Raw genomic sequence first — 53,905 nt, 5'->3', positions numbered from 1 at the left:
TGCGCAATATCGCGCATCAGCACCAGCGCGGCGCAGCACAGCACATGGTCGAAACTGGCGGGCGGCAGGCCGGTGGCCTCGGCATCGCGCGGCTCGAAACTCACTTGCGCCAGACCCTGCCCGGCCGCTTTGCGCTGCGCCTGCTGCAACATGGGTGCGGCGATGTCGATGCCCAGCACGCGGCCAGCGGCACCAACGCGCGCCGCCACGTCCAGCGCCACCAGGCCGGTGCCGGTGGCGATGTCGAGCACGCTCTGACCGGCCTGTATGGGTGCGCGCTGCACCAGTTGCGCGGCCATGCGGCGATGCCAGTCGGCGTTGCCCGGCGCGCTGTCGTAGCCGGCCGCGCGGGCGGCGTAAGCCCCGGCCACCTGCTGCTGGTAGGCGTCGAGCGCGAGGGTGGATGGGTTGGCGCGGGTGGCGTCGGACATGGCGCCAGCATAAGCACGGGCGCAGGCCATATCGTCCCCCACAGGCGTCAGAACTCGGTCGGGTCGACGTCGATGGCCCAGCGCACGCGGGCCTTGGCTTGTTGCAGAGCGCCGCGCCAGCGCACGAGGAAGTCTTGCAAGGCGGCACGGCTGCTGCCCTCCACCAGCACATGCTGGCGATGCACGTCCGCCACCCGCGCCAGGCTGGCGGGCACCGGCGGGTAGACCATCAAGCCCGCCGGTGTGCGCCCCCCGAAGCCGGCGTTGCCAGCTTCGCCCCCCGAGGGGGTCAAGGAAGCTTGGGGCAGCCCGGCGCTTCCTTGGCCGGCGCTGGCGATTGCTGCCGCAAGCTGGATGGCCTGGGCGAGAAAAGCGTCCAGCACCTCGGGCTTCTTGTGCTCGGCGCGCAGCAGCGCCTGGTGGCTGAACGGCGGCATGCCGCCATGCTGGCGCTCCCTCAGTTCCTGCGCGGCGAAGCCGGGGTAGTCGTGCGCCAGCAGGGCGCGGTAGAGCCCATGCTCGGGGTAGGCGGTCTGCACCAGCATTTCGGGGGCTGAGGACGAGGCGGACGCGTCCGCGCAGGCGATGTCGGCGGGCCGGGATCCGGCGCGGCCGGCACGGCCGGCGGCCTGCATGAGTTGCGCGAACAGGCGCTCGGGGCCGCGCAGGTCGTGGGTGAACAGGCCGGCGTCGGGGTTGAGCGCGGCCACCAGGGTGACGCGCTGGAAGTCGTGGCCCTTGGTGATCATCTGCGTGCCGACCAGAATGTCCACTTCGCCCGCGTGCATCTGTGCGAAGCCGGCCTGCGCCGCCCCCTTGCGCCGCGCGGTGTCGGCGTCGATGCGGGCGATGCGCGCTTGCGGGAACAGCGTGGCCAGCGCCTCCTCCACCCGCTGCGTGCCGCGGCCCAGCGGCTGCAGGTCGAGGCTGCCGCAGTCGGGGCAGGCGCGGGGCACGGCGGCGCGGTGGCCGCAGTGGTGGCAGCGCAGGCTGCGGTCGGTGCGGTGGTAGACGAGGTGGGCGTCGCAATGCGGGCAGTCGCTCAGCCAGCCGCAATCCGGGCAGCGAATCACCGGGGCGTAGCCGCGGCGGTTGAGGAACAACAGGCTTTGCTCGCCACGCGCCAGGCGCCGGGTGATGGCCTCGAACAGCGCCTGGCCGATGAGTCCGCCCTGGCGCAGCAGCGGGTCGTGGCCGGCGTGCAGCAGACGCACCGCCGGCAGGCTGCCGCTGGCGCGCTCGGGCAGTTCCAGCAGACGGTAACGGCCACGCTGCGCCGCGCGCCAGCTTTCCAGCGAGGGCGTGGCCGAGCCCAGCACCGCGGCAATGCCGCGCTGGCGCGCGCGCCACACCGCCAGATTACGGGCCGAATAGCGCGCGCCTTCCTGCTGCTTGTAAGAGGCGTCGTGCTCCTCGTCCACCACGATCAGCGCCAGCTGCGGCAGCGAGGCCAATGCCGCCAGCCGCGTGCCCAGCACGATGCGCGCCGCGCCGCTGTGGGCGGCGTACCAGTGGTCGAAGCGCTCGGTCTCGGCCAGGCCACTGTGCAGCACCGCAAGTCGTTCGCCGGGAAAACGTTCGGCGAAGCGCTGCACCAACTGGGGTGTGAGATTGATTTCGGGCGTGAGCACCAGCACCTGCGCCTGCGGGTCTTGCGCCAGCACATGCGCGGCGAGTTGCAAATACACCTCGGTCTTGCCGCTGCCGGTGACGCCGAACAGCAGGAAGGGCGCATAGCCCCGGGCCGTGCGGATGGCATCGACGGCGGCTTGCTGTGCGGCTTGCAGCGCCGGGGGCAGGGTGGCTTGCTGCGTCGGGGGCGGCGTGTTTGGCTTGGCTTGCGGCGCGTGCAAGGCTTCGTTGTGCGCAACGTCGCGCATGGCGGTCGGCATCGCGTTGCGCACAAGGTCTTGGGCCACGTCTTGCGCGACATCCCGCACCGCTTCCACCCAGCCCTGCGCGGCCCAGTCGCGCAGCAAGCCGGCAGCCTTGGGGTGCAGCTTGCGCGCCGCGTCGAGCTGCAGCCGTGGCGCGGCATCGTGGTGGATGATGGCTGCGGGGGCTGCCGCGCCGGGGGTTGCCGCGTCGGCGGCTTGGAGCGTCTTCAGTCCCAGCGCGGCGGCGAGCCGCCACAAGGCCGCATGGCGTGGGGACAGTTGCTGCGCCAGCGCCGCGCCGCCCGCCGGGGTGAGGCGAAACGCCTGGGGTTCGCGCCGCTGATGCCAGGCGGCCACGCGCTTGGCGGCTGCAGCGGCGCCATGGTGGCGCAACCAGGTGGGCAGGGCCGCGGCCATGAGCTCGCCGAGCGGACGCTGGTAATAGGCCGCGGCGAACTGCAGCAAATCCAGCCAGTCGGCGTCCAGCGCAGGCAAGGCAGACACAACCTCGCTCACCGCGCGCAGCGACGCTTCGGGCGTGGTGCTGCCTTCGGCTGGGCCCAGCACCACGCCCAAGACGTTTTGCCGCCCGAGCGGCACGCGCACCAGGCAGCCGCGCGGCAACGTCTCGGCATGGACATAGTCCAGCGCGTCCCAAAGTGGGGCATCCACCGCGATGCGATGCAGGGTCATGGCGAGGTGGATGACAAGGGTTGGGCGGGGCGGTTCAGCTCAGGGTTAACCACGAAGCTGGATGCCATTGGCCTTGGCTAAGTGAGTGTTGACTCGCATGCGGGGCACAGCATTTTCGGGGCCTGGAGGGTTTGAGAAATTGTCAAGCCATGCTGTGAATAACTTTGTGAATAGTCCATGCCCTGCTGCGCCTTTGGGCTGTGGATAAGTTTGTGGACAAATTCAAGCCATCACGATTGTAATCAAAATTATCTTTAATAATCAATAATTTAACTTGGTCAACTTCAAGTCGAGTCTGTGATTTGATTGCTGCGCTGCATGGTATCGAAAATTGTGCATAAGAACGCACCGATCTTGACGTGGGGGCTTGAATCAGCACGACATTTGCCGCAAGGCCGGGTGGCGAATCGGCTGACATGCCCGACCAAACCGAGCGCGGCACACCAGCCGCCAACTCAGCGGCGCAGCGTGCGGCTGTGGTTGTGCACGGCCTCGACCAGGGCGCTGACATGTTCGGGCGGGGTGAACTGCGAAATGCCGTGGCCGAGGTTGAACACATGGCCCACCGCCTCGCCCGGCGCGATGGCGCCGAAGCTGTCGAGCACGGCGCGGGCCTGCGCGGCAATCTGCTGCGGCGGCGCAAACAGGATGTTGGGGTCGAGATTGCCCTGCAGCGCCACGCGCTGGCCGATTTGCGCCCGCGCTGCGCCGAGGTTCACGGTCCAGTCCAGCCCCAGGGCGTCGGCGCCGCTGTGGCTCATGGCCTGCAACCAGGGACCGCCGCCCTTGGTGAACAGGATGATGGGGACCTCGCGGCCTTCGTGCTCGCGCTTGAGCTGGCTGATGACGCGCTGGCTGTAGGCCAGCGAGAACTCCTGGAAGGCGCCGTCGGCCAGCGCCCCGCCCCAGGAGTCGAACACCATCGCGGCTTGCGCCCCGGCGTCGATCTGGGCGTTCAGATAAGCCGCCACGGCGTCGGCGTTCACCGCCAGGATGTGGTGCATCAGGTCGGGACGCGAATACAGCAGGGTCTTGGTGGCGCGCCAGTCGTCGCTGCCCTGGCCTTCGACCATATAGCAGGCAAGGGTCCAGGGACTGCCGGAAAAGCCGATCAGGGGCACGCGCTGGCTGCCATCTCTCACCAGGGCGCGGCGGATTTGCGCCACGGCGTCGAACACATAGCGCAGCAGATTCAGGTCGGGCGCGCGCAGCGCCAGGATGTCGGCCTCGTTGCGCAGCGGGCGCTCGAAGCGCGGGCCTTCGCCGGCGGCGAAGCGCAGGCCCAGGCCCATGGCGTCGGGCACGGTGAGGATGTCGGAGAACAGGATGGCCGCGTCCAGCGGGTAGCGGTCGAGCGGTTGCAGCGTGACTTCGGTGGCGAAATCGGGATTCTGCGCCAGGCCGAGAAAGCTGCCGGCGCGGGCACGGGTGGCGTTGTACTCGGGCAGGTAGCGCCCGGCCTGGCGCATCAACCAGAGGGGCGTGTAGTCGGTGGGTTGGCGCAGCAGGGCGCGGAGGAAGGTGTCGTTGGCGATGGCGGTCATGGGGGTATTGTCGCAAACCCCCGTGGCGCCCAGCTTGGGGCCGAGCCGCCCGGCCTCACGCCTGGCGCAGGCGGTTGAGTTGCTGCAGCTCGTACTGGGTACGCACGCTGGACTGGGTGGCCTTGTCCACCGTGGTCTCGATGCCCTTGACCGAACGGCCGGCCGCCGGCGCATACCAATACTGGCTGGTGACCGTGGCGTTGGGCGTGGTGTAGACCCCCTGCAGGCGGATGGCGGCAAAGCTGCCGGCAGGCACGCTGACCTCCTCGCTGGCTTGCACCTGCACCCGCACGCCGATATGCGACTCCTGCCACCACTCGGGCTGGCTCTGGATGACGACCTCATCCCAGACCTTGCCGCTGGACATGGGGAACTTGAATTGCGGAAACGCCGGTTTGTAGAGAATGGGCTCGCCGGGGGTGAGTTCGCGCGACAGCAGGTCGAACTGGTTGTCGTAGATGCTTTTCAGCCAGGTGGCATCGGCCTTGTCGCCGTTGTTCACGTCCATGTGGATCTGCCCGTCGTGCAGCAAGGCCACCACCCGGCTGCGTATCAACAGACCAGCGTCCCGCTTGTCGCTGTCGTCCAGGGTGCGGGTGAGGAACAGCCATTCATCGCCGACGCGGATGTCAGGGCGGGGCAGCTGGCTCAGGGGCGAGAAGGCGCTGGCGGACGGGGATGGAGGCATGGCGAGTCGTGCTTGCGGCTGGGCTGGCAGGAGGCTTCAAGCATAGTCGGCGGCAATACCCGCGCACTCGCCGGGGCTGCCTGCAGGGCGCTTCACGGCAGAGGTCGGAGCGCTGCGCATCCTTCTTATTACGCAAATAACTTGCGTCATTGACCTGGCAGGCTGCATCATTACGCCATGGCACGCCCTTCGCATCTCTCCGCCGCGATTCTCACGCTCATGCGCGCCGCGTCGCGCCACGCCTGGACGCTGGAGCAGATCCATGCCGATCTTGCTGCCCAGGGCATGCAGGCGAACTTCTCCTCGGTGTTTCGCGCCGTCGAGCGCTTGCTGGCCGACAAGGCGCTGCGCAAGGTGCAGTTGCACGCCGCGTCGGCGCGCTACGAGTTGTACGGCCCGCATCACGACCATCTGCACTGCACCGCCTGCGACGCCATGACGCCGGTGCCCTGCCTGGCGACCGGCCTTGGCCTGGGGGCGCTGGAGCAAAGCACCGGCTACCGCGTGACCGGCCACGAGATCGTGCTGGAGGGGGTGTGCCCACAGTGTCGGCAGCAAGGCCAGAGCTGAAGCAGCCTCCCGCGCTCAGGCGGTTTTCGACGGCACCCGACGGCTGCAGCACCGCCGGGCACGTGACTGCATGCGGCTGCGTACGCCTTCATCCATTTCATTCACAACCAACATGACCTTGATCGTCCCACTCACTACCCGAACCCTGCGCGCCATGGCGGGTCGCCTCTGCGGCGACGTTGGCCTTGCCTTGCTTGCCGCGTTGTGGCCCCTCGCCAGCGCCCACGCTGCGCCCATCCCGGTGGTGGCGGCCGAAAGCACGTATGGCGCAATTGCCCAAGCCATCGGCGGGCCGTATGTGCAGGTCAGCAGCATCATCCAGAACCCCAATGTCGACCCGCACCAGTTCGAGGCCACGCCGCAGACTGCGCGCAGCGTGGCGCACGCCGCCATCGTGGTGATGAACGGGCTGGGCTATGACGACTGGATGCGCAAGATGCTGGCGGCCAACCCGGCGCCGAAGCGGGTGGTGATCGTCGCCGCCGCGCTCGATCCCGCGCTGGTGATGCCCGACCAGAACCCGCATGTGTTCTACGACCCGCGCGTGGGCGCGCTGGTGGCGCAGCGCCTGGCCGCGCTGCTGCAGCAGGCCGACCCGGCCCATGCGGCCGACTTCAAGCGCAATCTGCAGGCCTTCGAGCAGAGTCTGCGGCAGGTGGACGGCGTGGTGCGCCAACTCGCCGCGCAGCATCCGGGCCTGGCGGTGCTGGCGACCGAGCCGGTGTACGGCTACATGCTGCGCCAGCTCGGCTGGCGCAGCCTGGGCGACACGTTCCAATTCAATGTGATGAATGGCACCGAACCGGCGCCGCACGTGGTGGCGCGCTATGAAGACGAACTGCGGCAACACCGCGCGGCCCTGCTGGTCTACAACAGCCAGGTGAGCGACCCGCTGACCCAGCGCATGCGCGACATCGCGCGCCAAAGCGGCATCCCCACAGTGGGCGTGAGCGAATTCGCGCCGCCCGGGATGGGCTACACGGCGTGGTTGCTGAGCAGCCTGCACGCCGTGCAGCAAACACTGGCCAAGGCTGGGCGATGAACGCTGAAGCTCATGCTGGAATCCCGGCCATCGCCGCGGGCCGGGGCGCGGCAGCCACATGGGCCGTGCAAGCACGCGGCCTGAACTGCCGGCGTGGCGAGCAGGCCGTGATCACGGCGCTGGACCTGGCGCTCGCCCCCGGCCAGCTCGTGGGCGTGTTCGGCGCCAACGGCTCGGGCAAGACCACGCTGCTGCAAACCCTGGCCGGCATCCTGCCCGCGGGCGGCGGCAGCCTGGAATTGCTCGGCCAACCCCTGGCGGCGGCGCGCACCCGCATCGGCTATGTGGCGCAGACCGTGCCGGAGGGCGCGTTCGGCCGCATCGACGCTGCCAGCTTCGTCGCCGCCGCCTGGCAGGGCGAGCGCTGGGGCCCGGGCCTGCGCCACGCCGCCGAGCGCCGCCAGGCCACGCAACAGGCGCTGCACAGCGTGGAGGCACAGCATCTGGCCACGCGACCGATGGATGCGCTCTCGGGCGGCGAGCGCCAGCGCGTGTGCATCGCCCAGGCGCTGGTCAACCCGGTGCGCCTGTTGCTGCTGGACGAGCCGCTGTCCAACCTCGACCCGCGTTCGCAACAAGGCGTGCTGGCACTGGTGCGGCGGCTGTGCGATGCGCAGCAACTGGCGGTGATGCTCACCGCGCACGACATCAACCCGCTGCTGCCGGTGATGGACCAGGTGCTGTATCTCGCCGCCGGCCGCGGGCGCATCGGCACGGTGGACGCGGTGGTCAACGCCGAATCGCTCACCGCGCTCTATGGCCTGCCGATGGCGGTGGCGCGGCACGACGGCTATGTGTTCATCCACCCCGCGCGCGGCTTCATGCCGGAAGTGTCGCCGCATTGCGGCCACGCCCACGACCATCCGCATGGCCACGCACATCACGCCATCCCCACCCTCCCCGCGCAGGCGGACGGGGTGCGAAGCAGTTCGCCCGGCGCCGTTGAACCATCGGCTGGCCAACGATGATCCTCGGCCTGGAATACGGCTTCATGCGCCACGCCCTGCTGGCCGGCAGCAGCATTGCCGTGGCCTGCGCCGCGGTGGGCTATTTCGTCACCTTGCGGCGCCAGGCGTTTGCGGCGCATGCGCTGTCGCATGTCGGCTTCACCGGCGCGGCGGGCGCCATTCTGCTGGGTGTCAGCCCCTACCTCGGCCTGTTCGGCTTCACCCTGGCGGCGGGCTTCGCCCTGGCGCTGGCCGGCAGCCGGCTGCGTGAGCGCGACATCGGCATCGGCATGGTGTTGATGTTCGCGCTCGGTCTGGGCGTGCTGTTCCTCAACCTCTACACCGCCAACGCCCAGGCGGCCATGAGCATCCTGTTCGGCAGCATCGTCGGCATCACGGCGGCTCAAGCCGGGCTGTCGCTGGCGGTGGCGCTGGCTTGCCTGTCGGCGCTTGCGGCCATCTACCGGCCGCTGGCCTTCGCCAGCCTCAACCCCGAAGCGGCGCGGGCGCGCGGTGTGCCGGTGCGCGCGCTCGACTTGCTGTTCGTCGCCCTGGTGGCGGCGGTGGTGGCCATCGCCGTGCCGGTGATCGGCGCGCTGCTCATCTTTGCCTTCCTCATCGGCCCCGCAGCGGCGGCTCAGGCCTTGGCGCGCGGCATGGCGCGGGGCGTGCTGCTGGCCATGGTGTTCGGGCTGCTGCTCACCTGGGCAGGCCTGGCGGCTGCGTACTACATCGGCTATCCGGCCAGCACCTGGATCGCCTCGCTCAGCTTCGCCCTGTATCTCGCGGCGCAAGCCGCGCTGCCCCGCCGCGTGCCGGGCGCCGCGGCCTGAGCCTGCGGAGGGAGGAATCGGGGGCGAACCCGGACCGCCTCTGGGCAATTCTGGAGCGCTGCGGCGCTCCGGGCTCAGAGATGCGCGGCCGCCGTGCCCGCCACCCAGGACACCACGCTGGCCAACAAGAAAATCAGAAACTTGGTGTTGGTTTCCAGGCCGATGTTCTCGAACAGGCGCTTGAGCCACCAGACGGCAAAAGGATAGGAAACGAAGGAGACGGCCAGGCCGAACATGGGGCGGGAAGGGACGGGAAAGGGCGTGTCGGTGATGCCACGATTATCGGCAACGCGTTCGCGCCTGGCTGTGTGCGGCTGTAACGGCGGTGCAGCCGGCGCCTCAAGCCGGCTCGGCCAGCGCGCTGGCCGATTCCGTGCGCGACCAGGGCCAGAGCGCGGGGTTGGCGAAGCACTCTTTCAGGTAGTCGATCCACAGACGCTGGCGCAAGGGCATGTGTTTGCGCTGGGCGAACACGACATGAATGCCGACGGGCGGCGCGGCGTAGTCGGCCAGCACCTCCACCAGGCCGCCCGTGGCCAGTTCTTCGCCGACCTCCCACATCGAGCGCCAGGCCAAGCCGTGGCCTTCGATGCACCACTGGTGCAGCACGGCGCCGTCGGTGCAGTCGAGTGGGCCGCTCAGGCGCAGGTGCAGAGACTCGCCGGCTTGCTGGAACACCCAGCCGCGTGGCTGGCTGGCCACGCTGGAATAGGTCAGGCAGCGGTGGCGCTGCAAGTCCTGCGGCGATTGCGGCGCGCCGAAGCGGCGAATGTAGGCAGGCGACGCCACGCAGGCGCGGCGGCTTTCCCCCAGGCGCACGCTCACCAGGCTGGAGTCGGCCAGCGCGCCGACGCGCACGGCGCAGTCGTAGCCTTCGTTGACCAGATCGACGAGGCGGTCGGTGAGGTCCAGCGACAGGGTGACGTCCGGGTTGCGCTGCCGGAATTCGGGCACCAGCGGCGCCACATGCTTGCGGCCAAAGCCGGCCGGGGCGGTGATGCGCAAATGTCCGCTGGCTTTGACCCCGCCCGCGGTGACGCTGGCCTCGGCGCTTTGCAGATCGGCCAGCAGGCGCTGGCAATCTTCCAGAAAGGCCACGCCCTCGTGCGTGAGGCTGATGCGCCGCGTGGTCCGCACCAGGAGCTTGACCCCGAGACGTGCTTCCAGCGCGTCGATGCGCCGCCCGATGATGGCTGGAGCCACGCCCTCGGCGTTGGCCGCCGCCGTGAGACTGCCGCGGCCGGCCACGGCGACGAAGGTTTCAATCTGCTTGAGTCGGTCCATGTCTGCCCCCTGAGCCCGCCCAAACTTGGCCGGCATTGTGCTTGAGTTGGGTACTAATGCGCATATTCAGCCTCATTACCACCATTCAAGTCAATAGTGACTTACGCCATGACTCTGGCATTTTCTAATTCAGGAATGAGCCTGAAGCCAGGTTGAGTTGGGTTCTTTGAAGTCGGGTTGATCGAAGTTGAAAGGGTCAGTGTAAAGAGGGTTGGGTTGTGGCTTGGACCTTTGATTGGAAGGCCCCTGCCAGGCCGCCGGAGGCCCCCCTCCAGTCTTGCTGCAAGCACTGCCCACGCGCGCCGTCTTTTCTGTTTGGATCTGAGCGGGTTGGGATGGATCCGTTCCCCGCGGCGCAGAGTGGCCCCCTGTCAGGCCTGTTGCCGTGGCGCGTTGAACCGCGCAAAGAGCGCCGCCTTGGCCTGCTGCATGGCCTGAGCGGCGGCCAGATCGGTTTGCGCAGCCGCCTGAGCCTGCAAAGCGTCTAGCGTGATGCCTGCCTTGAAGCGCACCAAGCCCTGCGCACTGAGCTGCGCCAGGCAAGCCAGGGGCGTCTTCACATCGGCGTGGGCGTAGCGCTTGACGATCTTGCCCTTGGGGCTGGTGATCTCCGTGGCAAACAAGCACGGACGATGCCCATTGAGCCAAGGGTTGAAGACCGTTTGGTAGAAGGCATTGATCCTCTGGGCATACTGCTGCGGGATGTGGCTGTACCCCATGTGTTTGCGCACCACGCTGGCGTTCTTGCTCTCGGCCAGCGCGTTATCGTTGCTGTGGCGGGAGCGGGACTTGGTCTGCTCGATCCGCAGCTTCTCCAGCATCTTGGTCACGCGGGCGTTGATGTATTCCGAGCCGTTGTCCGAATGAAAGCCTGCGATCTCGAAAGGAAACTGGGCGATGACCAGGGCCAGCACGGGCAACAGATACGCCTCGCTGATGCCCTGCACGCAAGCCTGCACCTGCCATTGGCTGACCGCATCCACGCAGGTGATGTGATACACCCCCTTGATGCCGTCCTGGTCGCCCTGGTGCACGGTATCGATGCGCACAAAGCCTGCGCGTCCCTGGGGTTGCGGTGCGCGCCGCGTGCCAATGGGGTTGTTCACCGGGCGGGTCTTGGTGACATGCAGGCGCTGGGCGCGGTAGCCAGCGCTCTTGCGCAGGTTGTACAGGTGCGAGACTGACAGCGTGGCCAGGCGGGCATAGCGCGCGTCGCCATAGACGTGGTAGGCCCGCTGCAGCAGGTGCGCGATGGCCGGGCCGCAGACATCCTCATGGGCGCGGTCCATCTCCACGAGCAGCGTCACATCGCCGGGCGTGAACTTGCGGGCAAAGGGGGCTGCCGGGGCGCCGTAACGCTTGACCAGCGGCTCTGCGGCCAGGCGGTTGGCCTGCCACCGGCGCACCAGGCGCGTGAGTTGCGCGCGGCTGTAACCGCTGGTGTGACGCAAATAGGCCAGCACCACCCCGCGTTCACACTTGGTGCGTCGGGGGTAGTCAAGCCGCCGCAGAACCCGACTGATGTGGGCGTAGCGCTGCGCATCGTCGCCGTGCGGTGAAAACGCAACTTGTGCATTGGCGCTGAGAAATTGCTCGAGTTGCGCGATTGTGGTCAGTCGCGTGTCGTCCATGTTGATCACCATCCTGTGGATGATCAACCCGCTTGAAACTCAGACCCGAACCCGCCTTCAGGCTCATCCCTCGATGGAAAGACGCGCCTCGCTCAGGCTCATTCCACGTTGGACAAGGCTGGCATTTGCGCCAATTCACCTTACACTTTGCAATGCAACATAGCGGCGTCGCAAGAGGTCTGTCCCGCCCCGCGTTTCAGCTGGTCTCGCCCTTTTGGGCTTGCAAAATGACAGGCATTCCGGCATTCCGCGCCGCAACATAAAACTCGTGACCAAAACCCCAGGAGATTCGCATGAAAGCCAATGATCTGCCCCAGGGCATCCGTATCAACGCCCCACACAACCCGGCCTTCGACGCCGTGCTCAGCCCCGAGGCACTGGCTTTCGTCGCCCAATTGCACCGCGCCTTCGAGCCACGTCGCCAGGAATTGCTGAGCGCGCGCAGGGTGCGTACTGCCCGTCTGGATGCTGGCGAAAGGCCCGATTTTCTGCCTGAAACCCGCGCCATCCGCGAGGGCGGCTGGACCATCGCTCCCCTCCCCCCCGCGCTGGAGCGCCGCCGGGTGGAAATCACCGGCCCGGTCGATCGCAAGATGGTCATCAACGCCTTCAATTCAGGCGCCGACAGCTATATGGCCGATTTCGAAGACGCCAACACGCCGAACTGGGACAACCAGATCCAGGGTCAGATCAATCTGAGCGAAGCCATCCGCCGTCGCATCGTGCTGGAGCAGAACGGCAAGACCTACAAACTGAACGACACCGTCGCCACCCTGCAGGTGCGCCCGCGGGGCTGGCATCTGGACGAAAAGCACATGCTGGTGGACGGCCAGCGGGTGAGCGGCGGACTGTTCGACTGCGGCCTGTTCTTGTTCCACAACGCGAAGGAACTGATCGCGCGCGGCGCCGGTCCGTTCTTTTATTTGCCGAAAATGGAAAACCATCTGGAGGCGCGGCTGTGGAACGACGTGTTCGTGCTGGCGCAAAACGAGCTGGGCCTTGCGCAAGGCACGATCAAGGCCACGGTGCTGGTGGAAACCATTCTTGCCGCCTTCGAGATGGACGAAATTCTGTACGAACTGCGCGAGCACAGCGCCGGCTTGAACGCCGGGCGCTGGGACTACATCTTCAGCGCCATCAAGAAGTTCAAGGTGGACCGTGACTTCTGCCTCGCCGAGCGCGGTCAGATCACCATGAACGTGCCGTTCATGCGCGCTTACGCCCTGCTGCTGCTCAAGACCTGCCACAAACGGCGCGCACCCGCCATCGGCGGCATGAGCGCGCTCATTCCCATCAAGAACGACCCGGAGAAAAACGCCAAGGCGATGGAAGGCATACGCCTGGACAAGCGCCGCGACGCCACCGACGGCTACGACGGCGGCTGGGTCGCCCATCCCGGACTGGTGGCGTCGGCGATGGAAGAATTCGTCGCCGTGCTCGGCGACAAGCCCAACCAGATCGGCAAGACCCGCGACGATGTGGTTGTTGCCGCTGCCGATCTGCTGGACTTCCGGCCCGAGACGCCCATTACCGAAGCGGGTCTGCGCAACAACATCAATGTCGGCATCCATTACCTCGGCGCCTGGCTGTCGGGCAGCGGCGCAGTGCCCATCCACAACCTGATGGAAGACGCGGCGACCGCCGAAATCTCCCGCAGCCAGGTGTGGCAGTGGATTCAAAGCCCCAAGGGCGTGTTGGCCGATGGCCGCAAGGTCACGGCGGAACTGGTGCGCGGACTGATTCCCGAAGAGTTGGCCAAAGTCAAGGCCAGCGGCGCCGAAGGCCAGTTCGACAAGGCGGCGCAGATTTTCGAGCGCATGGTCACGGGCAAGGATTTCATCGAATTCCTCACCCTGCCGCTGTATGAAGAACTCGGCTGAAGGCAGAGCCGGGCTATGCGTGCCGACACGCTAACCGCGGTCAGCGGCGTGACAGCGTCAGGCCGAAGGCCCGGGTTCCAAAGGGCTCGGGGTAGAGCCATTGTCGGCTGCGCCGCTGCTGGTCGATTCAGCGTCTTGCCCCTGGGGGGCGTCGGGCGAGCCATCCGGCTTGTGCGCCCGGCGCTGCAGCTTCTCTTGCTTCTTGCGTTGCTTGGCGAGTTCCTTCTGGCGTTTTTCGTAGGAGTAATTCGGCTTGGCCAATGTGAGTCCTGGTGGGGTTGTGAAAATCAGCCGTTGAAGAAGCCGCCGTCGCGGGCTTGTTGGTCGGCGTGATAGCTCGAGCGTACCAGCGGGCCGACGGCGGCGTGGGTGAAGCCCATGGCGCGTGCCTCGCGCTCGAACATGGCAAAGGTCTCGGGTGGCACGTAGCGCGCCACCGGCAGGTGGTGGCCCGAGGGCGCGAGGTATTGGCCGATGGTGAGCAGGTCGATGTGGTGGGCACGCATATCGCGCATCACCTCCAGGATTTCATCGTCGGTTTCGCCCAGGCCCACCATCAGCCCGCTCTTGGTGGGGATGCCGGGGTGGCGGAGTTTGAAATCAGCCAGCAGCTTGAGCGAGTGGGCGTAGTCGGCACCGGGGCGGGCCTGCTTGTAGAGGCGCGGCACGGTTTCCAGGTTGTGATTCATCACGTCCGGCAGGCCGGCGGCGAACACGTCGAGCGCCTTGTCGAGCCGGCCGCGGAAGTCGGGCACCAGCACTTCGATCTGCGTGGCGGGCGACAGCTCGCGCGTGGCGCGGATGCAGTCGACGAAATGCTGCGCGCCGCCGTCACGCAAGTCGTCACGGTCGACACTGGTGACCACCACATAGCGCAGCTTGAGTGCGGCGATGGCCTGGGCCAGATTGCGCGGCTCGTCGGCATCGAGCGGGTCGGGGCGGCCGTGTCCGACGTCGCAAAACGGGCAGCGGCGGGTGCACTTGTCGCCCATGATCATGAAGGTGGCGGTGCCGTGACCGAAGCATTCGCCGATGTTCGGGCAGGAAGCCTCCTCGCACACCGTGACCAGCTTCTGCTCGCGCAGTAGGCTCTTGATTTCGTAGAAACGCGACGAAGGCGCGGCAGCCTTGACGCGAATCCAGTCCGGCTTTTTCAGCGCCGGGCCTTCGGCCACGATCTTGATCGGAATGCGCGCGGTTTTGGACTGGCCCTTTTGTTTGACCGAGGCGTCCGCCGAAGCTGGCATGGCCATGTGGGCGTTGCCCGGTGCGGCTTCGGAGCTTGGGTCGAGCGGTGCGTTCATGGGCAATGGGGTCTGAGGTTCATGCCTGCGGTGGCGTGTTGGGTGTGGTGTCGGCCAGCATCGCCAGTTCGGTGGCGAAGCACATGCCCACCGCATCGGCCCGGGTGTGCACGCCGAGTTGGGCCAGATCCACCACGTCGAGCCCGGAAAATCCGCAGGGGTTGATGCCGGCAAAGGGGGTGAGGTCCATGTCGACATTGATGGCGACGCCATGATAGGTGCAGCCATTGCGCACCTTCAGGCCGAGCGCGGAAATCTTGGCGCCGGCACGGGGATGGGGGGCGCCCAGGTAGATGCCGGGTGCGCCGGGGCGCCGCACGCCCACCACGCCCAGGCGCGCCAGGGTGCGAATCACGGCTTCTTCCAGGCGATGCACGGTCTCGCGCACCATCCAGTGCCGGCGGCGCAGGTCCATCAGCACATAGACCACCGCCTGGCCAGGGCCGTGGTAAGTGACCTGTCCACCACGGTCGGTTAGCACCACGTCGATGCCGTGCGCATCCAGCACATGCTGGGCCTGGCCAGTCTGGCCCAGGGTGTAGACGGGCTGGTGTTCGACCAGCCAGATTTCATCGGGCGTCGTGGTCAGGCGCGTGGCGGTGAAAGCGCGCATCGCATCCCAGGTGGGCACATAAGCCTGCAGGCCGAGTTGGCGCAAGCGTATCTCGCCGGGCAGCGCCTGCGGTGCCCGCGCCATGGCTCGCTCCAGCATCTGCGGGTCGGCTCTGAGGCCGGACTGAAGATGAAGACTGGCAAAGCCCCCTGAGGCGGTGCGCTCCGCCAAATGTCGCGATGTTGCTGCGTCCGCAGCAGCATCGCGATGGGGGATGGAATGGTCCATTCATCTATCGTAACGCCATCTCGGGGTTTTCCCGAGTGACCGGAGCGGCGTCCCGGACTTGTCAACCCACCGTCAAGCGGCCTGCGTCAGGCCTGCTGTGCCAGCAGTCGGCTGATCAGGCCGTGCAGTTCGGCGAAATTCGGCGGCCCGACGTACTGTTTCACGATATGGCCGGACTTGTCGATCAGGAAGCTGGTGGGGGTGAGGCGCACATCGTGGAAAGCTTTGGCGATATTGCCGCTGGTGTCCATCGCCACCGGGAACGGCAGCGCGCCCAAGGGGCCGGCGGTGGCGAAGGTTTTCACATAGTCGGGCCGGTCGTAATTCATCGACACGGCGACCAACTCGAAGCCCTTGGGCGCAAACTGGTCATAGGTTTGCACCATATGCGGCATCTCGCTGACGCAAGTGGTGCAACTCGTGGCCCAGAAGTTCACCAGCACCACTTTGCCGAGCAGGTTTTGCGAGGTGAGGGTCTTGCCGTCGAGCAAGGTGTAGCTCACCTCGGGCGCCTTCGGGTCGCGAGCGATCGCATTCCAGGTCAGATAACCGGCCAGGGCCACGGCCACCAACACCACCAGGGCCGTCCATTTTTTCAACGATGCTTGCATTACGGGTTCACCTTGCGCATCTGCGCCTTTGATCATGCGATTTTAGGCGCCACTCGAAGTTTTGCTCAGTGCTGCGGGCGCTGGATGTTTGAGGATCGGGCCTGCGGAAAGTTCGCCGGCGTCGAGACGACGCAACGCCTGGGTGCGCTCCCAAGGAAACGCAGGGCCGCCCCAAATTTCCTTGACCCCACGGGGGCGGGTCGGCGAGCCGACCCTGGGGGCGCTCAATACCGCTGCTCGGCCGCGCGCCCAAGCCGCCAGTTGGCGTCCCAGTTGTGAGCGTAGGCGCTGGCCAGCGCCGGGTCGTTCCACACGACAAGCACGTTCTCGGCGTTGTAGCGCGCGGCGGACACGCTGTAGTTGTAGCTGCCGGTCTGCACGCTGCGGCCGTCGATCACCATGAACTTGTCGTGGAAGATGGGATAGACGTCGATCGAGCGCACCGCGACGCCGGCCAACAACAGGGCGTTGATGGCATGACGGGCGTAGCGCCGGTCGTCCTCGAAGTTGGCTTTCCAGTCCAGCAGCACGCGCACGTTCACGCCGCGCTTGTGGGCCGCGATCAGCGCCTTGGCCACCGCTGACGCCGTGAAGCTGTAGGCCGCAAGCTGGATGCTGTGGCGCGCGCCGGCAATGGTGGCGAGCACCAGGCGTTCGGCGCTGCCGTCGGGCGAGAAGCCCACCGAGGTGGCGGCGCGCACGTCTTGCGACGCGGGCTGCGGCCTCTGGGCTCGAGACCTGTCCTCGGCCTGCGCCGGGCCGGCGGCGGCCAGCAGCAGGGCCATGAAGAGCCAGGGAATGCAGCGAAGTCGGGGCTTGCAAAAGGCTGGCATGGTGATGCGGAAACAGGAGCAGGTGGCGCTGAAAGCAAACAGCCGGCACCGAGCGAGGCCGGTGTCGGCTGTTTGCTTCGCCACGAAGGGCGCGAAGGTGTTTTGCCGGCGCTCAGGCCATGACACCCTCGCGCCGGCTTGTCGCTTACGCTTACTTCAGATGGGCGTTGAGCAGCTTGGTCATTTCGAACATCGTGACCTGGGGCTTGCCGAACACGGCCTTGAGCTTGGCGTCGGCATTGATCATGCGTTTGTTGGCCGGGTCCTGCAGGTTGGCGGCCTTGATGTGCGCCCAGACCTTCTTCACCACCTCGGTGCGCGGCAGCGGCGCGGCGCCCACCACGGCAGCCAGTTGCGGGCTGGGGGTCAGCGGCTTCATGAACGCGGGGTTGGGTGCGCGCTTGGCGGGGGCCGCCGTCTTGGCTGCGGCCGGTTTTGCAGTTGCCATGTTTCAAACTCCATCGATTGCTTGAGGGGGGGCGCACCCGGCTTGCGGCGGCAGGCGCGCGTTCTGTGTGCTGGTCGGCACAGCGGTGCCATGAAAGCTCCGACCCCGCATCTTATAGCCCGGCGCGCTCAGGAGCAGCAAAATGTGCCGCCACAGGCGCCCGAGCCCAAGCCGCCGTGTCGCAAAGCGTGTTCGGATCACGCACCGCGCGCAGCCGTTCAAGCGATTGAGGGGCCAATCGAAATCGGTCATTGCGCTGGGCGCTGGGCTTTCGGCGTGGCGGGCTTCAGAGCGCGCCGACGTCGATTTGCCCCTGCAGCACCGCGCGCGCATCGCCGCCGACCCAGACCTGGCCTTGTGCGTCCTGCGCGATGTGCACGCGGCCGCTGCGGCCCAGGCGCGTGCCTTGCGCGGCCACGTATTGCGCCGGTCGCTCGCCGTTGCCGATCAGCCACTGCGCCAGACTGGCGTTGAGGCTGCCGGTGACGGGGTCTTCGGGCACGCCCACAGGCGAGGCGAAGGCGCGCACTTCAATGGCCGTTTCATGGCCCGGCGCTTGCGGCGCGGCCACGCCGACTTTGACGCGCAGGCGCCTGAGCGCGGCGTGGTCGGGTTCGAGTTGCAGCACGGTGCTCGCCGCGTCCAGCCAAAGCGCGAGCCAGCGCGGGCCGTTGTCCAGCCAGGCGCTGGCGCGCACGTCGGCGGGTGCCAGACCGAGGGCGGTGCAGACCTGGCCGAGCAGGCCTGGTTCCACCGCCTCGGGGCGCATCGGTGGCGCGGCGAAGGCCAGGCGCTGGACCGTCGTGGCGGTCGTCAAGCCGCTGCGCTTCACCGGCACCAGGCCGATGGCGGATTGCTGCATCACCACATCGGCCCGGGCGGGCACACCGCCGCGCTGCAGCCAGGCGGCGCAGGTGCCCAGGGTCGGATGGCCGGCGAAGGGCAGCTCGCCACCGGGGGTGAAGATGCGCAGCCGGTAGTCGGCGCCGGTTTCGGTGGGGCGCAGCACGAAAGTGGTTTCGGACAAACCCAGCCAGGCGGCGATGGCCTGCATGCGGGCGCTGTCCAGCGCGTCGGCGTCGAACACCACGGCCAAGGGGTTGCCGCTGAAGGGCGCGGGTGCGAACACATCGAGCTGCACGAATGGCAGGTTCATGGCGTGGCTTTCAGGTCGTGCGGATCAGCGGCGGCGCAGGGACAGAGCGGGTCTGTTCCGCCTGCGGCGCTTCGCCGAACAAAGCGCCGAGCCGGGCGACGGCGTCTTGCATGATGCCAGCCTCGACATTGGAGAACGACAGGCGCAAGGTGTTGGGCGCGGCGGCGCCGACGTTGAAGGTTTCACCCGGCACATAGGCCACGCCGCGCGCCACGGCCTGTGGCAGCAGGCTCGCAGCGTCCATGCCGGCGGGCAGGGTGAGCCAGACGAACAGGCCGCCTGCGGGCCGGGTCCAGCTCACACCCGCGGGCATGTGGTCGGCCAGGGCTTGGAGCATGGCGTCGCGCCGCGCGCGGTAGATCTGGCGCAGGCCCGGCAGGCCGCGCTCGACCACGCCGGCATGCAGCGCTTCCAGCAGCACCCATTGGTTGAAGCTGGCGGTCTGCAGATCGGCCGCCTGCTTCGCTTGCGCGAGCTTGTCGATCAGCAGCTGCGGCCCGGCGACCCAGGCCAGCCGCAGGCCGGGCGCGAGCACCTTGGAGAAGGTGCCGAGGTGCGCGCCCTGGGCCACGCCGCGCGCGATCAGGCCGGGCGCGGGCGGGGTGTCGAACCACAGCTCGCCATAGGGGTCGTCCTCCACCAGCCAGGCGTTGGACGCGGCGAGTTGCGCAGCCAGGGCGTCGGCACGCGCGGGGGCGATGCTGCGCCCGGCGGGGTTGGAGAAGCGCGGCTGCAGATACGCCATGCGCGCCCCGGGCAAGGCGGCGGCGAGTTGCTCGGGCAAGGGGCCGTCGTCGTCCGCCTCGATGCCCACCAGGTGCGGGCCGTACAGCGCGAAGGCTTGCAGTGCGCCGAGGTAACTGGGGCGCTCGACCAGCACCGGGCTGCCGGCGTCGATCAGCACCTTGCCGAGCAGGTCCAGGCCTTGCTGCGAGCCGCTGGTGATGAGCACTTGCGCCGGCGTGAAGTCCATGCCCTGGGTGCGCAGATACGCCGCCACCCATTCGCGCAGCGGCGCGATGCCCTCGGTGGGGCCGTACTGCAGCGCGGCTCGCGGGCGCTCGCGCAGCACGCGGTCGGCGGCTTCGCGCAAGGCCTCGGCGGGGAAGCTGGCGGCGTCGGGCAGGCCGCCGGCCAGCGACACCACGTCGGCGCGTCCTGCCAGATGCAGCAGATCGCGTATGGCCGAGGAGCGCAGCCGCTCGGCACGCTGCGCCAGGGGCGGGAGCTTGGATTGGGAGGATGGAGGCATCATCGAACGGCGTCCTTGGTGTTGAGGGTGGAGTTGGGCTTGGCGAGGGTTGGAGGCATGGGCGCCGCAGCCCCCGGGGTGGCTGGCGTGGCGAACGTTGCTGCGGCCTCATCCGCTGTGGCCACTGCAGCCGCTGCGGGATGCACCCGCGCCCGCCGCCCCGCCAGCACAGTGGCCATCACGGCCAGGGCGAACAGCAGGGTGGTGGCGTCCAGCCGTTCACCGAGCAACAGGCCGGCGGCGAGCATGGACAAAAACGGTTGCAGCAACTGCACCTGCGACATGCGCACCGTGCCGCCCAGGGCCAGTGCGCGGTACCAGGCGAAAAAACCCAGCCACATCGAGACGATGCCGAGATAGGCCAGTGCGCCCCAAGCCGCCGGCGCGATCGCCGCCGCGTGCTGCGGCCACAGCCAGCACGCGGCGGGCAGGGTGATGGGCAGGCTGAACACCACCGCCCAGCTGATGACTTGCTCGGGCGGCAACTGCCGCGCCAGCAGCGCGCCTCGCGCATAGCCCCAGCCGCCTGCCAGCATCGCCAGTCCGAGCAAGGCATCGGCCGCTTGAAGATGCAGGCCCAGACCCGGCGCGCCGGGATGCGCGTGACCACCCTGACGCAAGGCGTAGGCGCACACCAGCGCACTGCCGCCTGCGGCCCAGAGCCAGAAGGCGGCGCTCGGCCGTTGCCGCGCCAGCATGGCGCCGATGGCTGCCGTCGCCAAAGGCAGCAGACCCAGCATCAGCGAAGCGTGCACCGCATCGACTTGGCGCAACGCCAGGCTGGTCAGCAGCGGAAAACCGAACACCACGCCCGCCGCCACCGAGCCGATGGCCAGCCACAGCCGGCGCGGCGGCCAGGGCGTCCTGCGCCACGCCAGCCAGCACGCCGCCAGCAAACCGGCCAGGGCGGCACGCGCCAGCGCCACGAACAGCGGTGCAAGCTCCGGCGCTGCCGGCGAGCCCACCGCCAGGCGCGTGGCCGGCAAGCTCAGGGCGAAGAGCGCCGTCCCCAGCAGGCCCAGGAGCCAGGCGCGGCCGGGGACAGGCGCGACCGCCTGCGCGCCCGAGCCGTGCGCCAGCGAGCCAGGCGGCGGGCCGGTGCTCTGGCCTGCTGGCGCGGGTTTTGCTGCCGGGTCGGCCGATGGGTCGATGGGTCTGATCATGTTCACAGCCTAAGCGCGTCACCCATACAGAAACCATACACTTTGGCTTTCAGTTGATCAATCTGTATAGGTTGGATCACCATGACAGAAACCTCTTTTCCGTTCCTTGCGACCAGCCCCTTGCACGCCGGGCAGAACCTGCAGACGTGCATCGCCGCGCGCTTCGCCCAGCAAATCCAGGCGCAGTTGCTGGCGGCGGGCAGCCGGCTGCCCTCGGTGCGCGCCTGCGCCCAGCAACACCAGGTGAGCCCGCAGACGGTGGTTGCGGCCTATGACTTGTTGCAGGCCCAGGGCTTGGTCGAAGCCAGGCCGAAGCGCGGTTTTTTCGTGCGCGCCACGCGGCAGGCGCCCCGGCAGTCCGCCACTTCGGCCGCCGCCGCGCCCCTGCCCACTCACGCCACGGCGCTGATGCGCGGCATGTTCGCGCAAATGCATGCCGCGGGTTCCCCGGGCTTGCGCGGCATGCCGGGCGCCGGCACCTTGCCGCCGGATTGGTTGCACACCCCGGCGCTGGCCCAGGCCGTGCGCCGTGTGCTGCGGGAGCGTGAGCTGGAAAGCGTCAGCCTGCACTACGGCCACCCGCTAGGCGACCCGGCGCTGCGCGACGCGCTGGCGCAGCAATTGGCGCAAATGGACATTCGCGCCCGGCCGGAGCAACTGCTCACCTGTCTGGGCGCGACCCAGGCGCTGGACCTGATCGCGCGTGCCTTCACCCGGCCGGGCGACGCGGTGCTGGTGGAGCAGCCGGGCTGGTCGGCGCAGTTCGCCCAGCTCGCCCAATGCGGCCTCGACCCGCTGCCGGTGCCGCGCGGCGCCGACGGACCCGATCTGGAGCGGGTGGCGCATTGGGCACGCACGCGGCGCCCGAAGCTCATGGTGGTCGTCAGCCGGCTGCACAACCCCACCGGCCACGGCCTGAGCGCGGCCAACGCGCACCGCTTGCTGCAGTTGGCGCACGAGCATGGCTTCTTTATCGTCGAAGACGATGTCTACGGCCCTTTGAGCGAACAGCCATCGCCCTTGCTGACGGCGATGGACGCGCTCGATCACACCCTGTTCATCAGCGGCTTTTCCAAGCTGCTGGCGCCGGGTTGGCGGGTGGGTTATGTGGCGGCCTCGCGCGAGCGCATCGAGCGCCTGACCGACCAGAAGCTGCTGAGCAACCTCACCTCGCCGGCGCTGACCGAGCGCAGCCTGGCGATGCTGCTGCAGCAAGGCGTGCTGCGGCGCCAGGCGCAGCAACTGCGCGAACGCCTGGGTACTGCGCGCAAGCAGGCGGTGCGTCAGGCGCTGGCGCAGGGCTGCCGTTTCGAGGCTCCGGCGCAAGGCATGTTCGGCTGGGTGGACACGGGCGTGGACGCCGACCGTCTGGCCCAGCGCCTGCTCGATCAGGGTTATCTGCTCGCTCCGGGCCGCTTGTTCGACCCGCAGGCCGAACCCAGCAGCCGCATGCGCCTGAACTTCGCCCATGCGCTGGACGCCGCGTTCTGGAAGGCCTACGCCTCGGCAGTGGCCGAACTGCGCGCGTGAACGGTCGCAACGCGTTCCCGACTGCGCTCAACGGGTCGTCACGTCGTCGCCTGGCCCGGCTGCTGCGCGGGGCCATCCGGATAGCTCCGCTCGTCAGCTGCCCGCAGCCGCCGCGTCGCGTTGATCGCCGCCGCCCTGGCACCTCGAACCCGGCCGGCTCTACGCGCGGAAATGCGCCGAGGCCCAACCGGCCGCCAGGCACAGCACCACGACCGCCGTCAGACGCGTGCGCAAGCGCAGCCAATCGGCCGCAAGCCGGGTCCAGCGTGCGGCATCCGGCCAGCCTGCGTCCTGCGCGGCGCGGGCGTAGCCGGGCCAGAGCAGGCCGTCCATGGCGCGCGCCAGCAAAACCACCAGAGCGAGCGCCAGCAGGCCCCAGGCACGCGGCATCACCAGGCAGCCCAGCGCCAGCAGGCTTGGGGCCACGCCCCACAGCAGCGCCAGGCGTTGCAGGGGCGCGTCACGCAGCGGCCGTGCCAGCACCACACCCCAATGCACGGCTCCGAGGAAACTCAGCGCCAGCGCTGCATAGGCGCTGAGCAGGCCGAGGGCGAAGGGCTGCATCAAGGCATCGGCCGGGCTGGCCCAGGAGGTCGCAGCGAAGGCGGCGAAGGGGATGACTCCAGCCCAGCCCAGGGCCGTGATCCAGGAGAGAGGCGGCGCGTGGGCGTTGCTGATGCTGTTGGCAGGCGTGGACATGGCGGCGTGTGATGGATGGGGACAGTCGGCGCGAAGTGCGAAGTGCGAAGTGCGAAGTGCGAAGTGCGAAGTGCGATGGGCGAAGTGCGAAGTGCGAAGTGCGAAGTGCGATGGGCGAAGTGCGATGGGCGAATGCGGCGCGATTGTGCCGCCCCCACCGCAATATCGCTGGGCATGGGCGATCCTCACCATGCGTCAAAACGCAAGCGCACAGATCCTAGGCTTGGACAATACTCCCTGCTGTAGGAAACCACGGAGGCGCAGCCAGGCAAGAACGACTGCATGCGGCGGTATAGTTTCGATTGCAACATTTTGTTGCCACTCGAAACAACACGTTCACAAGACCCATCATGCCCCTCACACGCCGCCAACTCGTTGCCGCCGCCCCCTTGCTGTTCGCCCCTGCCATCCTGCGGGCGCAGCAACCCATTGTCATCAAGTTCAGCCATGTGGTTGCGCCGAACACGCCCAAAGGCGCGGCGGCCGAACACTTCAAGAAGCTGGCCGAGGAACGCACGCAAGGGCGGGTCAAGGTCGAGGTGTATCCCAACAGCCAGCTCTACAAGGACAAGGAAGAACTGGAGGCGCTCCAGCTCGGCTCGGTGCAGATGCTCGCGCCCTCCTTGGCCAAGTTCGGGCCGTTGGGAGCGAAGGAATTCGAGCTGTTCGACCTGCCTTACATCTTCGACAACTACGAGGATCTGCACAAGATCACCCAGGGGCCGATCGGCCAGGGGCTGCTGAAAAAACTCGACAGCAAGGGCATTCTCGGCCTGGCGTACTGGGACAACGGCTTCAAGGACATGAGCGCGAACAAGGCCCTGCGCAGCCCGGCGGAAGCCAAGGGCCTGAAGATGCGCATCCAGTCGAGCAAGATACTCGAAATGCAAATGCGCGCCATTGGCGCCATTCCGCAGGTGCTGGCCTTCTCCGAGGTGTACCAGGCGCTGCAGACCGGCGTGGTGGACGGCACGGAAAACCCGCCGTCGAACTTCTACACCCAGAAGTTCTACGAGGTGCAGAAGTTCATGACCCAGACCCAGCATGGCTATCTGGGCTATGCGGTGATCGTCAACAAGCCGTTCTGGGAAGGCCTGCCGGCGGACATCCGCAAAACGCTGGATCAGGCGATGAAAGAATCGACCGAGTTCGCCAACAGCGTGGCGCGCAAAGACAACGAAGACGCCACCGAAGCCGTGCGCAAATCCGGCAAATGCCAGGTGCTGGCGCTCACCCCGGCCGAGCGGCTGGCGTGGAAAAAAGCCATGACACCGGTGTATGCCGAGGCCCAGGCGCGCGTGCCCAAGGCGCTGATGGACGCGGTGTTCAAGGCCACGGGGTTCGATCCGGCCAAGTTGTGATCGCGTGATTGCCCGAAGAAGCCCGTGGCGCAGGTTTGGGCGCGCGGGCTTCTTCGTTTTTCCGATCCCTGCGGAGTCTTTCCATGAACCCCCCGAGCCTTGCCGGGCGCGTGCTCGACCGGCTTGAAGAAACGCTGATCGCCGCACTGATGGCGGCCGCCACGCTGCTGATCTTCGTCGCCGTCGTGCATCGCTACGTTGCCGGCATGCCCATTCCCGGCCTGCAAGACTGGCTGCTGCGCATCAACCTGAGCTGGGCGCAGGAGCTGTGCATTTTCATGTTCGTGTGGATGGCCAAGTTCGGCGCGGCCTACGGCGTGCGCACCGGCATCCATGTCGGCGTCGACGTGCTGGTCAACCGCCTGGCGCCCGCGCGGCGCAAGGCGATGATTCTGTCCGGCCTGCTGGCTGGGGCTTTGTTCACAGGCGTCATCGCCACACTGGGCGGCATCATGGTGTGGAAAATCGGCCATACCTCGCAGGTCTCGTCCGACCTGGAATGGCCGATGTGGATCGTCTATCTCGCGATTCCCCTCGGCTCGGGCCTGATGTGCTTTCGCTTCCTGCAAGTGGCCCGGCGCTTCAACCGCGACGGCGAATTGCCGCACCACGACCCCGGACAGGTCGAGGGGCTGGACGAGCCGCTGGACATTGCGCCGGGGGCCGACAACATCCATCCGCATGCGCGCGTGCGGACCTTGGACGAGACGGCGCCGAGCCAGCCGCAGAGTCGCGGCAAAACCAACGAGGCGGGCGAGCGCCCCCTCGGGGGGCAGGCGCAGGCGGCACCGTGGGGGCTCTCATCATGACCGCCGCCATCATTTTCGGGCTGCTTCTCGCCCTCATGCTCACCGGCATGCCCATCTCCATCGCGCTGGGCCTGACGGTCCTGACCTTCCTGTTCACCATGACGGAGGTGCCGATCCAGGCGGTGGCGATGAAGCTGTTCACCGGAATCGAGAGCTTCGAGATCATGGCGATTCCGTTCTTCATCCTGGCCGGCAATTTCCTCACCCACGGCGGCGTGGCGCGGCGCATGATCACTTTCGCCACCAGCATGGTCGGGCACTGGCCGGGCGGCCTTGGGCTGGCTGCGGTGGTGGCCTGCGCGCTGTTCGCCGCGGTGTCGGGGTCGAGCCCCGCCACGGTGGTGGCCATCGGCTCCATCCTCATCCCGGCCATGCTCAAGGCCGGCTACCCGCCGCGCTTCGGCGCCGGGGTGGTGACGACCTCGGGCGCGCTGGGCATCCTGATTCCACCATCGATCGTCATGGTGCTGTACGCCGTCTCCACCAACTCCTCGGTGGGCGCGCTGTTCATGGCCGGCGTGGTGCCGGGCCTGGTGCTGGCCTTCTTGCTCGGCCTCACCACCTGGTGGCGGGCGTGGCGTGGCGGCTTTCCGCGCAACCCCCGCGCCACTTGGGCCGCGCGAGCCCGGGCCTTGCGCGAAAGCCTGTGGGGCTTGCTGCTCATCGTGCTGGTGCTGGGCGGCATCTACACCGGGTTGTTCACGCCGACCGAGGCGGCGGCGGTGAGCGCGGTGTATGCCTTCATCATCGCCGTGTTCGTCTACAAGGACATGCGCCTGCGCGACGTGCCGCGGGTGCTGCTGGCCTCGGCGAATATGAGCGCGATGCTGCTCTACATCATCACCAACGCCATTCTGTTCTCGTTCCTGATGACTTCGGAGCACATTCCGCAGACCATGGCGCAATGGCTGCTGGATGCCGGCGTCGGCCCCATCGCCTTCCTGCTGCTGGTGAACGTGCTGCTGCTGGTGGCGGGCAATGTGATGGAGCCTTCGTCCATCACCCTGATCATGGCGCCCATCCTGTTTCCGGTGGCGATGAAGCTGGGCATCGACCCCATTCACTTCGGCATCATCATGGTGGTGAACATGGAGGTGGGCATGTGCCACCCGCCCGTGGGGTTGAACCTGTACGTGGCCAGCGGCATCGCCAAGATGGGCATCACCGAACTGACCATCGCGGTCTGGCCGTGGTTGCTCACCATGCTGGGCTTCCTGGGCCTGGTGACCTACTGGCCGGCCTTGTCGCTGGCACTGCCGCGCGCGCTGAGCATGATGCGTTGAACCCCTGGGCGGCGAGTTCGCCGTCCAGGGGTTCAACGGCCGGTCTTCAGGCCGCCTGCCTGTCGGCTTGCTGGCCGTCGATCCAACGTTCCCCCATGTTCGAGCCGAGATAGTTCACGAGATGAAGGCGCTCCTGGAGGGGAGCATCGAGTTCAACTTGATAAAGCGCGATGCCGTATTCGCCGAAGTGCCTGGCGTGCTCGGCGCGAGCCAGCGCTTCCACTTGCTCCTTGTGACCGATGGCCACAACGTAGCTGTGGTGCTCGCGTTCACCGTGGTGGAAGGCCTGGGCGTAATACAACTCGCTTGGGGTGGAGGACATGATGGTTTCCTTGTTTGCGGTGTGATGCAGTGGCTTGAGCGATTCCCCGGATCGCAGTCCAGACATCGACGGTCAGCATGTTCATGTCGTTGGCTTGGATGCCGTTCCCATCAATATTGTGCGACGCACCAAAATTGGGTCGCCAAGGGCGTGTTGTTTTCGCAACCGATTCGACAATGACACCAGCATTTCGCCGGTTTTCATGGTCGAAACCGCCCCGGGCAGCGCAGCGCATCGTTCAGATGGCAAACCACAGATACATGTACAGACTGTTATTGGCGCTGGCGCCTACGCTGCTCCCGTTGAGTTTGTTGTAGGTGGTGTATTGAAGCCCCAATCGAAGATTCTTTTCCGGGTTGGCCCAGCTTTGTCCGTAGGGGTTCCAATCGAGCTCCCAGACCACGCCGTTGCTTTGGACGTTTGATCCGAGGGCTGCCGTGCCATTCACGTTGAAATATTGAATGGTCGCGCCATAGGTGTTATGAATCCAATAAGCGACATTCATGTTCAGCGTTTTCGCGGTGTCGCTCGGATAGGCGCCGAGGGACTGGTCGTAACTGGTCCTCTCCTGCATGTACAAGCCGTTGACCGTGACGCTGTGGGTATCGCCGTTGATGAACTGGTAAGTCCCATCGATGCCGATATCGTTCACACTATCCGTGCCGGAGCTTCCGGTCAAAGATGGCGGCTTCATGCTCATGCCGATGATCCCGCCCTCATAGGTGCTTTGGCCCACGGTGGTCGAGTAATTCGCCCGCAGGTACGGCGCGTACCCCGTGACTCCCCAGGACCCGGTATGCAGCAAGTTTCCCCATTTGTTCGACAGTCCGTGGTAAGCGCCGCCCTCGAGATACCAGTGATTATCGATGAGCGTATAGGCCGTCGTTCCCAGGACGGTACCGCCCAAACTCGCCATCAGCGGCGCGAACGGAACCCCGCCGCTGATCGGGCTGGTCATGAAGCCGTACTGCCATGCGGGCACCGTGTTCCAGACGTCCGAGACGGTCGGGTTGTTGTTCACGGACACGCCGAAGATCCCCGAGGTGCTGCCCAAGGTGTAGTTGTGGGCGTAGCGGATGTCCGTGTTGTCCCACGCCAGGTTGGAAGGCTCAGCCGTCTGCGAATAGGTGGCCTGCCCCATCATCCCGATGTGGTCGGTCAGCCGCCCGGCGAGAAAAATGGAGGCTTGTTGCAAGGCGACGAAGTTGTCGTTGCCATGCATGCCGTTGTAGAAGGGCGTCTGATTCTCGGTCGTGTGCGTGAACGAGGACACGAGCATCGCCGACAAGGGGATGTGAGCCTTGCCGTCGCTCATCGTGTAGCCACTGAGCTTGAAGGCACGGCCAAAGGGCGTCAGTTGTGGGCCGAAGCCACCGACGTGGCAGGCAATGCAAGCCTGGCCGGTCTGGCGGGCAAAGGCCGGCACAGCCTGTGCGGGCGTGCTCAGCAGCCCGATGCCCAGCAGGGCCAGAACAGCAAACGCGATGGAGCGCCATGCTTGGCGCCAAACCGATCCTGGCGCGCTAGAGACATAAGGCGCAACGCCAAGTGTTGAGGATTTCATGATGGTTCCTTTCCCTGGGTTGGGGGCAGGCGAAGGTCTACCCTGGAACCATTGTCGAGGGCCTCGGAGTCAAGAAATTGACCTGCATCAAACAGTCGCAATGTTGAATGTTGCGAACGCACATTTCGTCTTGCGCAAGCAACATGCAGGAGCGTGCATGTTGAACAACGACAACACGCGGCCAACATGCCGCGTGCCCGTTCTAGGGCCTAGACACCGGCCCAACGCACCAGTTCCGGCGCCGGCATCACGCCCGACTGGCGCTTGGCCTCGTGCCCGCCCCGGAACAGCAGCAGCGTCGGGATGCTGCGGATGCGGTGACGCACCGAGGCCTGCGGGTTATCGTCCGAGTTCACCTTCACCAGCAAGGCGCGGCCCTTGAGCAGTTTGGCGGCCTGCTCGAACTGCGGCGCCATCTGGCGGCAGGGTCCGCACCAGGGCGCCCAGAAATCGGCGATCACCGGCAGCTCGTTCTTGCTGACGAAGCGCTCGAAGTTGGCATCGCTCAACTCCAGCGGCTCGCCGGTGAACAGGGCTTGATGGCAGCTTCCGCATTGCGGATCGTGCGCCACGCGCTCGGGCGGAACGCGGTTGAGGCTGTTGCAATGAGGGCAGACGATCAGCATGGCGACTCCGGGTTGCATGAACGGCGGATGCGCGGCTGGCGCCGGCATCGACCCAAACCACATGAGGGTGGCGGGGCGAAGTTCAAGCGGTGGTGTGACATCCACCAGGGCTTTGGACGGCAAGCGGCGGGGCGCTCCCGCTTGGTGTCGCGCGCACCTGCCGTTACAGTAGTGCGAACCTGACGCATGCGAACCCGAGGAGCGACCCAGACATGCCACGTATTGCCTACACCCCCGTCGACCTGGACGAGCCGGCCGATCTGGTGGACGCCATTCGCGCGCGGCGCGGCGGCAAGCTGCTCAACCTCGATCGCATGTTGCTGCACAGCCCGGCTTTCGCGCGCGGCTGGAACGGCTTTCTCGGCGCCGTGCGCACGCAACTCGACCTCGATCCGCTGCTGCGCGAACTCGCCATCTGCACCGTCGCCCTGCTCAATCATGCGCAGTACGAATTCGCCCATCACGCGCCTGAGTTTCTCGCCGCCGGCGGCACCGCGACACAACTCGCGGCCCTGGCCAATGTGCCGCATGCGGTGGACGACGCCGTGCTGTTCTCCCCGGCGCAGCGCGTGACCCTGGCGATTGCTTACGAGATGACCCGGCGGGTGAAGGTGAACGAGGCCTATTTCGCCGCCGCCCGCGCCGCCATGCCGCCGCAGCAGGTGGTGGAGCTGGTGGGCGTGATCGCCACCTACAACATGGTGTCGCGTTTTCTCGTCGCGCTCGGGGTGGACATCGAGACCCCGGCGCAGCCGTCCGAGGCCGGGGTGTTCGAAGCCGCCACCGGCATCTCGCTCGACGACCTCGCCGCACTGCCGCCCAGGGGCCGCGCGTGAGCCTGCGCCTGCACAGGAGCCCGGGCCCGAGACTGCATCAGCGCCCGCATCTGCAGCGCTCCATCTTGCCAGGGCCATCACCAATCGAACCGGAGTGCTGCCCATGGCCTCGTTGATCCGTCTCGCGTTCGACAATTTCCCGCTCACCCTGCTGCTGCTCGGCGTGCTGCTGGCCATGGCGTCGCTCGCGCTCACGCGGCGCGAGCGTACCCCTGAACGCATTGCCTCCACCTTTCTGCGCTGGTTCCTGCTGTGCTCGGTGGGCCTGAGTTTTTTCATCAACTTCGTGTTCCACAGCTTTTATGGCGACCTGGCCGCGCGCTTGATCGGCTGGGCACCCAGCCCCTTCCAGTATGAGGTGGGAACGGCCAGCCTGGGCTTCGCCCTGGTGGGGGTTTTCGCCGCGTTCGGTGGCCTCGGTTTACGCCTCGCCGCCGTGCTCGGCCCCGCGGCCTTCCTCTGGGGCGCGGCCATCGGCCATGGGGTGCAACTGCAGCAAGCGCACGACTATGCCCAGGGCAATGTCGGCGCCATGCTCGGCACCGACATCCTCGTCCCCCTCGTCGGCTTCGCCCTGCTCGCCTGGCAAGCCAAGGCACAGAGCCGGCGCAGCGTGTTCGCGCGTTCGCGGCTCTAGGAGGCTGTCGGACTTGAACCCGAGCGAATCCGATTGATCAGTGCGACGCGTTTTTTTTGACAGCGGCGCGCTGATCGAACGCTCTCGATGGTTGGCGAGACACTGTGAGGGCACATGGGGCGGCCTGGGGACTCGGTTTTGGCGTGGTCGGGGCGCACTATTGCCCTCACGCGGCTCGCAGGACGTGCATGCGCTTGATGTTCCAAGCCATGGTCACCAAGCTCCATTCGCCTTGTGCCTTGGCCAGCCCGCGCATGCTCATCTGGCGCCAACCCATCACTTGCTTGATGATGCCGAACACCGGCTCCACTGTCTGCTTGCGCAGGCCGTACAGGGCTCGGCCTGCTTGCGTGCCCAGGCGGTGTGCCATCTGCACGAGCGGATCCGTCGTCTGGGGCTCGGGCACATCGGGTGCAAAGCGCCCCATCACCGGCGTGTGATGCGACTCCCGCTTGAGCGCCAGCAGCGGCTCGATACCCGCGTCGTTGCACGCGATCACGTTGGCTTGGCTGAAGAAGCCGTTGTCCGTGATGAGCGTGTGCACCTCGCCCAGCACCGCGGGTAACGCTTGGATCTGCTGCAGCGTAGGCACAACTTCGCGCTTGTCGTTGGATGCCTGGCTCACATGCTGGGTGATCACCATCATCGTCGCGATGTCCACGCCGGCTTGTGCGTTGTAGCTTTGCTCGAAGCCCCCACCCGACACGGGCATGATGCGCGACTCTTCATCCGTGAGGTTGACCTGATCGCTGCTCCGGGGGCCGGCCTCTGGCGGCTCAGGGTCCTTGCCGCGCGGCTTCTTGCCCGCCTCGCGCTGGGCTTGGCGCTTGGCGGTCTTGGCCTCGTACTCCTGCTGCTCGACCTGATGGCGTTCGCTGGCGCGCTGCTCGATCTTGGCCTTGGCCTGCGCGATTGCGCTCAAGCGATCTGCACGCAGGGCGATCTCCGCCGGCACATCCATGCCGTCGGGTACCGTCGCGCGGTCGCTGTTCTCTGCCAGCGCCAGCAGCGTTTGTACTTCCTGGCGCAGCTGCGCCTCGATCTTGTTGGCATGAGCCCACGACAAGGCCTTGTGCTTGCTGGCGTTGGCGTCGATCTTGGTGCCATCCAGCGCGATGTGTCCGAGCTTGAGCAGCTTCATCTCGCGCGCCAGAACCAGCACCTGCACGAACAGTGCCTCCACCTCCTTCAAGAAGCGGCGGCGGAACGTCGCCAGCGTGTCGTGATCGGGGTGGGTATTGGCCGCAACAAAGCGGAACGCCACCGAGTCGTAGGTCGCCCGCTCGATCTTGCGGCTGGAGTGCACGCCGTTGGCGTAGCCGTAGATCAGCAGGCCCAGCAGCACCGCCGGATGGTGCGCCGCCGAGCCCCGGCCTGCGTACTGTCGGGCCAGATCGCCCAGATCAAGCTGCTCGATGACTTCGACCACGAAGCGCGCCAAGTGATCAGTGGGCAGCCATTCGTCCACCGACGGTGGCAACAGATATGCGGTGTCTCGGTCAACAGGGACGAAGCGGCTCATCGGCTCGGGCTCTCGGTTGTGCAGCAGCAATTGTCTCGGATAGCGTCTTCATCCGGAAGACCGCAAAGTCCGACAGTCTCCTAGGCCGGGTTGATCAACGCCGCGAGCGCAGCCAGCCGCGGCAGGCTGCGCGCGGCGCGGCTGCCATACCAGGAGCACCATTCGCCGTCGATCAGGCGCACCTCGGGGTGCAGGCCACGCGCCGCGAGCAGGGCGCGCGCCGCATCCACATCGCGGTGCTGGAAGCGGTAAGGCTCGGTCGACAGCAGCACCAGATCCACCTCGCGCAGCCAGGGCGCATCCCAGCCGAACACCGGGTAGCGCGCCGCGCCGGGTGTGGCCATGCCATCGCCACCCACCACCTCCGGCAGCGTGTTCCAGCCAACGCAGGCCAGGGTGCGCGCGATATAGGTGTCGCGCGCCACGGTCATCCACGGCTCGCGCCAGATGAGGTAAAGGACGCGGCGCGCCGGCCAGGGTTGGGCCGCCAGGGCGGCGAGTTGCGCCTGCAAGGCGTTTGCAAGCTGCAGTGCGCGAACTTTCACGCCGGGCGCGTCACCGAACAGTTCGCCCAGCAGCGCCAGCAGCGCAAGGTTGTCAGCCGGCGCCTGCGGATGCGTCACCACCACCTGCGGCACGAAGGTGCGCAGCGCAGCCACGGTTTCACGCGTGTTCTCGTCCACATTCACCAGCACATGGCTGGGGGCCAGCGCACGCAGGCGCGCGAGGTTCACGTCCTTGGTGCCACCCACCTTGGGTACGGCGCGCACCGCTGCAGCGGGGTGGATGCAAAACCCGGTGCGCGCCACCACTTGCGCTCCCAGGCCCAGATCGAACAGGGTTTCGGTCAAGCTGGGGACCAGGCTGGCGATGCGCGTTTCGGCGCCCGCCGGAGCAAAGCGCTGGCCCAGCGCGTCGACGGCGTCGCGGTTGCCGGAAGAGGATGTGCGGACGGCTTGCATGGACAGATGCGGTGACTGGCGATTGTCGCAAGCTCGTCGGCCCGGGTTTGCGGCCATGTGCCTGCGCGCCGCAGCGACCGACTTCGCGGGACAGCAACGAATCGCCGCCTTGCAGCGAAGCGGCGGCGCAAGCCGCCTACGGCTGATGCGGCTTGCGCGGTTTGCGCCGCTGCCCGGCCATGATGGGGTCGTACCAGGCGCGCGGCAGCACATGCAGCAGCTTGCTCACCACGGCCATCGGCCAGGGGATGGTGGCGTAGGCACGGCCGCACTCGATGACGCGCAGCGCGCGGCGCGCAAAAGCGTCCGGCAGCATGAGAAAGGGCATGGGAAAGGGATTGCCCGCCGTGAGCGGCGTGGCGACATAACCGGGGCTGATGGTGACCACGCGCACGCCCGAGCCGCGCAACTCCACGCGCAGGCTCTCCAGCGCGTGAATCAGCGCCGCCTTGCTCGCGCAGTAAGCCGCGTGCCCCGGCAGGCCGCGCACGCCGGCAACACTGGCAACGCCCACCAGCGTGCCGTTGCCGCGCGCGCGCATGGGTGCAATGAAGGGCGCCAACGTGGCCAAGGCCGCCAGCCAGTTGCTGTCCATCACCTCGCGCGCCGCAGCCAAGTCTTCCGGGCGCGCCAGGTCCACGCCATGGCTGATGCCGGCGTTGGCGATGACCACCTGCGGGCAGCCCCAGGCTTGCACCAGGGCGCCGGCTTGCTCGCGCCAGGCTTCGGTTTGCAACAAATCGAGGGTGATGAGGCGAATGCGTCCGGGGTCCACGCCTTGCATGCCCTGCGCCCGGGCGCATGCTGCGGCGGTGGCGCGCAAGGCTTCGGCCTTGCGGCCCACCAGCACCAGCCGCCAGCCACGCGCGGCATAGGCCTGCGCGAGCGCCGCGCCGATGCCGCTGGATGCGCCGGTGATGAGAACGGTGGGTGGATGCGTGGCGTCGGTTTGGGCGTTCATGGACGATGTCCTGCTGGAAAAATTCTCAAGGCGGCGAAGGGCCGTTCCCGAGTTTCCTTCATCCCCTCGGATGGCGGGTAGCGCACGCGGCGCCCTGGGGCAATCAACCCCCTGCGCCCGCCAGCTTGCCACTCACCTTGCCCTGCATGGCGAAAGTCCCGTCCAGTCCGTTCATCTCCAGGCTGCCGCCGGAGAACACCGTGGCGCCGCGTTGCACCGTGGTCGGCCGGTTCGACGAGAGCCGCTGGGCATTGGGGAAGATGTTGAGGAAGTCGCTGCGCACGGTGAGTTCCGGCGCGCCGGGCACGGAGCGATGCACCACCGCGTCGCCGAGCAATTGCACATTGCTGGCGTCGGCGTTGCTGATGCCGTTTTGCGCCTGCGCCGTGGTCATCACGCCTTGCGGGCTCAGGACGCGCAACACCGGCGCGGTGATGTGCACGGTGTTGTTGCCGGGGATGTGCTGCATCGCCGCGCCGCTGAGCTGGGCGGTGAGCTGGCCCCGGGCGTTGAACGAGCTGGTGTGAAAGTCGTGCAGGAAATAATCGGGCTTTTGCGGCGGTTCGGGCGCACCGCCTGGGCCGTGTCCGGCATGCATGGCCTCCCGCGCCACCCACCAGCTGAACGCCGCCAGCAGCACCATGAGCAGCGGCGGCAGGAACGTGGACATGCGGCGCCACAGGCGCATCCAGCGTGACATGGTGTTAGCCCCGGGCAGGCGAAGACGGCACCGCCGGCCTCGGCAGGCCCTCCTCCTCGCCAGCGATGGTCCGTTCGAGCAGGCGGCGGTACGCGCCTTGCGCCACCAGCAGCAGATCGCAGATCTCGCGCACCGCGCCGAAACCGGCCGCAGCCGCCGTGCGGTAATGCACCCGCGCCAACACTTCCGGATGCGCCTCGGGCGGGCAGGCGGCGAGTTGCGCGCGCACCAGCAGGGGCAGGTCGGGCCAGTCGTCACCCATCACGGCGGCCTGCTCCCAGCTCAGACCCAGCTCGCGCAGAATGCCTTCGGCCCCCGGCAGCTTGCGCGACTTGCCGAGCACGGCATGGGCCTCCAGCCCCAGCTCGCGCAGACGCTCGCGCAGCGGTGGGCTGTCGCGGCCCGACACCACCACCGGCAGCACGCCGCTTGCGGCCAGCAACTTGAGGCCGTGGCCGTCGAGTGTGGAGAAGCGCTTGATGACTTCGCCGCCCTCGCCCACCAGCAGATCGCCGGGAGTGAGCACGCCGTCGACGTCGAGCAGCAGCACGCGCGCGGCTTGCGCCCGCAGCAGGACTTCGGCGTCGAAGTTCAGACGCGGGCGGGTATCGAAGGCGGCAGGGGTTGGCGTCATGGCTTGCTCGGGCACTCACACCACCTTGGCGGCGAACAGGTCGTGCATGTTCAGCGCGCCGATGGGCTGGTTGTGCGCGTCCACCACCAGCATCTGGTTGACGCGGTGCTGCTCCATCATCTGCACCGCCTCGACGGCCAGCGCGCCCTCGCCGATGGTGCGCGGATTCGGGTGCATGGCCTGGCCGGCCGAGAGCTGGCGCAGGTCCACGCCGCGTTCGAGCAGGCGGCGCAAATCGCCGTCGGTGATGACGCCGAGCAGCGCGCCGGCATCGTCCACCACCGCGGTCATGCCCAGGCCCTTGCGCGTCATCTCCAGCAGCGCGGCGGAGAACGGCGCGGCCTGCCCGACGCGCGGCACGGCGTCGCCGGCGCGCATCACGTCGGCCACATGGGTGAGCAGCTTGCGCCCCAGGCTGCCGCCGGGATGGGTGCGGGCGAAATCGTCGGGGCCGAAGCCGCGCGCATCCAGCAGCGCCACGGCCAGTGCGTCGCCCAGCGCCAGTTGCGCGGTGGTGCTGGCCGTGGGCGCGAGGTTCATCGGGCAGGCTTCCTGCTCCACGGCGCAATCGAGGTGGATGTCGGCATGCTGCGCCAGGGTGGAATCGACACGCCCGGTGATGGTGATGAGCTTGGCGCCCAGGCGCTTGATCAGCGGCACGATGCGCACCAGTTCCTCGCTCTCCCCCGAGTTGGACAGGGCGATGAACACATCGGCATCGGTCACCATGCCTAAGTCGCCGTGGCTGGCATCGGCCGGGTGCACGAAGTAGGCCGGGGTTCCGGTGGACGCCAGCGTGGCCGCCAGCTTGCGCGCAATATGTCCGCTCTTGCCCATGCCCGACACCACCACGCGGCCGCTGCAGGCCAGGATGCAGCGCACGGCCGCGGTGAACGCATCGGCCAGCGGCGGCTGGCCGATGCGCTCGGCCAGGGCCAGCACGGCGGCGGCCTCGATCTGCAGGGTGTTGCGCCCCAGTTGCAGGGCTTGTTCGGGATGGAATACGGGCTTCATCGGGGGGCAGTATAGGCAGCGGGGGCAGCTTGGCGGGTGGCGACTTGCCGGCGCCGCGCGGACCGGCCCTGGCGCTACTGCGGGCGCGGTGCGTGGAGGCGGTCCTGCGTTTCCACCACGCGGCGCAACCACACCAGCATCAGCACTCCGGGCGCCGAAGCGACCACGGTGAACAGGTAGAAATGCGGCCAGCCCCAGGCTTCCACCAGATAGCCGGTGGCCGGACCGACATACACCCGGCCGACCGCCGACAGCGCCGACAGCAACGCGAACTGGGTGGCCGAGAAGCGGGTGTCGCACAGCGCTGACAAGAAGGCGACGAAAGCGGCGGTGCCCATGCCGCCAGTGAAGTTCTCGATGCCCACCGCCGCGCCCATCAACAGCAGGTTGGACGGCAGCACCGCCAGCCCCCAGTACGCCAGATTCGATAAGCCCTGGGCGATGCCGAACCACACCAGCGCACGCCACAAACCCAGCCGCGCCAGCAGCGCACCACCGAGCAGGGCGCCGACGATGGTGGTGGCCAGACCCATGGTCTTGTACACCAGCCCGACTTCAGCCGGGGTGTAGCCGGCACCGCGAATCAGGAAGGTGGTGGACAGCGCCCCGGCAAAGGCGTCCCCCAGCTTGTACAACACGATGGCGACCAGCAGCGCCACCGCGCCTTGGCGCGAAAAAAACTCGCGCGCCGGCTCCACCACCGCTGCGGCCAGGCTGCGCGGCGGGGTGATGTGGCCGGGGGTGGGCGGCGCGAACAGCGTGGCCAGCATGAGCACGGCCATGAGCATCGCCATCAGCGCGTACATGCCGCGCCAGCCCAGGTATTCGGCCGCCAGCCACAGGCCCAGGCCGCCCGACACCAGCATGGCCATGCGGTAGCCCAGCACGGCCACGGCAGCGCCGGCGCCACGCTCCTCGGGCGGCAGCAGATCGGTGCGGTAGGCGTCGATGACGATGTCTTGCGACGCCGAGAAGAAGGCCACGGCCACCGCCAGCAGGCCCACGGGAACCAGGCGCATCTCGCTGGCAGCCACGCCGAGCGCGGCGGCCGCATGTTCGAGGCCCGGCCAGGCCATGGCAGCCCCCGGCGCCGGAATGCCGACCAGCGCCATCGCTCCGAGACTCGCCGCCAACGCCGCCTGCATCAGCAGCAGCCAGCCGCGCCGCCGCCCCAGCCAGCGCGCCAGCAGCGGCGGGTGGATGCGGTCCATGCCCGGCGCCCAGAGAAACTTGAACACATAGGCCTGGCCGATGAGTGTGGCGAAGCCGATGGCTTTCAGGCTCACGCCCTGCACCGTCAACCAGGCCTGCAAGGTGCCGGCGGTCAGCGCCAGCGGCAAGCCGGAGGAGAAACCCAGCAGCAGCAACGCTGCCATGCGACGGTTGCCGAACACCTGGCGCAGCAAGGGCCATGGCGGCGGTTTCTGGGTGACGGCAGGGGCAGGGGCTGACATGCGCGGTGGAAAGGGCAGGCCGTAGCATAGCCTCCGGTCGCGCGCGCGCAGCAGCCGCACGGAGCAGCATGCGCGTGACCGTTCGCAGCCCTCACCGACTCCAGCCATGTCGCCAGCACCTGAGCATCTCTCCACCCCGCCAAGCGCTTTTGCCCAGGACTTCGTGCGCTTCGCCGTCGACAGCGGCGTCATCCGCTTTGGCGCCTTTGTCACCAAGGCCGGGCGCGACACGCCCTACTTTTTCAACGCCGGACTGTTCAACGACGGCGCCAAGCTTGGCCGCCTGGCCGGGTTCTATGCCGACGCACTCCTGGCCAGCGGCGTGGAATTCGACATGCTGTTCGGCCCCGCCTACAAGGGCATCGCCCTGGCGGCCGCCGTGTCCATCGAGCTGGCGCGGCGCGGGCGCAACGCGCCCTTCGCCTACAACCGCAAGGAGGCCAAGGACCACGGCGAAGGCGGCAGCCTGGTGGGCGCGCCGGTCGCCGGGCGGGTGGTGATTGTGGACGACGTGATTTCCGCCGGGACCGCCATCGGCGAATCCGTACGCCTGTTACGGGCTGCTGGAGCCACCCCGGCAGCCGTGCTCATCGCCCTGGACCGGCAGGAAAAAGCCGCGATTGCCGGCCAGACCCTGGAGCAGTCGGCCGTGCAGCATGTGCAGACCATCCATGGTTTGCCGGTGGTGGCCATTGCCAACCTCGACGCCCTGCTCGCCATGCTGGGCACAGCGCAGGACGCGCAACTGACCCAGTGGCTGCCGCAGGTGCGCGACTACCGCGCACGTTATGGCGTGTCGTAGGCCCGGCCAAGGCCGCGGGCGCGTCGCCCCAGAGTGACACGACAAAGGCTGACAAATCAACCACTTGCTCGTGGAAGGCGAGACGCTGTCGGGTCGAGGCGACACCATCGGGGGCCACGGCCTCGGTGGATCTTGTCGAAAAGGGGGCAAAGGTGCGCAGGTCCCTGATTCGGAAGAACCTTTCATCCGTGGCATGGGGCTTGCGTCAAGCAGGCCGAGCAGCACCTTGGCTGCTGGCATTTCCAACGAAGGATCTCGTGATGACGACCAACTCTCGCCTCGGCAAAATCATCCCCGTCACCGGCGCCACGCTGATCGCGCTCGCCCTGAGTGGCGTCAGGGCACAGGCTGCCGACATGGCGCAAGATCCAGCCCCGATGCAAACGCCCTCTGCGATGCAGCCTCAAGCCGGCGCGCAGGGCCACGCAGGCGGCGCCGTGCAAGCGCAAGCGCCCATGGAAGGCGTCGCCAAGTCCATGGATGATGCGCTCATCACCACCAAGGTGAAGGCTGAGTTGCTCAAGGACCAGTCGCTCAAGAGCCTGCAAATCCATGTGGCCACGCGCAAAGGCGTGGTCCATTTGACAGGGAACGTCGCCAATTCCAAGGACGCGTCTCGCGCCGTGCAAGTTGCCCAGGCTGTACCGGGCGTGAGAATGGTGATGTCCGACCTGCACGTCCAGGGCTGAAGCACCAGACCTCTCGTTCCGGGCTCCATCCGCCGCGCTGGCAGGGTTGGGCGGCCCGAACGCGGAGGACGGCGCGGCGCGCAGCAACCCTGCCGACCTAAGCCCGCGAGCCCATTGGGGGCATGCGCCTTAAAAGAATAGGAATCGTTATCATTTGACTCATCTTGTCATCAACGGTAACGATCCATGTCACGTTTTTCCTTGTCGACCGCTGGCGCGCTGTGCGCCGCCGCCCTTCTTGGCCTGAGTTCGGCCCCGGCCCTGGCCGGCCCGCAATGCACCCAGGAGCCACCCGCCAAATGGTTGGATGCGGCCAAGTTCCGCGCCGACCTCGAAGCGCGGGGCTATGCCATCGCCAAGTTCAAGACCACGTCCGGGCATTGCTACGAGATCTACGGCAAGGACAAGACCGGCGCCAAGGTCGAAATCTATTTCGACCCGGTGGACGGCAAGATCGTCAAGCAGGAACGTCATTGACTGCGCCGACAGCACGCGTCGCAGACGATCGCATCCCGCTGGCCCTGCGCCTGTACCACTGGGCTCTGGCCGCATCATTCGTCGGCGCCTGGGCACTTGAATCCGCCTGGCGCGAAGCGCATGAGTGGCTGGGTTACACCCTGGCTGGCCTGCTGCTGTGGCGCTTGCTGTATGGCCTGAGCGGTCCGCAGGCTTTGCGCTTCGCCACATTCATCGTGGGGCCGCGCCGGGTGTGGCGCTATGCGGTGGACTTGCGCCACGGCCGCGCCGCGCTGAGAACCGGCTACAACCCCCTGGCCGGCTGGGCCATTGCCGGGCAAATGCTGTTGCTTGGCGCCGTGGCGTTCAGTGGTCATTTGCTCACCACCGACACATTCTGGGGGGATGAAACGCTGCAGTCGGCCCATGCCCTGTTGGTGGACGGCATGTGGACCATGATCGGCCTGCATCTGGGCGGCGTCACGCTGGCCAGCCTGCGCAGTCGCCGCGTTTTGCCGCTGGCCATGCTCAGCGGGCGCCGCTATCCGCACTGAACGCTCGGCGCGCCGCTGGGGGCGCGTTCTCAAGTGCCGCCGACGTAGGGATTGCTGCGGCGCTCTTCACCGAAGGTGGATTCCGGGCCATGTCCCGGAATGAACACGGTGTCGTCGCCCATGGGCCAGAGCCGCTGGGTGATGCTGTCGAGCAACTGCTGGTGATTGCCACGCGGAAAATCGGTCCGGCCGATGGAACCGGCGAACAGCACGTCGCCCACCCAGCAGCGCTTGGCCTCGGGCTGGTGGAACACCACATGACCGGGGGTGTGGCCCGGGCAATGGCGCACCTCGAAGCGCAGCGTGCCCAGGGTGAGCTGGTCGCCGTCGTGCAGCCAGCGGTCGGGCGTGAACGCCTCGGCCGGGAGAAAGCCGAACATCTTGGACTGTTGCGGCAAGCCGTCGATCAAGAACTGGTCGTCCGGGTGCGGACCGACGATGGGCACGCCTGCACGCTTGGCCGCCGCAGCCGCGGCGCCGGCATGGTCGATGTGCGCATGCGTGAGCCACACGCCGCGCAGCTTCACGCCCTGCGCCGCAACCTCGGCGAACACGCGGTCGAGGTCACCGCCGGGGTCCGTGAGCACGGCTTCGCGCGTGGCGTCATCCCACAGCAAACAGCAGTTCTGCGCGAACGGGGTTACAGGAAGAATGCGGTAGTGCAGCATGGGAATCTGATGGTTGGAAAATTCCAGAATACGGCGATACCTGGCTGAACCACGGAACACGCGGCAAAACCTCGTTGGCCCGTTTCACGAGCCTTCGGCTTGGGGGTCGCAAATCCAAGCAGCGTGCTCTGCGCCGACCCTTGCTGTCCGAGTCGGACCTCAGCTTGCGCGCAGCCCACGAAAAAGCCGGCGGCGGATGGCTCCGGCGCCGGCTTTTTTCATACAGGCTGCAGGCCTCGGGCCACAGCCTGGTCACAAGGTTTTTTCTGGCTTTGCGCAACCCGGGCAGTGCGCAGAGGGATGGTTTTGCCGCTGCACGGCGACGCTGTTGATGACCCTGGCAGGAAGGGCGCGGGCGATGCTGTCGAACAGTTCGGGGCCACCGATCGGGGCCATCTTCAGGCCATTCGGCACCATCACATAGGTGCCTTGCCGGCTGAAGAAGCGAAGCGACACGGTTTCGCCGGCGCCGATGGTCTTGACGCTTTTGAACATGGCTTGCATCTTCGCCAGGTCGGGCTCATAGCCTTTGTAGGCCGCCGCCGACACGCTCTTTTTCACCAGCGCGTCGATGGCTTCGCCGAGTTGGACGCCGCCCATGGGCTTGATGGGGATCAGCCGCAGCTCCTTCATGTTCGCCGTCATGATGGCCGAGTTGGAGGTGGTGTTTTCGGGCACATACAGCGCCGCGGCCAGGCTGTGGCCAGCGAGGTTGACGACGCCGGCGCCGTTGATCCACAGCGGAATGCCGTCAGCGGGCGCCGACTGCTCGACGGACACGCCGCCGACCTTGATCGCGGCGTAGGCGTTGACGGTTGCAAAGCTTGCGGCCAGTGCTGCGGCCAACATCAGTTTTTTCATGGACGACTCCTCGGGTGGCGCCTGCTGACGCAAGCTATATAAGCGCGTGATTATTCACCGACTGCGCGCCAATGACGTGCGTTTTCGCAACAAGCTGTGAGCATCCGCAATCTTGAGGCCCTCTTTCCCCGGCAAATCGCATTCGGCACTCGGGAAAATACCGAGGCCGCCAGGCTGCGCTCGGTCCCTCACTGGCTCACGGCGGCGTCTCCGAGCAGGGCGCTCTTCAGGCGAGTTTCAGCAGGATCTTTGCCAAGCCAGATCTTCAGCAGGGCTTTGAAAAAATCGGGATCGGTATAGGGTGCGCCAGCCGGCACACCGTCGATGTCGATGGTCGTTCCATGGTCTGGAACGAAGCGCAGCGTGACGACTTCGCCGGTCTTGAGGTTGCGTTTTTGCGCGAACAGGCCGCCCAGCCGCGCCATGCTGGGAATCAGCCCGCTGAATTCTTCCGCCGAGACGTTGTTCTGGATGCCTTCGGTGAGCTTCTTGCCCAGTTCCGAGCCGGTGACGTCACGCAGCATCACCAGGCGCATTTCCTTCGGCCCCGGCATGTCGAGCGCCATCTGGGCGTTGCTGGTTTTTTGCGGCAAATAGAGCGCGGCGACATACACCTTGAAGAACAGAAAATAACGCGTCCCCACGCCATTGAGCGGGAGCGTTTTTCCGGCCAATTGTCGGGTTTCGTCCACCGGCACGCCATGAATCTCCAGCGCATGGGCGGCTTGAAGGGTGACGATTTGCAGGGTGACGGCGAACAGTGCAGCAGCAAAAAAGCGCGGAGCGAGGCGGCGGGCGGTCATGGAGTCTCCTGAGTTGTTGGGATAAAAAGCACGCTCGTTCAGTTTCCGACAAATCAGCCGGCCTGGCAATCCGGACATCACCCAAAAGGCACCACGGCCGATACCGCCGCCGGCCATGGGCTGCGGACGCCATCCGTGGACCAAGGCGCCGCAGCGCGAGCCGCCACGCAGTGCGGGTTTGCTACAGTCAAGGTCATCGCGCCAATGGGCCGATCAAACCTCCCGCACCTTCATGTTCATCCACCGCAAGCATGTTTCCGGTTCCGCGGACCGGGGAGCCTGGCCCTGGCGGCCCGGTGCCCGATTTGCTTGCGCCGCTTGAGCGCCACGCGCGCCGCAAGCAGCCCCACCTCGCGGCCGGCCACGGGCTGGCCGCAGCGGATGAACCCGGCGGCCACCCCGGCCGCGCCTGAGAAGACGCCATGACCGAACTCGAATTTCAATCCCTGGCCCGCGAGGGCTTCAACCGCATCGCCCTGGTTTCCGAGGCTTTCGCCGACCTGGAAACGCCGCTGTCGCTCTACTTGAAGCTGGCCCACCCGACACAGGGCGGGCGCAACAGCTTCCTGCTGGAGTCGGTGGTGGGTGGCGAGCGTTTCGGCCGCTATTCCTTCATCGGCCTTTGCGCGCGCACCGAACTGCGGGTGAAGAACGGCATCACCCAGGTGCTGCGCGATGGAGCCGTGATCGAGACCTCCGAGCAGCCGCCGCTGGATTTCATCGAGGCGTATCACGCCCGTTTCAAAGTCGCCCTGCCTGCCGGCATGCCGCGGTTTTGCGGGGGCCTGGCCGGCTACTTCGGCTACGACGCGGCGCGTTACATCGAGCCCAAGCTGATGGCCTCGGCGGCGAAGAACCCCAAGCCCGACCCGCTGGACCTTCCCGACATCCTGCTGCTGCTGAGCGAGGAGCTGGCGGTGATCGACAACCTCTCGGGGCGGCTCTACCTCATCGTCTACGCCGACCCGGCCCAGCCCGAAGCCTATGGCCGCGCCCGCTCGCGGCTGCAAACACTGCGCGAGCACTTGCGCTATTCGGTCGCGGCGCCGCCCATGATGCGCAGCACGGTGACGCCGACCGAGCGCGAGTTCGACAAGGCCGACTACCTGCAGGCGGTGGCGCAGGCGAAGGAGTTGATTGCCGCCGGCGACTTCATGCAGGTGCAAGTGGGCCAGCGCCTGCGCAAGCGCTACGCCGAGTCGCCGCTGTCGCTGTACCGGGCGCTGCGCTCGATCAACCCCTCGCCCTATATGTACTTCTACAACTTCGGCGACTTCCAGGTGGTGGGCTCCTCGCCCGAAATTCTGGTGCGGCAAGAAGCGGTGGCAGGCGGCGAGAAAGTCACCATCCGTCCGCTGGCCGGCACCCGCCCGCGCGGCGCCAGCAGCGAGGACGACGCGCGCCAGGAACGCGAGTTGCTGGCCGACCCGAAGGAGCGCGCCGAGCACCTGATGCTCATCGATCTGGCGCGCAACGATCTCGGCCGCATCGCCCAGACCGGCAGCGTGAAAGTCACCGAGGCCTTCGCCATCGAACGCTACTCGCATGTGATGCACATCGTCAGCAATGTCGAGGGCCTGCTCAAGCCGGGCCTGTCGGCGCTGGACGTGCTGCGCGCCACCTTCCCCGCCGGCACCCTGTCGGGTGCGCCCAAGATTCGCGCGATGGAAGTCATCGACGAACTCGAACCCACCCGCCGCGGCCTGTACGGCGGCGCCGTGGGCTACTGGAGCTTCGCCGGCGACATGGACCTGGCCATCGCCATTCGCACCGGCATCATCAAGAACCACTGGCTCTACGTGCAAGCCGCCGCCGGCGTGGTGGCCGACTCGGTGCCCGAGATGGAATGGCGCGAGACCGAGGCCAAGGCACGCGCCGTGCTGCGCGCTGCCGAGCAAGTGCAGGAAGGGCTCGACGGCTGAGGCTTTCTCGGGAGGCTGCCGCTGCCTCAGCCCGCCAGCTTGGAGCCGACCTGAGAAAGCGTTCGGCCGCCCGAAGCTTTCTCACCTGCTCGGGAGGCGCCCGCCGCGGCGCGCGGCCTGGAGGCCGTCCTCTGCCAGCGCCTGCAAAAACCATGTGCGCGGACTAGCATCGACCTCCTTTGTTGCCGCTGCAGCGCCTCGACGTTCCTGGCCGCGCGGCCCAACCTGGAGACTTGCATGAAACTGTATTTCAGCCCCGGATCCTGTTCCCTCTCGCCCCGCATCGTGCTCAGCGAACTGGGCTTGCCGGCCGACATGGTGAAGGTGAACCTGCAGACCAAGGCCTTGGACGGCGGCGGCGATTTCCGCGCCATCAACCCCAAGGGCTATGTGCCCGTGCTGCAGCTCGACGACGGCAGCATCCTCACCGAAGGCCCGGCCATCGTGCAGTACCTGGCCGACCGCAAGCCCGAAGCCAAGCTCGCCCCGGCCAATGGCACGATGGAGCGTTACCGCCTGCAGGAGTGGCTGAACTTCATCTCCACCGAGTTGCACAAGCAGTTCAGCCCGCTGTTCAACCCGGCCTCCACCGATGCGGTGAAAGAGGCGCAAAAGCAGCGCCTGGGCGAGCGCTTCAACCTCATCAGCCAGACCCTCGCCAAGCAGGACTACCTGCTGCCCTCCGGCTTTTCCGTGGCCGACGCCTACCTTTACACCGTGCTGACCTGGGCCGGCGTCACCGGCCCCGCGCTCACGGGCTGGCCGGCGCTGCAGGCCTTCATGGCCCGCATGCAAACCCGTCCTGGCGTGGCCGCGGCTCTGGCGGCAGACCGTGATGCGAAGAAGGGCTGAGGTGCAAGCCTAGATGACGATCCGCCCCTGCGCAGCCGACGACGTGAGCTTGTTTTGAGCCGACGTCCTCGCGCTCCCAGCACACGGCTGGGCCACCATCGGAGCGCCTTGGAGCGCTGGCGATGAACAGTCAAGTTGCCATTCCGGGTTCGGGCGCCGCCAGAACCGGCGGCCTGTTGGCCGGCAATCTGGCGAGCAGCCTGCTGTGGACCACGCAGCCGCTTGCCATTGGCCTCGCGGCGGCCAGCGTTCCGCCCTTGCTGCAGGCCTCGGTGGCGACCACCTCGGCGCTGTTCCTGGTGTGGCTGTGGACGCGCTGGCGCAATGTGCCGGTGTTCGCGCAGGACGACACCCTGGCGCCCGGCGCCTTGCTCGGCCTGCTGTTCAGCGCCCGGCTGGGCCTGATGTATCTCGCCTTGGTGCGCCTGCCGGTGCCGCAGGCCGTGGCGCTGGTCTTCGCCGCGCTCGTGGCGGCGCAAGCCTGCCTGAGTTTCTGGGGCGCGCTCGGCCGGGGGAACCGGCTGCATTCCCGGTCAGCGCGGTCCGGCGTGAAGCGGCTGGCCGGGCTGGCGCTGGCGGTGGCTGGCTCGCTGCTGGCCGCGCACGCGGCAGCGGCCGATGCCGTCACCGCCGCCCTGCTGGCAGGCGGAGTCTGGGCGATGGAGGCCTGGGTTGCACGCGGCCCGAGGCTGACGCATTGCGGCGGCGAGAAAATCCTGTTCTATCAACTCATCGGCGCGGCGGTGGTGCTCCCCGTGGCTTCGGTGGCGGCGGGCGAGAACTGGCTGATGCAGCCGAGCAGCATCGGCTGGGCCGCACTCGGCGCGCAGGCGCTGCTGGGTGGCCTGGCCTTGCCGCTGCTGTGGTTTGCGCCCGGCGTCGCGCAACGCCCCAGGCCCTTGGCCACGCTGATGCGGCTCGCGCCACTGGCCACCGTGCTGCTGGTCTGGTGTTTCAACGCCTGGATTGCACCGGGTCTGATGCCTCAGCCGAATGCCTCGGCGCTGGCCGCCTGCCTGCTGCTGACCGCGGCTGCCTGGTTCACCACACGCCGGGAATGAAGCGCCGGGTGCGCTGGGCATACGCCGCGTAATCCGGCCAGCGCTGGCGCAGCAGGCGCTCTTCCAGTGCCGCCTTGAAATTGAGCACGATCAGCAGCGCCAACCAAAGGCCGGCCTGAACCAGGCTGTGCGACCCCACCGCCACCCCCGCCATGCCCAGCAGCAGCGCCACGTACATGGGGTGGCGCACCCAGCCGTAAGGGCCGCCGGTGATGAGTTGGCCCCCGGCCTTGGGCTCGGGACGGATGTTGAAATTGCCCGGGCGGTTGTAGGCGAACACCCATAGCCCGAGCGCGATGGCGGCGATGCCCAGGGCGATGACCAGCGCATCCCAGCGCCAGTCGGCGGGCCACAGCACCATGGCGGCAATCAGCACGAACTGCGCCGCGACCCACAGGCGCGACTGCAGACCAATCGGCAGGCCGATGTTCAAGGCGCAGCCTGCGCTTGGAGTCCGTCAGCGGCGGCAACGTCGCGCCGCTTGAACATGCCCCAGCCCTTCATGGTCAGGGCGCAGTCGCCATGCTGGTTGAACAACTCCCAGCGCGACTGCACCAGACCCAGGTGCGGCTTGCTGCGCATCGGTCGCGCCTCCAGCACCGTCATGCGCAGGCTCAGGGTATCGCCGGGACGCACGGGTTTCAGCCAGCGCAACTCGTCGATGCCGGGAGCGCCCTGGCTGGTGGTGCGCAGCAGGTAGGCGTCGCACATCAGGCGCATGGCGATGGCGCAGGTGTGCCAGCCGCTGGCGACGAGGCCGCCGAACAGGGAATGCTTCGCCGCCTCCTCGTCCACATGAAAAGGCTGCGGGTCGAACTGGCGGGCGAAGTCGAGAATGGCTTCGCGGCTCACGGTGGTGCTGCCGCAGTCGGTGACATGGTGGGGGGGGAAGTCTTCCCAATACAAGGTGCCCCCAGGGTCGTCGCGTTGCGCCGCCCTGCCCCCCGCGGGGGTCAAGGAAACTTGGGAGCGGCCCGGCGTTTCCTCGCGCGTGCCCCCAGGGTCGTCGCTCAACGCCACCCCGCTCTCCGTAGAGATCAAGGAAGCTTGGGAGCGGCCTGGTGTTTCCTCGCGCGTGCCCCCAGGGTTGGGCGGAGTGGGTGTGGTGGTCGTGTTCATGCCGCGATGGTAGAACCTGTTGCGCGGCACCATGGCATCCCCCGGACAAACCCCCTTCACCAAGGTGAAGCTCGTCCGCTCACAAATTTTCACATTTGCGCGCGCGGCAGAAACGGCAATCTTGAATCCAGCGCCGCCCGCGGTGCGTATGCCCAGCATCGCGCTCGGAAACAGACCTTCGAACCGGCGCCGCGCACGGTCCACTTCCCTGCCAGGGGAGGGCAACCACTGACAATTAGGAGCGGAAATATGGAAGCAAATCGCTGGAAGAAAACCTTGACTGAGCTGCTGCCGGTTCTGTGGACACCGCTCTAAGCTTTTTGAGCGTCCCCAGGGCCGGGCTGCGCCCAGCCCGCCCCCCGTGGGGCGCAAGAAAACTTGGGGCGGCCCGGCGTTTTCTTGAGAGCGTTCTCGAACACATCGGCACTGGCCTGCTTGCATGCACCGTTCGTTGATCGGCAGGGCCGAGGATGGCTCGTGCATGCAGGCTATCGCCAAAGCAGCGCTGGGCTGGCGTGCCGGATTGGTCCAGAGGCGGCCTGCGAATTCGGCGTGGGCCCAAGCGAGAACGTGTTGCAAACGCCGATGGTTACGCCATCGCGCATCCGCGCGAACATCGCCAGTGTCAAATTTGGGCAACAATGCATGCCTCTTGACGGGACCCCTGGCAGGGCGGCGATTCGCCCATCACAATTCATTGCACTCTTTTACCAATCAGGGTTTGACCTGATATATTGCGCCGCAGCAAAATTGATCTATCGCAACCATCTCGGCATCCTCCCATGTTAGACGCGACAGTCGCCCAGCGCATTCTCAAACCCGGTGAAATCCTGATTCTCGGCCGCACCCACGAGGGCAGCCAGTTTCGGCCGAGCGATTGGGCTGAACGCCTTGCCGGAGTGATGGCGCAATTCCGGCCAGCGGAATCGAAGCACCAGGAAATGCACCTGTGTTATTCGCCCTATTGCATGCCCACCCTGGTGGACGGCGTGCGTTCTGTGGTCCTGAGTCGCGCCTTGGCTGAGATCGAGCCCATGGCCTACCAGTTCGTTCGCAATTTTGCGCGCGACAACAACCTGGAAACGGTCGAAGCCTGCATCGTCGAGTTCGACGCTGCAGGCGCTGCCGACCAGAGCGACGCCGATGACGGCTCGCTCGGCGGACGCCGCGCGGCCTAGACTTCAAGCTTCGTCGCTGGGTTGAAACGGCCCAGGCGGCCAGCGCGCTCGCGCTCGAGAACCACAAAAAATGTCTGCCCCTGGCGGCGTTGCGCCGCCAGGGGCTTTCCCCAACCCACAAGGAGAATCCTGGATGCGCATCGGCGTTGTTGCTGAGAGCTTAGGAGGAGAGAGGCGGGTGGCGGCCACGCCCGAGACCGTGAAGAAGCTGGTGGCCCAGGGCCACACCCTGCTGGTGCAAAGCGGAGCGGGGCTGGGCGCCGGGGCCACCGACGCCGACTACCAGGGCGCCGGCGCCCAGATGGTTGACGCCGCGGCGGCGCTGGGGGCCGAGCTCGTGCTCAAGGTGCGCCGCCCGCAGCCGCACGAGCTGGCGCAGATGCAGCCCGGCGCGGCCGTGGTGGGCATGCTCGAGCCCTTCGACGCCGCAGGCCTGCAAGCCCTGGCTGGCGCGGGCCTGACGGCCTTCGCCCTGGAGGCCGCCCCCCGCACCAGCCGCGCCCAGGGCCTGGACGTGCTCTCCAGCCAGGCCAACATCGCCGGCTACAAAGCCGTGCTCCTGGCGGCCAACCTCTACCCCCGCTTCATGCCCATGCTCATGACCGCCGCCGGCACCGTCAAGGCCGCCCGCCTGGTCGTGCTCGGCGCCGGCGTGGCCGGGCTGCAGGCCATCGCCACCGCCAAGCGCTTAGGCGCGGTGGTGGAAGCCTCCGACGTGCGCCCCGCCGCCAAGGAGCAAGTCGAGTCGCTGGGCGCCAAGTTCATCGACGTGCCCTTCGAGACCGACGAAGAACGCCAGATCGCCCAGGGCGTGGGCGGCTACGCCCGTCCCATGCCCAAGGCCTGGCTGGAGCGCCAGGCCGCCCTGGTGGCCGAGCGCGTCAAGCAAGCCAACATCGTCATCACCACCGCCCTCATCCCCGGGCGGCGCGCCCCGGTGCTGGTGAGCGAAGCCATGGTCCAGGGCATGCGCCCCGGATCGGTCCTTGTCGACATGGCCGCCGCCCAAGGCGGCAACTGCCCGCTCACCGAAGCCGACCAGACCGTGGTCAGGCACGGCGTGACGATCGTGGGCGACACCAACCTGCCCGCCCAAGTCGCCGCCGACGCCTCCCAGCTCTACGCCCGCAACGTGCTCGACTTCCTCAAGCTCGTGCTCGACAAGGACCGCGGGCTGGTGGTCAACCTGGACGACGACATCGTCGCCGCCTGCCTCATGACCCAGGGCGGCGAGGTCAGGCGCAAGAGCGCCTGACGGATAGGCGCCCGCAACGCCCCGCCCCCCTCCGCCAAGGACACCCCCCACCATGCATGACATCGCCCCCTTCGTCATCAACCTCACCATCTTCGTGCTGGCCATCTATGTCGGCTACCACGTCGTGTGGACCGTCACGCCGGCGCTGCACACCCCGCTGATGTCGGTGACCAACGCCATCTCCGCCATCATCATCGTCGGCGCCATGCTGGCCGCCGCCCTCACCGTCACCCCCTTGGGCAAGGTCATGGGCGTGCTGGCCGTGGCCATGGCCTCGGTCAACGTGTTCGGCGGCTTTCTCGTCACCCGGCGCATGCTGGAGATGTTCAAGAAGAAAGAGCGCGCCCCCGCCCCCAAGGCGCGCCTTGAGCCATGACGCCAGCCCCCATGATGCCCGCCACAACCCAGAACCCATCCAAGGATTGGTCATGACCCTCAGCATGAACCTGGTCACCCTGCTGTACCTCATCGCCTCGGTGTTCTTCATCCAGGCCCTCAAGGGCCTGTCGCACCCGGCCTCGAGCCGCCGCGGCAACGTCTTCGGCATGACCGGCATGGCCATCGCCGTGCTCACCACCGTGGCCCTCATCCTCAAGCTCGGCGGTGACGCCGGGGCCGCCGGCCTGGGCGATGTGCTCGCCGCCATCGTCGTGGGCGGGGCCATCGGCGCCACCATGGCGCGGCGCGTGGAGATGACGAAGATGCCCGAACTGGTGGCCTTCATGCACAGCATGATCGGCTTGTCGGCGGTGTGCATCGCCGTGGCCGAAGTGGCCGAGCCGCACGCCTTCGGCATCGTCGCCGCCATGGGCGACCCGCTGCCCTACGGCAACCGCGTGGAGCTGTTCATCGGCGCGATCGTGGGCGCCATCACCTTCAGCGGCTCCGTCATCGCCTTCGGCAAGCTCTCGGGCCAGTACAAGTTCCGCCTGTTCCAGGGCGCGCCGGTGCGCTTTGCCGCGCAGCACTGGATCAACCTGGGCATCGCCCTGGCCACCATCGGCTTCGGCCTGGGGTTCTGGGCCACGGCGGCCTGGACGCCCTTCCTCGTCATGCTGGCGCTGGCCTTCGTCCTCGGGGTGCTCATCATCATCCCCATTGGCGGCGCCGACATGCCGGTGGTGGTGTCCATGCTCAACAGCTACTCCGGCTGGGCGGCCGCGGGCATCGGCTTCTCGCTGGAGAACCCCATGCTCATCATCGCCGGCTCGCTGGTGGGGTCGTCCGGGGCGATTCTCTCCTACATCATGTGCAAGGCGATGAACCGCTCGTTCTTCAACGTGATCCTGGGCGGCTTCGGCGGCGAGGCCCAGGCGCCGTCCGCGGGCGGGGCGCAGCGCACGGCCAAGTCGGGCAGCCCGGACGATGCGGCCTTCCTGCTGGGCAATGCCGAGAGCGTGATCATCGTGCCCGGCTATGGCCTGGCGGTGGCGCGGGCGCAGCATGCCTTGAAGGAACTGGCGGCCAAGCTCACGGCCAAGGGGGTGAGCGTGAAGTACGCCATCCACCCGGTGGCCGGGCGCATGCCGGGGCATATGAATGTGCTGCTGGCCGAGGCCGAGGTGCCCTACGACCAGGTGTTCGAGATGGAGGACATCAACCCCGAGTTCGCCCAGGCCGATGTGGCCGTGGTGCTGGGGGCCAACGATGTGGTGAACCCGGCGGCGAAGACGGATCCGCACTCCCCCATCGCCGGCATGCCCATCCTGGAGGCCTACAAGGCCAAGACGGTGATCGTGAACAAGCGCTCCATGGCCACCGGCTATGCCGGCCTGGATAATGACCTGTTCTACCTCGATAAAACCATGATGGTCTTCGGCGACGCCAAAAAGATCATCGAGGACATTACTCGGGCAATTGAATAGGCTGAAGCCAAAGCTTCGAAGCCATCAGCCGGCGTGTGCCACACCAGCCAGTTGCTCCATGCGCTCGGTGTCGGCGGCCAGCGCGGCAGCGTCGCCGTCATAAAGCATCTCGCCTTCGCCCAGGACATAGGCGCGGTCGGCCAGTTGCAGCGCAAGGAAGGCGTTCTGCTCGACCAGCAGCACCGAGATGCCCTCGCTTTTCATGCGCGCCACGGTGCGCATGACTTCCTGCACGATGATGGGCGCCAGGCCTTGTGAAGGCTCGTCGAGAATCAGCAGCTTGGGGTTGAGCAGCAGGGCGCGGGCGATGGCCAGCATTTCCTGCTCGCCACCGGACAGCCGTCCGCCCTTGCTGGTACGGCGCTCGTGCAGGCGCGGGAACAGTTTGTAGACCGTGTCGAGGGTCCACTGCCCTTTGGTTTCACGCGCCACCAGCAGATTCTCGTGCACCGTGAGGTGGCCGAAAATTTTGCGTCCCTCGGGCACGTAACCCGCGCCCATGGTGGCAATGCGCGACGGCGAAGCGCCGGTCACGTCCTGGCCGAACAGCCGGACATGGCCCTGGCGCGGCGGCGTCAACCCCATGATGGAGCGCAGCGTGGTGGACTTGCCGGCGCCGTTGCGCCCGAGCAGGGCGACGAGCTCGCCCTCGCCCACATGCAGCGACACGCCTTTGAGGATGTGGCTCTTGCCGTAATAGGTGTGGATCGCGTCCACCTCCAGCACCTTGTTCATGTGCGGCCCCTCCCTGCGACGCCTGTGACATCTTCCGAATTGAAGCTGTTGTCTGCCCTCATGCCGCCTGCCCCAGGTAGGCGGCCTGCACCGCCGGGTTGTTGGCGATCTCGTGGGCATTGCCCTCGGCCAGCATGGTGCCGTTGTCGAGCACGGTGATGCGGTCGGCGATGCCGAAGACGATTTCCATATCGTGCTCGACGAACAGGGTGGTGATGCCCTGTTCCTTGTTCAGGCGCCGGATCAGGGCGGTCATGTTCTGCGTCTCCTCGTCGCCCATGCCGGCGGTGGGCTCATCCAGCAGCAGCAGCTTGGGGCTGCGCGACAAGGCGATGCCGATCTCCACCACGCGCTGGTCGCCATGCGAGAGTTCGCCGGCGATGCGGTCGGCCTTGGAGGCGATGCCGACGGTATGCATCAGTTCCTGCACGCGCTCGTCGATGCGGGTGCGCAGGGCGCGCGTCATCCACGGCCGGTGGCTCACGCCCATGGCGACTTCGGCGGCAATGCGCAGGTTCTCCAGCACCGAGAGCGAGAGGAAGATCTCGGTGATCTGGAAGGTGCGGATGATGCCCTGCTGCACCAGCGACGCCGGATTGACCTTGGTGATGGGCTTGCCGTCGAACAGGATGCTGCCGCCGCTGGGCGGGAAAAAGCCGCTGATGAGATTGAACAACGTGGTCTTGCCGGCGCCGTTGGGACCGATGACCGCGCGCAGTTCGCCCTGACCGACCGTGAGCGAAATATCGCTCAGCGCCTGCAGCGCACCGAAGCGGCGCGAGACGGATTGCAACTCCAATAAGCTCATTTCTCCACCTTCTTGCGCTGCAGGAAACCCATGATGCCGAGCGGGAAGAACAGCACCGAAAGAATGAAGATGAGGCCGATGACCGACATCCAGTTGTTCGTCACGTTGCTGGCGTAGTCGCGCACCAGCACGAAAATGGCGGCGCCGACGAAGGGCCCCCAGAAGTTGCGCATGCCGCCGAGCACGGCAATCACCACCAGATCGCCCGACAAGGTGTAGTTCAGGCTGTTGGGCGAGGTGAAGTTGTCGAGCAGGGCGTTGAGCCCACCGGCCAGGGCGACGATGAAACCCGAGATGGCGAAAGACAGCGCGGCATAGCGCTGCACCCGCACACC

At 67.1% G+C, this 53,905-nt stretch carries 56 protein-coding genes and 1 pseudogene (2 of these 57 running past the window's edge); 22 read left to right on the top strand and 35 right to left on the bottom strand.

Features of this window, described 5'->3' with window-relative positions; translation table 11 throughout:
* The 4 genes from THIX_RS03265 to THIX_RS03250 form a co-directional block, all read right to left on the bottom strand.
* Positions 1 to 431, bottom strand: partial view of a class I SAM-dependent methyltransferase gene (locus THIX_RS03265; protein WP_158540789.1) — the 5' portion only. It extends 439 nt beyond the left edge of the window; the window shows 431 of its 870 coding nt (coding positions 1-431); the start codon lies at positions 429 to 431; its stop codon lies beyond the left edge, outside the window.
* Between the two features lie 47 nt (positions 432 to 478).
* Entirely contained in the window at positions 479 to 3,001 is a 2,523-nt protein-coding gene (locus THIX_RS03260) for a primosomal protein N' (RefSeq protein WP_112484895.1), read from the bottom strand.
* 455 nt (positions 3,002 to 3,456) lie between these two features.
* Positions 3,457 to 4,545, bottom strand: a complete 1,089-nt coding sequence (hemE, locus tag THIX_RS03255) for a uroporphyrinogen decarboxylase (protein ID WP_112484893.1) — start codon at positions 4,543 to 4,545, stop codon at positions 3,457 to 3,459.
* Between the two features lie 55 nt (positions 4,546 to 4,600).
* Complete coding sequence (locus THIX_RS03250; RefSeq protein WP_233224372.1) at positions 4,601 to 5,233, bottom strand: hypothetical protein; 633 nt, start codon at positions 5,231 to 5,233, stop codon at positions 4,601 to 4,603.
* A gap of 177 nt (positions 5,234 to 5,410) precedes the next feature.
* Between THIX_RS03250 and THIX_RS03245 the strand changes: the two genes are divergently transcribed.
* The 4 genes from THIX_RS03245 (at position 5,411) to THIX_RS03230 (ending at position 8,625) form a co-directional block, all read left to right on the top strand.
* Positions 5,411 to 5,803: a Fur family transcriptional regulator gene (locus THIX_RS03245; RefSeq protein ID WP_112484891.1), complete on the top strand. Its 393-nt coding sequence runs from the start codon at positions 5,411 to 5,413 to the stop codon at positions 5,801 to 5,803.
* A gap of 112 nt (positions 5,804 to 5,915) precedes the next feature.
* On the top strand, positions 5,916 to 6,845 hold the full coding sequence (locus THIX_RS03240) for a metal ABC transporter solute-binding protein, Zn/Mn family (RefSeq protein WP_233224371.1): 930 nt from the start codon (positions 5,916 to 5,918) through the stop codon (positions 6,843 to 6,845).
* On the top strand, positions 6,842 to 7,813 hold the full coding sequence (locus THIX_RS03235; RefSeq protein WP_112484887.1) for a metal ABC transporter ATP-binding protein: 972 nt from the start codon (positions 6,842 to 6,844) through the stop codon (positions 7,811 to 7,813). Before THIX_RS03240 ends, THIX_RS03235 begins: the two co-directional genes overlap by 4 nt.
* A complete protein-coding gene (locus tag THIX_RS03230) occupies positions 7,810 to 8,625 on the top strand; it encodes a metal ABC transporter permease (protein ID WP_112484885.1) in 816 nt (271 codons plus the stop codon). The genes THIX_RS03235 and THIX_RS03230 overlap by 4 nt, the downstream gene beginning before the upstream one ends.
* A 74-nt stretch (positions 8,626 to 8,699) precedes the next feature.
* Here the strand turns inward: THIX_RS03230 and THIX_RS23715 are convergent, their stop codons facing one another.
* The 3 genes from THIX_RS23715 to THIX_RS03220 all read right to left on the bottom strand — a co-directional run bounded on the left by THIX_RS23715 (position 8,700) and on the right by THIX_RS03220 (position 11,540).
* Positions 8,700 to 8,861: a hypothetical protein gene (locus THIX_RS23715; protein WP_199195222.1), complete on the bottom strand. Its 162-nt coding sequence runs from the start codon at positions 8,859 to 8,861 to the stop codon at positions 8,700 to 8,702.
* Between the two features lie 103 nt (positions 8,862 to 8,964).
* Entirely contained in the window at positions 8,965 to 9,909 is a 945-nt protein-coding gene (locus THIX_RS03225) for a LysR family transcriptional regulator (protein WP_112484883.1), read from the bottom strand.
* Between the two features lie 371 nt (positions 9,910 to 10,280).
* Positions 10,281 to 11,540 carry a DDE-type integrase/transposase/recombinase gene (locus THIX_RS03220; RefSeq protein WP_112487438.1) on the bottom strand — a complete coding sequence of 420 codons (1,260 nt, stop codon included), beginning with the start codon at positions 11,538 to 11,540 and terminating at the stop codon, positions 10,281 to 10,283.
* Positions 11,541 to 11,833: 293 nt separating this feature from the next.
* Between THIX_RS03220 and aceB the strand changes: the two genes are divergently transcribed.
* Positions 11,834 to 13,420, top strand: a complete 1,587-nt coding sequence (gene aceB, locus THIX_RS03215) for a malate synthase A (protein ID WP_112484881.1) — start codon at positions 11,834 to 11,836, stop codon at positions 13,418 to 13,420.
* Between the two features lie 57 nt (positions 13,421 to 13,477).
* On the opposite strand, the gene THIX_RS03210 is transcribed toward aceB, so the two are convergent.
* The 9 genes from THIX_RS03210 to THIX_RS03170 form a co-directional block, all read right to left on the bottom strand.
* A complete protein-coding gene (locus tag THIX_RS03210) occupies positions 13,478 to 13,681 on the bottom strand; it encodes a hypothetical protein (RefSeq protein WP_112484879.1) in 204 nt (67 codons plus the stop codon).
* Between the two features lie 26 nt (positions 13,682 to 13,707).
* Positions 13,708 to 14,673 carry a lipoyl synthase gene (gene lipA / locus THIX_RS03205; protein WP_112488112.1) on the bottom strand — a complete coding sequence of 322 codons (966 nt, stop codon included), beginning with the start codon at positions 14,671 to 14,673 and terminating at the stop codon, positions 13,708 to 13,710.
* Positions 14,674 to 14,743: 70 nt separating this feature from the next.
* Entirely contained in the window at positions 14,744 to 15,421 is a 678-nt protein-coding gene (lipB, locus tag THIX_RS03200) for a lipoyl(octanoyl) transferase LipB (RefSeq protein ID WP_233224370.1), read from the bottom strand.
* Between the two features lie 230 nt (positions 15,422 to 15,651).
* Complete coding sequence (locus tag THIX_RS03195) at positions 15,652 to 16,176, bottom strand: peroxiredoxin (protein WP_112488111.1); 525 nt, start codon at positions 16,174 to 16,176, stop codon at positions 15,652 to 15,654.
* Between the two features lie 224 nt (positions 16,177 to 16,400).
* A complete protein-coding gene (locus THIX_RS03190) occupies positions 16,401 to 17,009 on the bottom strand; it encodes a phospholipase D family protein (RefSeq protein WP_233224369.1) in 609 nt (202 codons plus the stop codon).
* Between the two features lie 151 nt (positions 17,010 to 17,160).
* Positions 17,161 to 17,457, bottom strand: a complete 297-nt coding sequence (locus tag THIX_RS03185; protein WP_112484875.1) for an SWIB/MDM2 domain-containing protein — start codon at positions 17,455 to 17,457, stop codon at positions 17,161 to 17,163.
* A 286-nt stretch (positions 17,458 to 17,743) separates the two neighbouring features.
* Positions 17,744 to 18,613, bottom strand: a complete 870-nt coding sequence (locus THIX_RS03180; protein ID WP_112484873.1) for a PhzF family phenazine biosynthesis protein — start codon at positions 18,611 to 18,613, stop codon at positions 17,744 to 17,746.
* A gap of 10 nt (positions 18,614 to 18,623) precedes the next feature.
* Positions 18,624 to 19,868, bottom strand: coding sequence for a PLP-dependent aminotransferase family protein (locus THIX_RS03175; RefSeq protein WP_233224368.1), 1,245 nt, complete (start codon positions 19,866 to 19,868; stop codon positions 18,624 to 18,626).
* Positions 19,865 to 21,028 (bottom strand): DMT family transporter, encoded by a 1,164-nt coding sequence (locus tag THIX_RS03170; RefSeq protein ID WP_112484869.1) that lies wholly within the window; start codon positions 21,026 to 21,028, stop codon positions 19,865 to 19,867. Before THIX_RS03170 ends, THIX_RS03175 begins: the two co-directional genes overlap by 4 nt.
* Before the next feature lie 81 nt (positions 21,029 to 21,109).
* Here THIX_RS03170 and THIX_RS03165 point away from each other — a divergent pair, with 81 nt between their 5' ends.
* Entirely contained in the window at positions 21,110 to 22,558 is a 1,449-nt protein-coding gene (locus THIX_RS03165) for a PLP-dependent aminotransferase family protein (RefSeq protein ID WP_112484867.1), read from the top strand.
* 159 nt (positions 22,559 to 22,717) lie between these two features.
* Here THIX_RS03165 and THIX_RS03160 read toward each other — a convergent pair whose 3' ends face one another.
* The gene (locus tag THIX_RS03160; protein WP_158540788.1) at positions 22,718 to 23,257 is read right to left on the bottom strand and encodes a DUF3429 domain-containing protein; all 540 of its coding nucleotides are present in this window, start codon (positions 23,255 to 23,257) and stop codon (positions 22,718 to 22,720) included.
* Positions 23,258 to 23,607: 350 nt separating this feature from the next.
* Between THIX_RS03160 and THIX_RS03155 the strand changes: the two genes are divergently transcribed.
* The 3 genes and pseudogenes from THIX_RS03155 (at position 23,608) to THIX_RS03145 (ending at position 26,710) form a co-directional block, all read left to right on the top strand.
* Complete coding sequence (locus THIX_RS03155) at positions 23,608 to 24,618, top strand: TRAP transporter substrate-binding protein (protein WP_112484863.1); 1,011 nt, start codon at positions 23,608 to 23,610, stop codon at positions 24,616 to 24,618.
* Positions 24,619 to 24,701: 83 nt separating this feature from the next.
* Positions 24,702 to 25,265: pseudogene (locus tag THIX_RS03150) on the top strand (TRAP transporter small permease); the annotation flags it as partial.
* Between the two features lie 158 nt (positions 25,266 to 25,423).
* Positions 25,424 to 26,710, top strand: coding sequence for a TRAP transporter large permease (locus tag THIX_RS03145; protein ID WP_112484858.1), 1,287 nt, complete (start codon positions 25,424 to 25,426; stop codon positions 26,708 to 26,710).
* 46 nt (positions 26,711 to 26,756) lie between these two features.
* On the opposite strand, the gene THIX_RS03140 is transcribed toward THIX_RS03145, so the two are convergent.
* The 3 genes from THIX_RS03140 to trxC form a co-directional block, all read right to left on the bottom strand.
* Positions 26,757 to 27,032, bottom strand: coding sequence for a hypothetical protein (locus tag THIX_RS03140; protein ID WP_112488109.1), 276 nt, complete (start codon positions 27,030 to 27,032; stop codon positions 26,757 to 26,759).
* 238 nt (positions 27,033 to 27,270) lie between these two features.
* Complete coding sequence (locus tag THIX_RS03135) at positions 27,271 to 28,596, bottom strand: cytochrome c1 protein (protein ID WP_112484856.1); 1,326 nt, start codon at positions 28,594 to 28,596, stop codon at positions 27,271 to 27,273.
* A gap of 209 nt (positions 28,597 to 28,805) precedes the next feature.
* The gene (gene trxC / locus THIX_RS03130) at positions 28,806 to 29,222 is read right to left on the bottom strand and encodes a thioredoxin TrxC (RefSeq protein WP_112488108.1); all 417 of its coding nucleotides are present in this window, start codon (positions 29,220 to 29,222) and stop codon (positions 28,806 to 28,808) included.
* Between the two features lie 212 nt (positions 29,223 to 29,434).
* Here trxC and THIX_RS03125 point away from each other — a divergent pair, with 212 nt between their 5' ends.
* Together THIX_RS03125 and THIX_RS03120 are read left to right on the top strand one after the other, a co-directional pair.
* Positions 29,435 to 30,058, top strand: coding sequence for a carboxymuconolactone decarboxylase family protein (locus THIX_RS03125; RefSeq protein ID WP_112484853.1), 624 nt, complete (start codon positions 29,435 to 29,437; stop codon positions 30,056 to 30,058).
* Between the two features lie 103 nt (positions 30,059 to 30,161).
* Positions 30,162 to 30,695, top strand: coding sequence for a DUF6790 family protein (locus THIX_RS03120; RefSeq protein ID WP_112484851.1), 534 nt, complete (start codon positions 30,162 to 30,164; stop codon positions 30,693 to 30,695).
* Positions 30,696 to 30,861: 166 nt separating this feature from the next.
* Here THIX_RS03120 and THIX_RS03115 read toward each other — a convergent pair whose 3' ends face one another.
* From THIX_RS03115 to THIX_RS03085, 7 genes are all read right to left on the bottom strand, one after another.
* Positions 30,862 to 32,217, bottom strand: a complete 1,356-nt coding sequence (locus THIX_RS03115) for an IS1182-like element ISThsp16 family transposase (RefSeq protein WP_112484377.1) — start codon at positions 32,215 to 32,217, stop codon at positions 30,862 to 30,864.
* A gap of 80 nt (positions 32,218 to 32,297) precedes the next feature.
* Positions 32,298 to 33,179 (bottom strand): helical backbone metal receptor, encoded by an 882-nt coding sequence (locus THIX_RS03110; protein ID WP_112484848.1) that lies wholly within the window; start codon positions 33,177 to 33,179, stop codon positions 32,298 to 32,300.
* A 136-nt stretch (positions 33,180 to 33,315) separates the two neighbouring features.
* The gene (locus THIX_RS03105; RefSeq protein ID WP_112484846.1) at positions 33,316 to 34,140 is read right to left on the bottom strand and encodes an SDR family oxidoreductase; all 825 of its coding nucleotides are present in this window, start codon (positions 34,138 to 34,140) and stop codon (positions 33,316 to 33,318) included.
* Between the two features lie 103 nt (positions 34,141 to 34,243).
* Positions 34,244 to 34,840 (bottom strand): LPS export ABC transporter periplasmic protein LptC, encoded by a 597-nt coding sequence (lptC, locus tag THIX_RS03100; protein WP_233224367.1) that lies wholly within the window; start codon positions 34,838 to 34,840, stop codon positions 34,244 to 34,246.
* A 4-nt stretch (positions 34,841 to 34,844) separates the two neighbouring features.
* A complete protein-coding gene (locus tag THIX_RS03095) occupies positions 34,845 to 35,474 on the bottom strand; it encodes an HAD family hydrolase (RefSeq protein WP_112488107.1) in 630 nt (209 codons plus the stop codon).
* A gap of 15 nt (positions 35,475 to 35,489) precedes the next feature.
* Entirely contained in the window at positions 35,490 to 36,488 is a 999-nt protein-coding gene (locus tag THIX_RS03090; protein ID WP_112484842.1) for an SIS domain-containing protein, read from the bottom strand.
* Positions 36,489 to 36,562: 74 nt separating this feature from the next.
* Complete coding sequence (locus tag THIX_RS03085; RefSeq protein ID WP_112484841.1) at positions 36,563 to 37,942, bottom strand: MFS transporter; 1,380 nt, start codon at positions 37,940 to 37,942, stop codon at positions 36,563 to 36,565.
* Between the two features lie 106 nt (positions 37,943 to 38,048).
* On the opposite strand from THIX_RS03085, the gene pyrE reads away from it, so the two are divergent.
* From pyrE to THIX_RS03065, 4 genes are all read left to right on the top strand, one after another.
* Complete coding sequence (pyrE, locus tag THIX_RS03080) at positions 38,049 to 38,744, top strand: orotate phosphoribosyltransferase (RefSeq protein WP_112484839.1); 696 nt, start codon at positions 38,049 to 38,051, stop codon at positions 38,742 to 38,744.
* Between the two features lie 260 nt (positions 38,745 to 39,004).
* Positions 39,005 to 39,433, top strand: a complete 429-nt coding sequence (locus THIX_RS23930) for a BON domain-containing protein (RefSeq protein ID WP_233224366.1) — start codon at positions 39,005 to 39,007, stop codon at positions 39,431 to 39,433.
* A gap of 186 nt (positions 39,434 to 39,619) precedes the next feature.
* Positions 39,620 to 39,910, top strand: a complete 291-nt coding sequence (locus tag THIX_RS03070; RefSeq protein WP_112484837.1) for a PepSY domain-containing protein — start codon at positions 39,620 to 39,622, stop codon at positions 39,908 to 39,910.
* The gene (locus THIX_RS03065) at positions 39,907 to 40,443 is read left to right on the top strand and encodes a cytochrome b/b6 domain-containing protein (RefSeq protein ID WP_112484835.1); all 537 of its coding nucleotides are present in this window, start codon (positions 39,907 to 39,909) and stop codon (positions 40,441 to 40,443) included. The genes THIX_RS03070 and THIX_RS03065 overlap by 4 nt, the downstream gene beginning before the upstream one ends.
* Positions 40,444 to 40,472: 29 nt before the next feature.
* Here THIX_RS03065 and THIX_RS03060 read toward each other — a convergent pair whose 3' ends face one another.
* From THIX_RS03060 to THIX_RS03050, 3 genes are all read right to left on the bottom strand, one after another.
* Complete coding sequence (locus tag THIX_RS03060) at positions 40,473 to 41,111, bottom strand: MBL fold metallo-hydrolase (RefSeq protein ID WP_112484834.1); 639 nt, start codon at positions 41,109 to 41,111, stop codon at positions 40,473 to 40,475.
* Between the two features lie 252 nt (positions 41,112 to 41,363).
* A complete protein-coding gene (locus THIX_RS03055) occupies positions 41,364 to 41,972 on the bottom strand; it encodes a chalcone isomerase family protein (RefSeq protein ID WP_112484832.1) in 609 nt (202 codons plus the stop codon).
* A gap of 188 nt (positions 41,973 to 42,160) precedes the next feature.
* Positions 42,161 to 42,775, bottom strand: a complete 615-nt coding sequence (locus THIX_RS03050; RefSeq protein WP_158540787.1) for a chalcone isomerase family protein — start codon at positions 42,773 to 42,775, stop codon at positions 42,161 to 42,163.
* A 422-nt stretch (positions 42,776 to 43,197) separates the two neighbouring features.
* On the opposite strand from THIX_RS03050, the gene trpE reads away from it, so the two are divergent.
* The 3 genes from trpE to THIX_RS03035 all read left to right on the top strand — a co-directional run bounded on the left by trpE (position 43,198) and on the right by THIX_RS03035 (position 46,610).
* A complete protein-coding gene (trpE, locus tag THIX_RS03045) occupies positions 43,198 to 44,697 on the top strand; it encodes an anthranilate synthase component I (RefSeq protein WP_112484828.1) in 1,500 nt (499 codons plus the stop codon).
* A 237-nt stretch (positions 44,698 to 44,934) separates the two neighbouring features.
* The gene (gstA, locus tag THIX_RS03040) at positions 44,935 to 45,549 is read left to right on the top strand and encodes a glutathione transferase GstA (RefSeq protein WP_112484826.1); all 615 of its coding nucleotides are present in this window, start codon (positions 44,935 to 44,937) and stop codon (positions 45,547 to 45,549) included.
* Between the two features lie 122 nt (positions 45,550 to 45,671).
* Positions 45,672 to 46,610, top strand: a complete 939-nt coding sequence (locus tag THIX_RS03035) for a hypothetical protein (RefSeq protein WP_112484825.1) — start codon at positions 45,672 to 45,674, stop codon at positions 46,608 to 46,610.
* Here THIX_RS03035 and THIX_RS03030 read toward each other — a convergent pair.
* Both THIX_RS03030 and THIX_RS03025 read right to left on the bottom strand, forming a co-directional pair.
* Positions 46,591 to 47,043 carry an isoprenylcysteine carboxylmethyltransferase family protein gene (locus tag THIX_RS03030; protein ID WP_233224365.1) on the bottom strand — a complete coding sequence of 151 codons (453 nt, stop codon included), beginning with the start codon at positions 47,041 to 47,043 and terminating at the stop codon, positions 46,591 to 46,593. The genes THIX_RS03035 and THIX_RS03030 overlap by 20 nt on opposite strands.
* Positions 47,040 to 47,516: a MaoC family dehydratase gene (locus tag THIX_RS03025; RefSeq protein ID WP_233224704.1), complete on the bottom strand. Its 477-nt coding sequence runs from the start codon at positions 47,514 to 47,516 to the stop codon at positions 47,040 to 47,042. Before THIX_RS03025 ends, THIX_RS03030 begins: the two co-directional genes overlap by 4 nt.
* 995 nt (positions 47,517 to 48,511) lie before the next feature.
* Here THIX_RS03025 and THIX_RS03020 point away from each other — a divergent pair.
* The 4 genes from THIX_RS03020 (at position 48,512) to THIX_RS03005 (ending at position 52,027) form a co-directional block, all read left to right on the top strand.
* Positions 48,512 to 48,907, top strand: a complete 396-nt coding sequence (locus tag THIX_RS03020; RefSeq protein WP_112484822.1) for a DUF3579 domain-containing protein — start codon at positions 48,512 to 48,514, stop codon at positions 48,905 to 48,907.
* Between the two features lie 133 nt (positions 48,908 to 49,040).
* Positions 49,041 to 50,162 carry a Re/Si-specific NAD(P)(+) transhydrogenase subunit alpha gene (locus THIX_RS03015; protein WP_112484820.1) on the top strand — a complete coding sequence of 374 codons (1,122 nt, stop codon included), beginning with the start codon at positions 49,041 to 49,043 and terminating at the stop codon, positions 50,160 to 50,162.
* A 52-nt stretch (positions 50,163 to 50,214) separates the two neighbouring features.
* On the top strand, positions 50,215 to 50,538 hold the full coding sequence (locus THIX_RS03010) for an NAD(P) transhydrogenase subunit alpha (RefSeq protein ID WP_112484819.1): 324 nt from the start codon (positions 50,215 to 50,217) through the stop codon (positions 50,536 to 50,538).
* 52 nt (positions 50,539 to 50,590) lie between these two features.
* Positions 50,591 to 52,027 (top strand): NAD(P)(+) transhydrogenase (Re/Si-specific) subunit beta, encoded by a 1,437-nt coding sequence (locus THIX_RS03005; protein WP_112488103.1) that lies wholly within the window; start codon positions 50,591 to 50,593, stop codon positions 52,025 to 52,027.
* Between the two features lie 24 nt (positions 52,028 to 52,051).
* On the opposite strand, the gene THIX_RS03000 is transcribed toward THIX_RS03005, so the two are convergent.
* The 3 genes in view from THIX_RS03000 to THIX_RS02990 are tightly spaced (at most 58 nt apart) and all read right to left on the bottom strand, a layout consistent with a single transcriptional unit that may run on beyond the window.
* Positions 52,052 to 52,762, bottom strand: coding sequence for an ABC transporter ATP-binding protein (locus tag THIX_RS03000; protein ID WP_112484817.1), 711 nt, complete (start codon positions 52,760 to 52,762; stop codon positions 52,052 to 52,054).
* Positions 52,763 to 52,820: 58 nt separating this feature from the next.
* The gene (locus tag THIX_RS02995) at positions 52,821 to 53,570 is read right to left on the bottom strand and encodes an ABC transporter ATP-binding protein (protein ID WP_112484815.1); all 750 of its coding nucleotides are present in this window, start codon (positions 53,568 to 53,570) and stop codon (positions 52,821 to 52,823) included.
* A protein-coding gene (locus THIX_RS02990; protein ID WP_112488102.1) for a branched-chain amino acid ABC transporter permease crosses the window boundary here: on the bottom strand, positions 53,567 to 53,905 show its 3' portion. 663 nt of this gene lie beyond the right edge of the window; 339 of the gene's 1,002 nt are visible here — the last part of the coding sequence; the start codon falls outside the window, past its right edge — the gene reads right to left on this strand; it ends in the stop codon at positions 53,567 to 53,569. The genes THIX_RS02995 and THIX_RS02990 overlap by 4 nt, the downstream gene beginning before the upstream one ends.

It is taken from the genome of Thiomonas sp. X19, from assembly GCF_900089495.1.
Lineage (GTDB): Bacteria > Pseudomonadota > Gammaproteobacteria > Burkholderiales > Burkholderiaceae_C > Thiomonas_A.
This window is presented reverse-complemented; position numbering and strand designations above follow the sequence as displayed.

Excerpts from the sequence above, each read along its gene's own strand:
- THIX_RS03170 (WP_112484869.1), bottom strand. The coding sequence starts at position 21,028 with ATGATCAGACCCATCGACCCATCGGCCGACCCGGCAGCAAAACCCGCG.
- THIX_RS03250 (WP_233224372.1), bottom strand. The coding sequence starts at position 5,233 with ATGCCTCCATCCCCGTCCGCCAGCGCCTTCTCGCCCCTGAGCCAGCTG.
- THIX_RS03060 (WP_112484834.1), bottom strand. The coding sequence starts at position 41,111 with ATGCTGCACTACCGCATTCTTCCTGTAACCCCGTTCGCGCAGAACTGC.
- gstA (WP_112484826.1), top strand. The coding sequence starts at position 44,935 with ATGAAACTGTATTTCAGCCCCGGATCCTGTTCCCTCTCGCCCCGCATC.
- THIX_RS03135 (WP_112484856.1), bottom strand. The coding sequence starts at position 28,596 with ATGAAATCCTCAACACTTGGCGTTGCGCCTTATGTCTCTAGCGCGCCA.
- THIX_RS03225 (WP_112484883.1), bottom strand. The coding sequence starts at position 9,909 with ATGGACCGACTCAAGCAGATTGAAACCTTCGTCGCCGTGGCCGGCCGC.
- THIX_RS03175 (WP_233224368.1), bottom strand. The coding sequence starts at position 19,868 with ATGATGCCTCCATCCTCCCAATCCAAGCTCCCGCCCCTGGCGCAGCGT.
- THIX_RS03120 (WP_112484851.1), top strand. The coding sequence starts at position 30,162 with ATGGCCTCGTTGATCCGTCTCGCGTTCGACAATTTCCCGCTCACCCTG.
- THIX_RS03190 (WP_233224369.1), bottom strand. The coding sequence starts at position 17,009 with ATGCCAGCCTTTTGCAAGCCCCGACTTCGCTGCATTCCCTGGCTCTTC.
- THIX_RS03180 (WP_112484873.1), bottom strand. The coding sequence starts at position 18,613 with ATGAACCTGCCATTCGTGCAGCTCGATGTGTTCGCACCCGCGCCCTTC.
- THIX_RS03055 (WP_112484832.1), bottom strand. The coding sequence starts at position 41,972 with ATGAAAAAACTGATGTTGGCCGCAGCACTGGCCGCAAGCTTTGCAACC.
- trxC (WP_112488108.1), bottom strand. The coding sequence starts at position 29,222 with ATGCTGATCGTCTGCCCTCATTGCAACAGCCTCAACCGCGTTCCGCCC.
- aceB (WP_112484881.1), top strand. The coding sequence starts at position 11,834 with ATGAAAGCCAATGATCTGCCCCAGGGCATCCGTATCAACGCCCCACAC.
- THIX_RS03050 (WP_158540787.1), bottom strand. The coding sequence starts at position 42,775 with ATGACCGCCCGCCGCCTCGCTCCGCGCTTTTTTGCTGCTGCACTGTTC.
- THIX_RS03240 (WP_233224371.1), top strand. The coding sequence starts at position 5,916 with ATGACCTTGATCGTCCCACTCACTACCCGAACCCTGCGCGCCATGGCG.
- THIX_RS03140 (WP_112488109.1), bottom strand. The coding sequence starts at position 27,032 with ATGTCCTCCACCCCAAGCGAGTTGTATTACGCCCAGGCCTTCCACCAC.
- lipB (WP_233224370.1), bottom strand. The coding sequence starts at position 15,421 with ATGGCGCGGGCACCGCAGGCGCTGCCCGGCGAGATACGCTTGCGCCAA.
- THIX_RS03185 (WP_112484875.1), bottom strand. The coding sequence starts at position 17,457 with ATGGCAACTGCAAAACCGGCCGCAGCCAAGACGGCGGCCCCCGCCAAG.
- lipA (WP_112488112.1), bottom strand. The coding sequence starts at position 14,673 with ATGGCCATGCCAGCTTCGGCGGACGCCTCGGTCAAACAAAAGGGCCAG.
- THIX_RS03235 (WP_112484887.1), top strand. The coding sequence starts at position 6,842 with ATGAACGCTGAAGCTCATGCTGGAATCCCGGCCATCGCCGCGGGCCGG.
- THIX_RS03105 (WP_112484846.1), bottom strand. The coding sequence starts at position 34,140 with ATGAACGCCCAAACCGACGCCACGCATCCACCCACCGTTCTCATCACC.
- THIX_RS03125 (WP_112484853.1), top strand. The coding sequence starts at position 29,435 with ATGCCACGTATTGCCTACACCCCCGTCGACCTGGACGAGCCGGCCGAT.
- THIX_RS03165 (WP_112484867.1), top strand. The coding sequence starts at position 21,110 with ATGACAGAAACCTCTTTTCCGTTCCTTGCGACCAGCCCCTTGCACGCC.
- THIX_RS03160 (WP_158540788.1), bottom strand. The coding sequence starts at position 23,257 with ATGTCCACGCCTGCCAACAGCATCAGCAACGCCCACGCGCCGCCTCTC.
- THIX_RS03090 (WP_112484842.1), bottom strand. The coding sequence starts at position 36,488 with ATGAAGCCCGTATTCCATCCCGAACAAGCCCTGCAACTGGGGCGCAAC.
- THIX_RS23930 (WP_233224366.1), top strand. The coding sequence starts at position 39,005 with ATGACGACCAACTCTCGCCTCGGCAAAATCATCCCCGTCACCGGCGCC.
- pyrE (WP_112484839.1), top strand. The coding sequence starts at position 38,049 with ATGTCGCCAGCACCTGAGCATCTCTCCACCCCGCCAAGCGCTTTTGCC.
- hemE (WP_112484893.1), bottom strand. The coding sequence starts at position 4,545 with ATGACCGCCATCGCCAACGACACCTTCCTCCGCGCCCTGCTGCGCCAA.
- THIX_RS03015 (WP_112484820.1), top strand. The coding sequence starts at position 49,041 with ATGCGCATCGGCGTTGTTGCTGAGAGCTTAGGAGGAGAGAGGCGGGTG.
- THIX_RS03230 (WP_112484885.1), top strand. The coding sequence starts at position 7,810 with ATGATCCTCGGCCTGGAATACGGCTTCATGCGCCACGCCCTGCTGGCC.
- THIX_RS03095 (WP_112488107.1), bottom strand. The coding sequence starts at position 35,474 with ATGACGCCAACCCCTGCCGCCTTCGATACCCGCCCGCGTCTGAACTTC.
- THIX_RS03260 (WP_112484895.1), bottom strand. The coding sequence starts at position 3,001 with ATGACCCTGCATCGCATCGCGGTGGATGCCCCACTTTGGGACGCGCTG.
- THIX_RS03035 (WP_112484825.1), top strand. The coding sequence starts at position 45,672 with ATGAACAGTCAAGTTGCCATTCCGGGTTCGGGCGCCGCCAGAACCGGC.
- THIX_RS03110 (WP_112484848.1), bottom strand. The coding sequence starts at position 33,179 with ATGCAAGCCGTCCGCACATCCTCTTCCGGCAACCGCGACGCCGTCGAC.
- trpE (WP_112484828.1), top strand. The coding sequence starts at position 43,198 with ATGACCGAACTCGAATTTCAATCCCTGGCCCGCGAGGGCTTCAACCGC.
- THIX_RS03020 (WP_112484822.1), top strand. The coding sequence starts at position 48,512 with ATGTTAGACGCGACAGTCGCCCAGCGCATTCTCAAACCCGGTGAAATC.
- THIX_RS03000 (WP_112484817.1), bottom strand. The coding sequence starts at position 52,762 with ATGAACAAGGTGCTGGAGGTGGACGCGATCCACACCTATTACGGCAAG.
- lptC (WP_233224367.1), bottom strand. The coding sequence starts at position 34,840 with ATGTCACGCTGGATGCGCCTGTGGCGCCGCATGTCCACGTTCCTGCCG.
- THIX_RS02995 (WP_112484815.1), bottom strand. The coding sequence starts at position 53,570 with ATGAGCTTATTGGAGTTGCAATCCGTCTCGCGCCGCTTCGGTGCGCTG.
- THIX_RS03115 (WP_112484377.1), bottom strand. The coding sequence starts at position 32,217 with ATGAGCCGCTTCGTCCCTGTTGACCGAGACACCGCATATCTGTTGCCA.
- THIX_RS23715 (WP_199195222.1), bottom strand. The coding sequence starts at position 8,861 with ATGTTCGGCCTGGCCGTCTCCTTCGTTTCCTATCCTTTTGCCGTCTGG.
- THIX_RS03145 (WP_112484858.1), top strand. The coding sequence starts at position 25,424 with ATGACCGCCGCCATCATTTTCGGGCTGCTTCTCGCCCTCATGCTCACC.
- THIX_RS03070 (WP_112484837.1), top strand. The coding sequence starts at position 39,620 with ATGTCACGTTTTTCCTTGTCGACCGCTGGCGCGCTGTGCGCCGCCGCC.
- THIX_RS03155 (WP_112484863.1), top strand. The coding sequence starts at position 23,608 with ATGCCCCTCACACGCCGCCAACTCGTTGCCGCCGCCCCCTTGCTGTTC.
- THIX_RS03085 (WP_112484841.1), bottom strand. The coding sequence starts at position 37,942 with ATGTCAGCCCCTGCCCCTGCCGTCACCCAGAAACCGCCGCCATGGCCC.
- THIX_RS03220 (WP_112487438.1), bottom strand. The coding sequence starts at position 11,540 with ATGGACGACACGCGACTGACCACAATCGCGCAACTCGAGCAATTTCTC.
- THIX_RS03195 (WP_112488111.1), bottom strand. The coding sequence starts at position 16,176 with ATGCAAGCATCGTTGAAAAAATGGACGGCCCTGGTGGTGTTGGTGGCC.
- THIX_RS03005 (WP_112488103.1), top strand. The coding sequence starts at position 50,591 with ATGACCCTCAGCATGAACCTGGTCACCCTGCTGTACCTCATCGCCTCG.
- THIX_RS03010 (WP_112484819.1), top strand. The coding sequence starts at position 50,215 with ATGCATGACATCGCCCCCTTCGTCATCAACCTCACCATCTTCGTGCTG.
- THIX_RS03245 (WP_112484891.1), top strand. The coding sequence starts at position 5,411 with ATGGCACGCCCTTCGCATCTCTCCGCCGCGATTCTCACGCTCATGCGC.